We start from the raw sequence: 56,562 nt of genomic DNA on the forward strand, positions 1-56,562 counted from the left end.
ACCGCCGAGCAGACGTTGTTGGCGACGTAGAGGGACTGCAGGTCGTTGGAGCCGACCACGATCACCTTCTGGCACATGTCGCGGGCGATCGGCAGGCCGAAGCCGCCGCACACCACGTCGCCCAGGAAGTCGAGCAGCACGTAGTCGAAGCCCCACTCGTGGAAGCCGAGCTTCTCCAGGAGTTCGAAGCCGTGGATGATGCCGCGCCCGCCGCAGCCGCGGCCGACCTCCGGCCCGCCGAGTTCCATGGCGAAGACGCCGTCGCGCTTGAAGCAGACGTCGCCGATCGCGACGTCCTCGCCGGCGAGCTTCTTCTTCGCCGAGGTCTCGATGATGGTCGGGCAGGCCCGGCCGCCGAACAGGAGCGAGGTCGTGTCGCTCTTCGGGTCGCAGCCGATCAGCAGGACCTTCTTGCCTTGCTGCGCCATGTTGTAGGACAGGTTGGCGAGCGTGAAGGACTTGCCGATCCCGCCCTTGCCATAGATGGCGATGACTTGGGTCTCCTTGGTCACCGGCCCCGTGGCGACGGGTGCGGGCGCCTCGGCCGCCTCGTTCCTTAGGCGCGCCGTCATGGCCTCGCCGAGAAGGGTGACATTGCCGGTTTCCGGTCTCGCGTTCATGCGCATCCCCTCCAGTCCAGGATCATCTTCAGGCAGCCCGGATCATCGAAAGCGGTCCGGTAGGCGTCCGCGGCGCCGTCCACGGCGCGGACGTGAGTGACGAGGCCGTCGAGCGAGAGGCGGCCGGAGTCGACCAGGGCCTTGGCGGCCGTCAGATCCTCCGGCTTCCACTCGGCGGCGATGCGGATGCGCGCCTCGCGCATGAAGGCGGGCGGGAAGGCGAAGCCGACGCGGCCCTCGTAGAAGCCGGCGAGCACCACCTCGCCGCCCGGGGCGAGCCGGGCGATCATCCGGTCGATGGCGTCCGGGGCGCCGCTCGCGTCGAGGGCGACCGAATAGTCCCGGCGCGTGTCCTCGTCCGGCTGCAGGACCGTGTAGCGGCCGTCGGGCCTGGCGCGGGTCGGGTTCGTCTCCCAGACGACCGGCGGGGCGGCGCCGAGCGCCATGGCGACCCGCACGATCAGACGGCCGAGGACGCCGTGGCCGACGACCAGCTTCGGCGGCGGACCGCCGGCGACCGCATGGTGCGCCGTGGCCGCCAGGGCGAGCAGGACACCCTTCTCGGCCAGGTCGGGGCGGATCGGGGCCGCGCGGCTGCCGGGCACCACGAGCCGGCTCGCGGCGCCGCCGAACAGGCCCCGCACGGAGGTGAAGCAGCGCGATCCCGGCACGAAGACGGTCTCGCCGACCGTGCGGCCCGAGTCGGGCCCGGCCTCGACGACGCGCCCGACCGTCTCGTAGCCCGGCACCAGCGGGTAGCCGAGCCCGGGGAAGGGCGGCATGCGGCCGGAATAGAGGAGGCGTTCAGTGCCGGTGGAGATGCCCGAATAGGCCACGTCCACCACCACATCCGAGGCCGAGGGCTCCTGCAGCTCGACCGGTTCCACGGCGAGCCGCTCCGGAGCTTCCAGGACGACGGCGAGGGCTTGCATGGAGGTTCTCCGTCCCGGCGACTGCGCGGTTGCTTGTTGAGTGTCAGTATGGATGGACGTCAGAAAGTGTCAAGGAAAGTTTACGCCTCTTCCTGTCAATCCGGATTCGGCCGAGCCAGGAGCACCCCGGCCAGCATCGGCCGGGCGGTGCGCACCGGACGCACGGAGGCGAAGCCGGCACGGCCCAGGAGGGCGGCGAGTTCGGCCGCGGAGCGCGGCCGGCCGCTGCCCATGGCGAGCAGGTAGAAGCCGAAATACGCTTCTCCCATGCGCTCCGCGCCCGGCGTGTCCGCCATCGGTTCGGCGACGATCAGCATGCCGTCGCGGGGCAATGCCGCGCGGGCCTTGGCGAAGAGGTCGAGGACCACGTCGTCGTCATGGTCGTGCGCGACTCGGACGATCGAGATGGCATCCGCACCGACGGGCAGGGCCTGGTCGCGGAAGCTGCCGCCGACCGCGTCGGCCCGGTCGCCGAGGCCCGCGGCCGCGAAGCGGGCGCGTGCGATCTCCGCGACGGGCGGCAGGTCGAACAGCGTGACATGCAGGCCGGGGGCGCGCGCGGCGGCCCGGCGCAGGAAGGTGCCGTCCCCGCCGCCCACGTCCATCAGGCGGCGAATCCGGGAGAGCGGCACGGCGTCCAGCACATCCTCGGCGACGAAGCCCTGCGAGGCGGCCATGAGGCGGCTGTAGGCGGCGACGTCGTCTTCTGCCGGGCGATCGCCGGCGGCGCGGCGCGCATAGGGCCAGAATCGCCCCAGCTCGGTCTCGGGTCGCGCGCCGGAGAGGAGCGCGAGCGGGTCGGCGAGGTCCCGGTAGAAGAGGTCGTGGTGGGCGATCATCTCGGCGAGGCCGGGATTGCCGAGGAGCGCCGCGCCGCGCCGGCCGAGGCCCCAGCGGTCGTTGCTGCGGCGCTCCGTCAGCCTCAACGTGGCGGCAGCGGCAAGGAGGCGCTCCATGCCGGCCGGAGGCAGGCCGGTTCGCGCCGAAAGGGCGGCGGCGGTCGCCGGTGCCTCGGCGAGAATCGCGAAGAGGTCCAGCTTCACTGCGGCCGAGAGCACCTGCGCGTAGACGAAGCCGGCCGTGATGTCGAAGAGCGCGCTCGCCTCCGCGGTGGCGATCGGCCGGGTCAGAGGGAAACGGGCCGCGGCGCGCTGGAAGCGCTGGCTCGACAGGATGCGGTCGCGCAGGCCGAGAAGCCTGTCGCGGAGGCCAAGCGGGGCGGGCCGCGAGGCGCCTTGCGGGGTCATGCTGCCTCCCCTTGGAGAATCGGGCGGCGGGGTGGCCCCGGTCAGGCCGCCGAGAGGGCCAGCTCCGCCGGCACGAACGACTTGCATTCCTTCACGACCAGCGCCTCGAGCGAAGTCCGGCCGGGGCAGGGCGGGATGGCTGCAGCGGCATCGGCCACGAGGGTGTCGAGGCGTGCCAGGGCCCCGGCCAGGCCGAGTTCGAGGGCGGCGCTCGGGCGGCCGAGCGCGGCATCGCGGCCGACCGGCTTGCCGATCGCCTCGGACGTCGCGGCGAAGTCGGCGATGTCGTCGGCGACCTGGTAGGCCTCGCCGATGAGGTTGCCGAAGGAGCGCCAGGCGTCGGCGGGCGCGCCGGCCGCCGCGGCGCCGGCCATGGTGGCGCCGGCGAAGAGCGCGCCGGTCTTGGCGCGGTGGTAGTCGCCGAGGGGCACGAAGGGCTCGCATTCCCAGGCCTGGCCGCCGACGATCCCGCCTCCGGCACCGACCGCGCCGGCGACGATGCGGACGAGGTTCGCCAGGCGCCGGGGCTTGCCGGCCGCCTGCAGGGCGAGAAGCTCGAAGGCCAGCACGATCAGGCCGTCGCCGACCAGGAGGGCGGTCGGCTCGCCGAAGGCCCTGTGGACGGACGGGCGCCCGCGTCGGGTCGCCGCGTCGTCGAAGCAGGGCATGTCATCGTGGACGAGCGAGGCGCAGTGCAGGAGCTCGATCGATGCCGCCGCCGCGTCCGCCGCGTCGGGGTCGTCGTCGCCGCAGGCCCAGGCGACGGCGAGCGCCAGCCTGGGACGGATGCGATGCCCGCCGGGAAAGACCGCATACCGCATGGCTTCGGCGAGGCGCGGCGGACAGCCGGCTTCCGTGGACAGCGCAAGGGCACTCCGGAGCGCCCGTTCCAACCGCGTCTTCACGTCCATGCCGACCTCCCAGGAGACTGTCCCCGGCTTGCGGTTCTCATCGACTGTCAACTATGATGGACACCACAAAGCGTCCAAGTCAATGAGGGACAGCGCGGGGAGGGAGAGGTGGCAGAGGACACGGTGGTGATCGTCGGTGCCGGCATGGGCGGTCTTGCCGCCGCCCTCCTGCTGGCCGGCCGTGGCCTCGACGTGCTCGTCCTGGAGAAGGCGGCCACGCCGGGCGGCAAGATGCGCGAGGTGATGGCCGGCGGCCGCCCGGTGGATTCCGGGCCGACTGTGCTCACCATGCGGTGGGTTTTCGACGCGCTCCTGGAGGCCGCCGGAGCGCGCCTGGACGACCACGTCCGGCTGGTGCCGGCCGGGATCCTGGCGCGGCATGCCTGGAGCGAGACGGAGCGGCTCGACCTTCACGCCGATCCCGAGGCCTCCGCGGAGGCCGTCGGGGCCTTCGCGGGCTCCGCAGAAGCCCGCCGTTTCCGCGACTTCTGCCGGGCCTCGGCGGCCGTCTATCGCGCGCTCGAAGGTCCCTTCATCCGGGCGCCCCGGCCCTCGCTCCTCGGCATGCCCTTTGATCTCGGCCTCGCGGGGGCGGGCATCCTGGCCCGCAGCGCGCTCGCCGGCACCATGATGCGGGCGCTCGGCCGCCAGTTCCGCGACCCGCGCCTCGTCCAGCTCTTCGGCCGGTACGCGACCTATTGCGGCTCGTCACCCTACCGGGCCCCGCCGATCCTGACCCTCGTCGCGCATGTGGAGCAGCAGGGTGTCTCGATGGTCGCCGGCGGCATGCACCAGATCGCCCGCGCCCTCGCGGGCCTCGTGGTTCGGCGCGGCGGTCGGATCCGTTACGGGGCCGAGGTGCGGGCGATCCTGACCCGGGACGGCCGGCTCGACGGCGTCCGCCTCGCCGGCGGGGAGGCGATCGCGGCCCGCACGGTGCTCTTCAACGGCGACGCCGCGGCGCTCGCGACCGGCCTCCTCGGCCCCGCCGCGGCGCGCGCGGTGCCCCCGCAGCCGGCGGCGCGGCGCAGCCTGTCGGCGGTGACCTGGTCGGTGTCGGCCGACACGACCGGGTTCCCGCTCGTGCGCCACAGCGTCTTCTTCTCGCGCGACTACCAGGCCGAGTTCGACGCCGTGTTCCGGGACGGCCGGCTGCCGGGCGAGCCGACCGTCTACGTCTGCGCCCAGGACAGGCTGGACGGCCCGCCTGAGGCACCCGGCCCGGAGCGCCTCCTCGTCCTCGTCAACGCGCCGGCGACCGGCGACGCCCGTAGCTTCCCGCCCTCGGAGATCGACCCATGCCGCACGCGGACCTTCGCGCAGCTGGCCCGTTGCGGGCTGGCTGTGCATCTCCGGCCGGAGGCCACGGTGACGACGACGCCGGCCCATTTCGCGCGGATGTTTCCGGGGACGGGGGGCGCCCTCTACGGGCCGGCGAACCACGGCTGGCTCGCCTCGTTCCGCCGACCGGGGAGCCGGACGGCGCTGCCGGGCCTCTACCTGGCGGGGGGGAGCGTTCATCCGGGACCGGGGGTGCCGATGGCGGCGCTGTCGGGGATGCGAGCCGCCGAGGCGATCCTCGCCGACCGGATCCGGAGACCTTCCGCTTCGACCGTCCGGTCCCCCCGGGCGGCTATGTCTGGTGGTACCTCGACGGCCTGAGCGACGACGGCCTCAACGCCATCACGGTCATCGCCTTCGTGGGCAGCGTCTTCTCGCCCTACTACGCCTGGGCGCGCCGGCGCGGGGGCGGGCTGGCCGACCCGGAGAACCATTGCGCCATCAACGTCTGCCTCTACGGCGCGCGCGGCCGCTGGGCGATGACCGAGCGGGGCCGGCGCCATATGGTGCGCGAGCCCGCCCGCCTGCAGGTCGGGCCGAGCGCGGTCGCCTGGGACGGTCGGGCCCTCGTGATCGATGTGGACGAGACGACGGTGCCGGTGCCGCGGCGCCTGAAGGGCCGCATCCGCCTGACGCCCCTGCTGGCCCCCGGGCGGAGCTTCGAGATCGGCACGGCCGGTGCCCATGTCTGGCGCCCGATCGCGCCGCGCGCGCGTGTAGAGGTGCGCTTCGACAGCCCGGCGCTCGCCTGGGACGGGGACGGCTATCTCGACATGAACGAGGGGCGGGAGCCGCTCGAGGCCGGGTTCCGGTCCTGGCACTGGTCGCGCGCGCCCTCGGGCGACGGCGCCCTGGTCCTCTACGACATGCTCCGGAGGGACGGCACCGCGGGACGGCTGGCGCTCGGCTTCGAGGCGGACGGCACGGTACGGGACCTGGAGCCGCCGCCCGAATTGGCCCTGCCGCGGACCGGCTGGCGCGTCGCCCGCGCCGCCCGCAGCGACCCCGGTGCGCCGCCGGCGGTGCTGCGGACCCTGGAGGACACGCCCTTCTATGCCCGCTCCCTCGTCAGCTCGACGATCCGCGGCCGGCCCGTCACGGCCATGCACGAGAGCCTCGACCTCGACCGCTTCGCAGCCCCGATCGTGCAGGCGATGTTGCCGTTCCGGATGCCGCGCCGGAGCTAGCCGCTCACGGCCCGTCCGGCTCGGGTCCCTCGTCGACATAGTCGGGCAGGTCCCGATCGAAGCCCTTGGCGGCGGCCCTGCGCGTGTCGACCCAGATGTTGCGCACCGCCTCGACCCGGTCGGGCTCGTCGAGCGTGGCGACCGTGACGTCGATCCGGCGCTCCTCGTCGACGTGGAAGAAGAGCTGCGTGCCGCAGTCCCCGCAGTGCAGGCGCTTGGCGTTGGGGGAGGAGCGGTAGGTGGCGGGGTCGCCCTGGAGGAGTTCGAACTCGGTGAGCGGCACCGTCGCCCAGGTCACGAAGAGGGCGCCGGACGAGCGTTGGCACATGGAGCAGTGGCAATGACCGACGTCGGTCGGCCGCCGCTTCAACCGGTAGCGGATCTCGCCGCAAAGGCAGCCGCCCTCGTGCGGATCTTCGTCGTAGGCCTCGCTCATCCGTCCACCTTGAGTTCGACCCAGACCGGCACATGGTCGGAGGGCTTCTCCCAGCCCCGCGTGTGCTTGTCGACCCCGACCGCCAGGAGCCGGTCGGCGGCCTGCGGGGAGAGCAGGCAGTGGTCGATGCGGATGCCGTCGTTCTTCTGGAAGGCGCCGGCCTGGTAGTCCCAGAAGGTGAAGACCGGACCGTCCGTCACGGCCCTGACGGCGTCCACGAGGCCGAGCGACTTGAGGCGCCGGAAGGCCGCGCGGCTCTCGGGCTGGTAGAGCGCATCGTTGACCCAGTTCTCCGGGCGGCGAGCGTCGGCGGGCTCGGGGATGACGTTGTAGTCGCCGATCAGCAGGAAGGGCTCCTCGAGCGCGAGGCGGTCGGCCGCGTGCGCCTCCAGCCGCTCCATCCAGCGCAGCTTGTAGGCGAACTTCTCCGTGCCGATCGGATTGCCGTTCGGCAGGTAGAGGCCACCGACCCGGACGACGCCGGCGGGGACCGAGACCACCGCCTCGATGTAGCGCGACTGGCCGTCGTCGGGGTCCCCCGGCAAGCCGCGAATCACTTCGTCGAAGGGGAGGCGGGACAGGATCGCGACGCCGTTGAAGCCCTTCTGGCCGTGGGTCGCAACGTTGTAGCCGAGCCGCTCGATCGCCTCGGCCGGAAAGCCCTCGTCGACCGACTTGATCTCCTGCAGGCAGACGATGTCCGGCGCCGCCTCGGTCAGCCAGGCCGTGAGGCTGTCGATGCGCGCCTTCACGCCGTTGATATTCCACGTTGCGATCTTCATCCCGGCTCCTTCGAGAGTCGCCGCCCGATGTTAGCCGTGCCGGACCGCGCGGTCGATGGCCGGGGGCGGAGCCGGTCCGCGTTGCCTCTCGGTTGCCGACCCGGCGGCGGCGCGCCAAGATCGCCTGCGGTCTAGCCCGGGAGGAGGAACCACCATGCGCTCCGGCAGGCCGCGTCCCTGGTGGCAGACGGGGATCGTCTACGAGATCTATGTCCGCTCGTTCCAGGACACCGACGGGGACGGGGTGGGTGATCTCGCCGGCATTGCGGCGCGGGCGGACTACCTGGCCGATCTCGGCGTGGACGCGGTGTGGCTGACGCCCTTCTACCCGTCGCCGATGGCGGACTTCGGCTACGATGTCGCCGACTATGTGGGCGTAGACCCGGTCTACGGCACGCTGGCCGATTTCGATGCGATGCTGGCGGCGCTGCGGGACCGGGGGATCCGGACCGTCCTGGACCTGGTGCCGAACCACACCTCCGATCGGCATCCTTGGTTCGTCGAGTCCTGCGCGTCCCGCACCTCGCCGCGGCGCGCGTGGTACGTGTGGCGCGACGCAGCGCCGGACGGCGGCCTGCCGAACAACTGGCTTAGCCAGTCCGGGGCCTCCGCCTGGACATTCGATCCGGCCACGGGCCAGTACTACCTCCACAGCTTCCTCCCGGAACAGCCGGACCTCGACTGGCGCAACCCGGCCGTCCGTTCGGCCATCCTCGACGTGATGCGGTTCTGGCTCGATCGGGGCGTGGCGGGGTTCCGGGTCGACGTGTTCCAGGGTCTCCTCAAGGACCCGGCGTTCCGCGACGATCCTCCGAACCCGGACTTTCGGGACGGCGACCCGACCTTCACGCGGCTGGCGCAGACGAACAGCTCCAACCAGCCTGGCGTGGTCGACATCGCGGCCGGGATGCGGGCGCTGCTCGCCGGGTATCCGGGCGACCCGGTCCTGATCGGGGAGATCTACGCGCCCGTCGAGAGGCTGGCCGGCTACTACGGGCCCGGGCTCTCCGGCGTGCAACTGCCCTTCAACTTCAACCTCTTCGCCGTCCCCTGGGAGGCCGCCGCGATCCGCGACCTCGTCCTGCGCTACGAGGCGGCGCTGCCGGACGGCGCCTGGCCGAACTGGGTGCTCGGCAACCACGACATCGCCCGCGTCGCGACCCGCCTCGGCCCGGCCCAGGCCCGTATCGCGATGATGCTGCTCCTCACCCTCCGCGGGACGCCGACCCTCTACCAGGGCGACGAACTGGGCATGGAGGACGTCGAGGTGCCTCCCGACCGGGTCCGCGATTCCTTCGCCCGCTTCGGCAAGGGGCGGGGGAGGGACCCCGAGCGGGCGCCCATGCCTTGGGACGAGGGTCCGTACCGGGGCTTCTCGAGGGTCGAGCCCTGGCTTCCGGCGCCCGCGCCGGGGCGCCCGCCGTCCGCCGCCACCCAAGCCGGCGAACCGGGCTCCTTGCTGGCGTTGACCCGGGCTCTCGTTGCGCTCCGCCGTGCCGAGCCGGCGCTGTCGGAGGGCTCCTGGCGGGCCGTGTCGGCCCCGGACGGCGTGCTGGCCTACGACCGGGCCGAGGCCGGTCGGACCTGCCGGGTCGTCCTCAACCTGACCCCGCGTGCGGCGACGGTCGAGGTTCCGGCCGGGATGCGGATCGCGGTCGGCAGCCACGGCCCGCTCTGGGATCGGGCCGGCACCACGATCCGGCTCCGGCCCGACGAGGGGCTCGTTCTGGTGCCGCCGCCGGCCGATGGTTCCGAGACCGGCCCCTAGCCGGCGACCGGCTCGGGCGGGGCGAGGACGCCGGCGACCTCCATCTGCGCGAGCAGGTAGAGCCCCGCGCCGTAGCCGACCATCGGGGTCGAGCCGGTGTAGCGGCCCGGCACCTCGAAGGGGGCGACGCCGTAGGTCTCCGCGATCAGGCCGAAATTCGCCGCCGCGCGCCGCGTCGTCAGGTCGAGGAGCGCACGCGCCCTGTCGTGGTGCCCTCGCCGGGCCGAGAGGCCGGCGACGCGCAGATTGACGAAGCCCCATTCGCTCGCCCCGTAGGCCTCCGGGCCGAGATTGCGGCAATAGCCCCCTGAGGGCACGCGAAGCGCCTCCAGGTGCCGGTAGGTGGCCAGCGCGTAAGGCGCCTCCAGGTCGGCGGGAACGCCGAGCGCGAACAGCTCGAAGACGGCGCCGTCCACGTCCGTCTCCAGGCTGCGTTCGCGCGCGCCGAGGAGCGCTCCGTCCGGCCCGCCTGCAAAACGGACGGGAATGGCGGCCGCCACCGACCGGGCGAGGGAACGGTAGCGCGCGGCGTGGGCCGGGCGCCCGAAGCGCTCGGCGATCCGCGCGAAGTCGTTGAGGCCGCGTGCGGCGGTCGCGCTGGTGTAGAGGAAGTGGCGGGCATGCTCCTGGTGCACTTCCCAGATGGACGAGTCGGCCCGCACCACCAGGCTGTCGGGCTCCACCTGCGCGGCGAGCGCGCGGGCGATCTCCTCCTCCAGGACGTCGTAGAGGCTGGCGTCCCCGAGTTGCTCCGCGAGCCAGCCGATGTCGGCCGAAGCCTCCAAGAATTCGCCGGCCGCCCAGAGCACGAGGCCCCAGCCGTCGAGCTCGATGTTGGGCGTATCGTGCTCGGCGTAGTCGGCCTCCTCCTGCCCGTCGCCGAAGTACCGGGTGAGCGAAATTCGGTAGGGCACGTCGCCGACCCACTTCCGGTAACGGCCGGCTCTGCCGCGGCGGAGATAGAAGTCGAGCGAGCGACGGGCTTCCTCGATGTAGCCGGCGTGGGCGAGCGCCACCGTGGCGTAGCAGCCGTCGCGGACCCAGCCGATCGACCACTCGCCGGGGGGCAGGGCCGCCAGGATCATCCCGTCGACCGCGAGCTCGGCGACCTGGCCCATCCTGAGCACCGCCTCGGACTGCCGCCAGACCATCCGCTCCTCGGCGGTCTGCAGCCAGTCCGGGGTCGGCCGCCGCCAGTCGCGCCAGCCACTCAGTTCGGCTGCCAGCAGCGCGGCGGGATCTCGGTCCTGGAGCCATCGGGACACCTCGGCCATGGCGGCGGGCGCGAGGGCGGGGTCGTCCAGGTAGACGACGAGGACCGCCAGGGTGCCGGCCTGGCTCTCCAGCGACACGGTCTCGGGCCGGTCCGCGCCCGCGGCGGCGAATCGCGTCGGTCCGAGGGGGACATGGAGGAAGGCGCCCACCCCGGGGCCGCTCTGGAGACGGGCGGCCGGTCCGAGATCCCGGAGCACCGTGCTGCCGCCCGCCCGGACGACCCCGAAGGGGCTCTGCCAGAAGGGATCGGCGACCGGCGGCAATCCGAGATGGAACGCGAACTCGGCCGTCAGGCGACCGGCCCCCGCTGCCTCGGCGACGAAGAGCGCGCCGTTCGCGCGCAGGCCGAACGGGGCGACGACGGTCAGTTCGGCGCCGCCGGCGAAGCGGCTGCGCACCATGCCGGTTTCCTCGACATAGCCGGCCTGCTCGACCGGCCCGAACGGACTGCCGTCGGCGGCGAAGGCCATGCCGGCGAGAAGGTTGCGCCGCTCGATCCCGAAGTGTCGCTCGTCCGGCACCGGCCGGAGATAGCGATACGGATGGTCGAGGAAGGCGTAGGGCAATCCCGACCGGGCATCCACCAGGGTGACGTTGAAGCCGTTGGCGGTGGTCAGGGTGAAGTAGCTGCGGCCGTCCATGCGGTGCCTCCCTTCAAGGGGCCGCCGTCCCGCTCCGCACCCGCGAGACCAGCACCGTGCGATCGTAGAAGCCGAGCCGGTCGGGATTGCGGCTGGTGGCGATCACGGCGGTGTCCGGCAGGCGGCGGCGGACGGCGGCGAGCATCCGCCGCGCCTCCTCGGTGTCGAAGGCGCTCGCGGCATCGTCGAGGAAGACCCAGTCCGGCCGGTGCAGCATCAGCCGTGCGAAGGCGAGCGCCTGCTGCTCGTCGAGGGAGAGGTTGCGGTCCCACCGGCCCTCGCGCTCGAGGGCGGCGCCGAGATGCGCGATGCCGGCCTCCGCCAGGACCTCGCGCAGCGCATGTTCGGGGAAACGGTCCGGCACCTGCGGGTAGGCGAGGGCGGCCCGCAGGGTGCCGGGCGGCAGGTACGGGCGTTCCGGCATGAACATGACCCGGTCGCGCGGCGGCATCCGGATCGTGCCGGTGCCGCGTGTCCAGAGCCCGGCGAGCGCCAGGAACACCATGCTCTTGCCGGTGCGCAGGTCACCGACCAGAAGGATGCGATCCCCGGCGCGCACCGACAGGTCCTTCTCCTCGAGGCTCGCCGGGCCGCCGCTGATATCGACCTGCAGGCCCTGGATCTCGAGGGTCGGCGAATCGGCCTCGACCACGATGTGGCCGTTGCCGCCGTTCGTCTTGGCGAGGCTTTCGAGCGCGTCCTCGATCGCTTCCACGCGCAGCAGCGCGGCCTGCCAGTCGGCAATGCGCTGAAAATTGTCGACGAACCAGCGCAGCGAGGACTGTACCTGGTTGAAGGCGTTGACCACCATCATGAGCCCGCCCAGGGAGAGCGTGCCGGAGAAGTAGCCGGGCGCCGCCGCGAAGAGCGGGACCACGAGGGCGAGCCAGCCATAGCCGGAGGTCACCCAGGTCAGCCGGGCGATCTGCCGCGCGATCAGCCCCATCGCGTCCAGCAAGCCGTCGACCTGGCGATCAATGGCGCGGCGCTCGTCGGCCTCGCCGCCGTAGAGCGTGATGCCCTCCGCCGCCTCGTTCACCCGCACGAGGCCGAGCCGGAACTCCGCCTCGCGTTCGTAGCGCCGCTGGTTGAGGCCGATCAGCGGCTGGCCGAAGCGCCACGTCAGCCACGATCCCGCGAGCGCGAAGGCGACCGCGCACCACACCATCGAGCCCGGGATGGTCACCACCCGGCCGCCGATCGGGAAGCCGACCTGCTCTGACAGGATCCACAGCACGCCCACGAAGGTGACCAGCATCAGTCCCGACTGGAAGAGGCTCGTGCCGAGATCCGCGCTCAGTTCCGCCAGGCGGCGGGTGTCGTCGTGAATGCGCTGGTCCGGGTTGGCGCCGCCCTCGCCCGCGTAGGCGAGCAGGTAGGTCCGCTTGGGGACGAGCCAGGAATCGAGCAGGCGATGGGTGACGATCCGGCGAATGCCGATCTTCAGGCGCTCGACGCCCCAGGTCTGGGCGACGACCAGCACCAGGAGCGTGCTTGCGATGGCGACGTAGACCATGATCTGATGCAGGAAGGCGGCGACGTCGCGCCCCTCGATGCTGTCATAGAATCCGCCCTGCCAGGTGTTGAGGCGGGTCTGCACGAGCGTGTTGGCGACGATCACGCCCGCGAGGCCGAGCGTCGTCAGGCCGACACGGCGGCGCGCGGCGAGGTCGTCGCAGCGCCGGACGAGGCCGATGAACCCGCCGAGCAATGGCAGGAGATTCTCGCCCGGCACGCGGGGCTCGGGTCGGGGTTCGTCCTGCTGCTCCATCGGCCCTTTCCGGCGTATCCTGGCTCGGCCGCCGACCCTCGCGTCCTCGAAGGCGAGCGTCAACGAGGAGTAACACGGACCGTGCCGAAGGCCCGCGCCCCGCAGCTCTCGCCCGCCCTCGCCCGCCTCCTCGCCCGGATGTCGCCGGAGGAGAAGACCGGGCAGCTCACCATGATCTCGATCGCAGGGCCACCCACCGGCCCGGTGACGGACGCCCCGACCCTCAGCGGTCTCGCGCGCGGGGAGGTGGGCAGCGTCCTCAACCTCGTCGGCCGCGACCGGATCGAGGCAGTCCGGCGCGTCGCCCGGGAGGAGAGCCGGCTCGGCATTCCCATCTTCACGGCGCTCGACGTCGTTCACGGCTACCGCACGGTCTTTCCGGTGCCGCTCGGCGAGGCGGCGGCCTTCGACCCGGACCTCTGGCGCGCCACCGCGGCCGCCGCGGCCGGGGAAGCGGTGCGGGACGGGGTCGACGTGACCTTCGCGCCGATGCTGGACGTCTGCCGCGATCCGCGGTGGGGACGGATCGTCGAGGGGGCCGGGGAGGATCCCTGGGTCGCCGCCCGCTTCGCGCGCGCCAAGGTGGAAGGCTTTCAGGGCGGGGGCTCTGGGGGCCGCGGCCTGGCGGCAACCGCGAAGCATTTCTGTGCCTACGGGGCGGTGGCGGCCGGGCGCGACTATGCCAGCGCGGACGTGTCCGCGCGCACGCTCGAGGAGGTCTACCTGCCGCCATTCCGCGCGGCGGTGGAGGCCGGGGTGGCCGCGATCATGCCGGCCTCCGTGGACATCGCCGGCGTGCCGATGACCGCCCATGCCGGGCTGATCAGGGATCGGCTGCGCGGCGCGTGGGGCTTCGAGGGCGTCGTCATCAGCGACTGGACCGCGATCGCGGAGCTGATGGCCCATGGCATCGCCGCCGACGAGGCGGAGGCCGCGGCGCTCGCCCTGCGCGCCGGCGTCGACATCGACATGATGAGCGGCATCTACCGTCGCGGCCTGCCCGCTGCCCTCGCGCGCGGGCTGGTCGGGGCGGAGGACGTCGACGCGGCCGTCGCACGCGTTCTCGCGCTCAAGGAGCGCCTCGGGCTCTTCGACCGCGCGCCGCACCGCATCCCGCCGCCTCAGGTGGACCCGCGTCCGCTCGCCCGCGAGGCCGCGGTCCGCTCCGCGGTGCTGCTGCGGAACAGGAACCATCTGCTGCCGCTGGCGGACGGCCGGACGATCGCGCTGGTCGGGCCCTTCGCCGGGTCCGGGGCGGACGCGATCGGGCCCTGGGCGGGCTGCGGCGACCCGGTCGAGGCCACGACCCTGGCGGCCGCCCTGCCGGATGCCCTGCCGGGGTCGCGGATCCTGGTCTCGGCGGGGGTCGACGCGGTGGCGCCCGGCCGCGCCGGCATCGAGGCGGCGGTCGAGGCCGCGCGCAGGGCCGACGCCGTGGTCCTCTGCCTCGGCGAGCCGGCCAAGTTCAGCGGGGAGGCGACCAGCCGGGCCGATCCGGGGCTCACCGGCGACCAGGAGGCGCTCGCCCGGGCGGTGCTCGCGGTAGGGCGGCCTACGCTCCTGATCCTGACCTGCGGCCGGCCCCTGATCGTGCCCTGGCTCATCGAGGCGGTCGACGCGGTCCTGATCGGCTGGTTCCTGGGAACCGAGGCGGGGCCGGCCCTCGCCGAGCTGATCACGGGCCGGCGCGAGCCGACGGGTCGCCTGCCGGTCACCTGGCCCCGCCATGTCGGCCAGATCCCGATCGCGTTCGGCGCGCGTCCGACCGGCCGCCCCTTCCATCCCGCGGACCCCTTCACCAGCCGCTACGTCGACCTGCCGAACGAGCCGCTGTTTCCCTTCGGCGCCGGCACCGGTTATGCGACGCTTTCCCTGCGGGGCGTGTCGCTGTCGTCCGACCGCATCGGCCCCGGGCAGAGCGTGGATGTCCTCGCCGAGGTGTCGAACGACGGCGACAGGGAGGGAACGGCGGTCCTGTTCCTGTTCGTGCGCGACGTGGTGGCGATGCCGAATCGCCCGCTCCTGGAGCTTCGCGGCGTCGCGCGGACGATCGTCGCCCCGGGGTCGACCGCCCGGATCGCCTTCGAGCTGCGCGCCGAGGACCTCGCCTCGCTCGACGAAACGCGCCCCGGCCCCGAGCCCGGCCGCTTCGAGATCCGGGTGGGCTTCGACGCGGACCGGGCCGGCCACCGCGTGGCGGCCCTGGATTGGGTGGCCGAACCGATCGCCTGACCGGACGGTCCGCGGACGACGACCAAGCAGGTGAGCGGCGTCGCCGGGAGAAGCTCGAGACATTCGGCGGCGCCGCCGATGGGCCGGCCCGGCCAGCCGGCCGAGCTCGCCTCGATCCACGTGCAACTCGCCGCTCCGGACGTGAGCTGCGCCACCGGCCAGCCCTGAGGTCGCATATCCGGTCTGGAAGGGGCTGGCTCAGGCGGAGGTCGGCGCCGGCTTCAACGCGGTCCCTAACGGCATCGCGCTCGCGGTCTGGTCGTGCTTAAGATAGCATCATGTGAATGTTATGAGGCGCGAGACGGCGGGGCGGGAGGGCAGGGGCTTGGCGAGACGGGTTGTCTATGGAGTCGCGGCTCTGGCCTTTCTCGCACTCGGGTTGTGGGGTGCGTCGCATCTGTGGCCGGGAAACCGGCCGGGCGGGGAGGGTGCCGCGGGCACGGCGCGCGCGGCGACCGCGATGCCGCCGCCGGAGGTGGGCGTCCTCACCACGGTCGCCCGCGAGACGCCGCTTCCCCTCGACTATGGCGGACGGGTCGCCGGCTATCGCGAGGTCGAGGTGCGTGCGCGGGTCAGCGGACTCCTGCTCAAGCGCCATTTCAACGAGGGGACCCGGGTCGTCGAGGGCCAGACGCTGTTCGAGATCGACCCGGCCACCTACCGGGCGGCCGCCGCTCGAGCCGAGGCGCAACTCGCCCAGGCGGAGGCGACGCTGCGCGCGGCGGAAGAGAACTTCCGACGTGCGGACGAACTGGTGAAGCGGGGCGTCTCCACGGAAAAGCAGCGCGACGACGCCCAGTCGGCCCGCGACCAGGGCCGTGCGGCCGTGCAGGTCGCCGACGCCGAGCTACAGACGGCCCGGCTGAACCTCGGCTACACCTCCGTCACCGCTCCCGCCTCCGGCACCACCGCCATCGAGGCGCCGCCGGTCGGGACCCTCGTGCAGGCGCAGACGACCCTCCTGACGACCATCACGCCGCTCGACCCCGCCTATGTGAACTTCTCCTTCACGGACGAGGAGGCCCACACTTTCCGCGAGCAGAACGCGCAGCGGGCGACGCCCCTGACCGAGAAGGATCTCTCCGCCGAACTGCTCCTCAACGGCACCCGACCCTATCCCCTGCGCGGCCGGATCGACATTTCCGCCCAGCGCGTGGACCCGCAGACGGGGACCATCCAGACCCGCGCCGTCTTCGCCAACCCGGAGGGCGTGCTCCTGCCGGGCCAGTTCGTCCGGGTCGTCATCCACGGCATCACGCTTCCCTCCGCGATCGTGATTCCCGCCCAGGCGGTCTCCCAGGGACCGCAAGGTCCGGCGGTGTTCGTGGTCGGGGCCAACGACGTCGCCCAGGCCCGCCCGATCCGCCTCGGCCGGCAGCTCCCCGACGGCTGGATCGTGCTCGACGGCCTCAAGGAAGGCGAACGCGTGGTGGTCGACGGGGTCATCCGGGTCAGGCCCGGCGCTCCCGTCCGCCCCGTCGCCTGGACGCCGAAGGCCGAGCCGGCCCCGCGCGCGGGAGGGGCGGCCCGATGATCTCCCGCTTCTTCATCGACCGGCCGATCTTCGCCTCCGTCCTTTCCATCGTCATCCTTCTCGCCGGGCTCGTGTCGATCAGCGTCCTGCCGATCTCCCAGTATCCCGAAATCGTGCCCCCGGAGGTCGTCGTGCAGGCGACCTATCCGGGCGCGAGCGCCGAGACCATCGCGGAGACCGTGGCGGCGCCGCTCGAGCAGCAGATCAACGGCGTCGAGGGCATGATCTACATGACGTCCACCGCGACGGGGTCGGGGAGCATGAGCCTCTCGGTCCTGTTCCGGACGGGCACCGATCCCGACCAGGCGACGATCGACGTCAACAACCGTGTCCAGCGGGCGACGGCGCTCCTGCCCGAGGAGGTCCGCCGACAGGGCGTGCAGGTCAGCAAGCGATCGACCTCGATCCTGCAGATCATCGCCATGTCGTCGCCGGGGGCGCGCTACGACCCGGTCTTCATCTCCAACTACGCCCTCGTCAACGTCATCGACGAACTGCGCCGGACGCCGGGCGTCGGCGACGCCTCGCTGTTCGCGGCGGCGAACTACGCCATGCGGATCTGGCTGAGGCCCGACAAGGTGGCCCAGTACGGCCTGACGCCGAGCGACATCGCGGCGGCGATCCGCGAGCAGAACGCCCAATTCGCCGCCGGCCGCTTCGGCGAGGAGCCGATGCCGGGGATCCAGGCCTTCACGTATTCGGTGACCACCAAGGGCCGGCTCGCCGACCCCCGGGAGTTCGAACAGATCATCCTGCGCTCGGACTCGAACGGCGCCGCGCTGCGGCTGAAGGACGTCGCGCGGGTGGAACTCGGGGCGCAGACCTACTCGACCGACTCCACGCTGAACGGCGCCCCGACGGTCCCGATCGGCATCTACCTGCAGCCCGGCGCCAACGCCCTGCAGGTCGCCGCCGCGGTCCAGACCACCATGGACCGGCTCTCCGCGCGCTTTCCGGACGGCATACGGTACGACGTCCCGTTCAACACGACGCGCTTCATCGAGGTCTCGGTGGAGGAGGTGGTGAAGACCTTCGTCGAGGCGATCGTGCTGGTCGTTATGGTGGTCTTCCTCTTCCTGCAGAACGTGCGGGCGACCTTCATTCCCATCATCGCGGTCCCAGTCTCCATCATCGGGACCTTCGCGGGGATGTACCTGCTCGGCTTCTCGATCAACCTGTTCACGCTGTTCGGCATGATCCTGGCGATCGGCATCGTGGTCGACGACGCCATCATCGTGCTGGAGAACGTCGAGCGCATCATGAGGACCGAGCGGCTGCCGCCGCGCGAGGCCGCCATCAAGGCGATGGACGAGGTGGCCGGGCCGGTGATCGCGGTCGTGCTCGTGCTCTGCGCGGTGTTCGTGCCGGTCTCCTTCCTGGGCGGGCTGGCCGGCGAGCTCTACCGGCAGTTCGCCGTCACCATCGCGATCTCGGTCGTGATCTCCGGCATCGTCGCGCTGACCTTGACGCCGGCGCTCTGCGCGCTCCTCCTGAAGAGCGCGCACCACGAGCCCGCGGCGCCCTTCCGGGCCTTCAACCGGGGATTCGACTGGCTGACGGAGCGGTTCCTCGGCGGGGTGACGTTCTTCCTCCGACACGCCGTCGCCGGGCTCGCGGTCATCGCGGTGATGCTCGGCGGCACCTGGTGGCTGTTCCAGACGGTCCCGGGCGGCCTCGTGCCGCAGGAGGACCAGGGCTACGTCTTCGTCGTCACGGCGCTGCCGCCGGCCGCCTCGCTCGACCGGACCCTGGCGATCACGGCGTCGGTCAGCGCCGGCATCAAGGAGAATCCGGCGGTCGCCGACGTCGTAACGATCGCGGGCTACGACCTCCTGTCGGGCGCGCAGAAGACGAGCTCCGGCATCTCCTTCGTCACCCTCAAGGACTGGGCCGAGCGCGAGCGGCCGGAGGAGGACGCGCGCCGGCTGGCGCCGGGCTTCGCGGCCCTCAACGCCCGCTTCCGAGACGGGGTCGCCATCGGCTTCAACCCACCGGCGATCCAGGGGCTCAGCACCACGGGCGGCTTCGAGTTCTTCCTGCAGGACCGTAGCGGCGGCAGCCTCGACTCGCTCAACCAGGCGACGCAGCGGGTCATCCAGGCCGCGGCACGGCGGCCGGAACTGGCGGACGTCTCGACCACCTTCAACACGGGCGTCCCGCAGTACCGCATCGACGTCGACCGCGAGAAGGCCAAGGCGCTCGGGGTCCCGATCAGCACCATCTTCGACACGATGCAGTCGACCTTCGGGAGCCTCTACGTCAACGACTTCACCCTGTTCGGGCGCAGCTACCAGGTCAGCCTCTCCTCCGAGGGCGAGTTCCGCAAGCAGCCCGACGACCTGCGTCACGTCTTCGTGCGCTCGACCAACGGCACCATGGTGCCGCTCAACGTCCTCCTGGCGGTGGTCCGCATCACCGGGCCGGACATCGTCAACCGGTTCAACGTCTTCCCGGCCGCGAAAGTGCAGGGATCCCCGGCGCCGGGCTACTCGTCGGGCCAGGCGATTGCCGCCATGCAGGCGGTAGTCTCCGAGACCCTCTCGTCCGACTACACGATCGGATGGACGGGCTCGGCCTACCAGGAGCTCGAGACCGCCGGCACGGGCAACACCGCCTTCCTGTTCGGGCTCCTGCTGGTGTTCCTGATCCTGGCGGCCCAGTACGAGCGCTGGTCACTGCCGCTGGCCGTCGTCACGGCCGTGCCCTTCGCGGTCTTCGGTGCCATCCTGGCGATCTGGCTCCGGGGCATCGAGAACGACATCTACTTCCAGGTCGGCCTCGTCACGCTGATCGGGCTGGCCGCCAAGAACGCCATCCTGATCGTGGAATTCGCCGCCGAGCGCTTCCGCGAAGGACTTTCGGCCTTCGACGCAGCCCGCGACGCCGCGCGGCTCCGCTTCCGGCCGATCGTCATGACCTCGCTCGCCTTCATCCTCGGCGTCGTGCCGCTGGCGATCTCGACGGGCGCAGGCTCGGCCAGCCGGCATTCGGTCGGCACCGGCGTCATCGGGGGCATGCTGGCGGCGACGTTCCTGGCCGTCCTCTTCGTCCCGATGTTCTTCCGCCTGCTGACCCGGGACCGCCGCCCGGCGCCGGAGCCCCAGGCGGCCGAGCCGTCCCGCTGAGGCGGCAGGGGCAGCGGCGCGCCGCCCCGGTCCTCAGGCGTTCTTGGCGATGCGCTCCCAGAATTCCTCGCGCGAATTGCTGACGGGGTAGGGGGCATCGGGCACGTCCACGCCGAGGAAGGCGCAGAGGGGGCCCCAGCCCTCGCGGACGCGGTAGACGAGCAGCCGGTCGGCCGGCAGGCTCGCCCGGACCTCCGCCTCGTGGGCCTCGAAGGCGCGCCTCAGGCCTGCCCGGTCGAGGTCGGCGGTGACGCCGTTCCGTGCCAGGGCGCCGCGCGCCATCGCCAGCCAGGGCTCCATGTGCGGCGGAACCGCGAAGGCGCCCGAGATCAATTGCTGGATGGTCGGCTCGAAGCTGGCGATCCAGTCGTCGGGATTGCGGGTGGTGAGGATCACCTTGGCGTCCGGGTAGGCGGCCGACAGCTCGCGCCAGAAGCCGGCGGTCGGCCAATCCACGGCCGATCGGTAGCCGTCGTAGATGGCGCCCCAGTCCGCATCGCCGTGGACGGCGCGGGTCCAGAGCGGGATCTGCCGCTCCGGCATCTTGATGACCTCCTCCATGTGGTGGCAGGGGCCGAGCCCCAGGGCCTCGAGCGCAAGCTTCAGCGAATACGTTCCCGTGCGCCCGACACCGGCGCCGATCACGGCCAGACTCATGAGTTCCCCCTCCGTCCCGGGTGCGAACCCGCTCCGCACCACTCTCTAGTCCGGCAGCCCGGCGGCCTTCAGACCGTCACGCCAGAGCTGCCGGTGTTCCGGTGACCGAAAGTCGAGCCATCCCGCGGCGTCTGCGAGGCGGATTCCGGGACGGGCCGCGAGCAGCCGGCCCAAGGCCCGGTCCCTCTCGGCCTCCGCTCCCATCATGGCGGCCGCGGCCGCGGACACGCAGGCCGACACGAAGAAATTCGGCCGCTCGCCGAGCGAGCTCTCGCTCCAGCGGTAGGCCTCGGCAAACCGGCCCGCGCAATAGTTGGCCAGGCCCATCATGCCCTTGGTTCCGAAGGCCTGGGGGTCCTGCGGGCTGAGCCGCATGGCCTCGCTGGCGAGCTCGATGGCCCGCTCCGGTCGGCCCAGGAGGACCTCGGCGAGGGCCCCCATGTGCTTGGCCCAGGCGAGATTGGGGTTCAGTTCCTGCGCCCGCTCGATCTGCGAGGCGCCGTCCTCGATTTCGCCGAAGATGAGGAAGGCGAAGCCCGCCGCCGCGAGGGCCACCGCGTCGTCGGAGCCCAGCGCAGTCGCGAGCCGGGCCAGCCGGAGCGCCTCCAGCCGCTCGGTCGCCGGCGCGCCCGTCCAGCCGAACCCGCGCCTCTGGCCATAGCATCGCGCCGCCATGCCGTGCGCGCAGGCGTAGCCCGGGTCGAGCGCGCCCGCCTTGCGGAAGCTCTCCAAGGCCTCGGTGTTCGCCTCGCTGCTGAAGCGGTGGAACGCCGAAAGGCCGCGCAGGAAGTGGTCGTAGGCGTCGAGGCTCTCGGTCGGCTTCTGCAGGACCCGGTCCATCTCGGCATGCTCGAGCCGGGGCGCGATCGTGGCGACGACCCGGGAGGTCACCTGGTCCTGCAGGTCGAAGACGTCGGCGAGTTCGCCGTCGAAGCGGTCGGCCCAGAGGTGGACGCCGGTGGCCGCCTCGACCAGCTGGGCGGTGATCCGCAAGCGGCTTCCGGACTTCCGGACGCTGCCCTCGAGCACGTACCTCACACCGAGTTCGCGCCCGATGTCGCCGAGGTTCACCGCGCGACCCTTGTAGGAGAAGCTGGAGTTGCGGGCGATCACGAACAGGCGCTTGAAGCGGGACAAGCCGGTGATGATGTCCTCCGCGATGCCTTGCGCGAAGTAGTCCTGCTCGGGGTCGTTGGACATGTTGGCGAAGGGCAGGACGGCGATCGAGGGCCGGTTCGGCAGGCCGGGCAGGGCGGGCGTCTGCGGCGGAGGCGAGGGCTGCCGCCGTCCCGAGGTGTCGAGCCCGTAGATCCGGACCGGGTCGGCGATGTTCTTCAGGCGGGTCTCGCCGAGATCGACGAGCGCGAAGTCGATGCGGGAGCGGACCTGCCGGTAGGCGTCCTCCGAAAGGCAGACCGAGCCCGGGGCGGCGACGCCCTCGAGGCGGGCGGCGATGTTGACGCCGTCGCCCATCAGGTCGCCATCGGTCTCCTCCACGACGTCACCGATGTGGATGCCGATCCGGAACTCGATGCGGCGGTCCTCGGGCACGCCGGCGTTCCGCTCGACCATCGCGGTCTGGATCTCGATCGCGCAGCGGACCGCGTCGACCGCGCTCCGAAACTCGACGATCGCCCCGTCGCCCGTCCGCTTCACGACGCGGCCGCCATGGACCTGGATCGTGGGGTCGACGAGATCGCTGCGCAGGGTCCGCAGCCGTGCCAGGGTGCGCTCCTCGTCGAGGCCCGCCAGACGGCTGAAGCCGACTACGTCGGCAGCCAGGATGGCGGCGAGCTTGCGACCTGAAGGCATTTGTATGCAACCCTCTTGGAGGGTCACATTAGCGAAGGGCGATATGTTGCGAAAGGGCTCGGCCCCCGCTTCGGGCCGGTGCTCGCGGGCGATTGAACGAGCAAGGGCGGGCGCGCCGGGCCGGTTATCCTTCCGGGATCAGGTCGCGAGCAGGCATGCGTCGCCCCGGTCGCCGCTCCGGCGGACGAAGGGCGGGCGCTCGCGTCCGCAGCGCTCTTCGGCGAGAGCGCAGCGCGGGCGGAAGGCGCAGCCGTCGGGCAGGTCGGCGAGGTCGGGGGGCGATCCCGGAATGGTCGTCAGGCGGGCGCCGGGCTCCGCCTTGTCGACGCGCGCGGCGAGGAGGCCGCGCGTATAGGGGTGGCGCGGGTTGCGAATGACGTCGCCGACCGGCCCCTCCTCGACGATCCGCCCCGCATACATCACGGCAATGCGGTCGGCCACTTCCACCGCCACGCCGATATCGTGCGTGACGAAGATCACCGAGATGCCGAACTCCCTCTGCAGATCACGCAGCAGGAGCAGGATCTGGATCTGCACCGTGGCGTCGAGGGCGGTCGTGGGCTCATCGGCGAGAAGCACTTTGGGATTGCACGAGAGCGCCAGAGCGATCATGGCCCTCTGGCGCATGCCGCCCGACATGGCATTCGGATAGGCCTGCAGCCGTCGCTCCGGGGCCGGGATGCTGACCTTCCGGAAAAGGGCGAGCGCCCGCTCCTCCGCCTCCGACCACGAGACCCCCTCGTGACGCCGGATGGTCTCGGCGATCTGGCGGCCCACCGAATAGACCGGATCCATAGCGAGGCCGGGGTCCTGAAAGATCATCGCCACCTTGCGGCCGCGATAGTCGGCGAGCGCCCGGGGGCCGAGGGCCAGCACGTCCTCCCCATCGACCCTGATGCTGCCGTCCATGGTCGCGCGGCCCTTCGGATGCAGCCGCAGCAGGGAACGCAGGGTGACGCTCTTGCCCGATCCGGATTCGCCGAGCAGCGCGACCACCTCGCCGGCGCCGACCTGGAGCGTGACGTCGTCGACGGCGCGCACGGGCTTCCTGCCGCCGGTGAACGTCACGCTGAGATTTCGGATGTCAACGATGGGATCGGAGACGGCCGTCATGCCTGCATTCCTTCTCCGGCGCGCGGATGACCCGAGCCCGGCACTTGCATGAGGCAGGCCGCCGAATGGGCGGGGGAGAGAGCCGCCACCCGGGGGGCCACCTCCCTGCAGACCGCGTGGGCGTGGACGCAGCGCGGGTGGAAACGGCAGCCGGCAGGCGGGTCGATCGGATTCGGGGGGTCGCCGGCGAGGGGCGCGCGGGCCACGCGGCGGTCCGGATCCATGCTCGGCATGGAAGCCAGGAGGGCAGCCGTGTAGGGGTGGGCGGGCGCCCCGAAGACGGCATCGCGCGCGCCGATCTCGGCCACCTTGCCGAGATACATCACGAGCACCCGGTCGACCATGAAGCGGACGACGTTGAGGTCGTGCGAAATGAAGATGTAGGTGAGATTGAACTCCTGCTTGAGGTCGAGCAGCAGGTTCAGAACCTGCGCTTCCACCGACTTGTCGAGGGCTGAGACCGCCTCGTCGAGGATCACCAGCCGGGGTTCCATGGCGAGCGCGCGGGCGATGTTCACGCGCTGGCGCTGGCCGCCGGAGAGTTCGTGGGGAAAGCGGCCGGCGTAGCGCGCGGGGTCCAGGCCGACCCGGGCGAGGAGGTCGTGGGCCCGCCGGACGGCGGCGCCGGCCGGCAGGCCGTGGACGCGCGGCCCGAAGGCGATGGAATCCTCGATCGTGAGGCGCGGGTTGAGCGAGGCGTAGCTGTCCTGGAAGACCATCTGCACCTGGCGGAGATAGTCGGAGAGCGGCAGGTCGCCGCCGAGCTCCTCGCCGTCGAAGACGAGGCGGCCGGCATCGGGGGCCATGATCTGCATGAGCAGCCGGGCGGTGGTCGACTTGCCGCAGCCCGACTCGCCGACGATGCCGAGCGTTTCGCCCTTGAGGAGCTCGAAATCGACCCCGTCCACCGCACGCACCACCGTCTTCCGGCCGAACAGCGAACCGCCCACCGTAAAATGCTTGACCAGCCCCGCCACCGTCAGGAGCGGCTGCGCCGGCCCGCCGCGGTCGCGCGCGTCGCGCGGCTGCTCGGTCCCTCTCCGGCTGTCCGTCCGCCAGACCTCCGGCGGCCAGACGGCTTCCGCATTGGCGAGCCCCGTCCGGGACGTGGTCACGCTCATGCCTTCACGTCCATGGCCGAACGCAGTCCGTCGGACAGCGTGTTGAAGGAGATCGAGGTGATGAAGATCATGATGCCGGGAAGGGCCGCCACCGTCGGCTGCGTGTAGATGGCGGTGCGCAGCGTGTTCAGCATAAGCCCCCATTCCGCCTCGGGCGGACGCACGCCGAGGCCCAGGAAGGAGAGACCCGCGGCCAGGATCATCGATACCGAGATCAGGCTCGTCGCGTAGACGAAGACGGGGCCGAGCACGTTGGGCAGCACGTGGATGCGGATGATGCGGGCCGCCCCGGCCCCGCTCGTGCGCGCCGCCTCTACGTAGTCGAGCCCGCGGACCTGGGTCGTCACGCTCTCGGCGATACGGGTGACCGGGGGCACGAAGACGATGGTGAGCGCGACCATGGCGTTGACGAGGCCGGCCCCGAGCGCGCCTGAGAGGGCGACGGCGAGCAGCACGCTCGGGAAGGCGAAGAAGATGTCGACCGTGCGCATGATCACGGTGTTGACGAGGCCGCCGGCGTAGCCCGCCGTGACGCCGAGCACCGTGCCGATCGCGAAGGCGATCGGCACCGGCGTGACCCCCATGACGAGCGACAGGCGCGCGCCGTAGATGAGCCGGGAGAGCATGTCGCGGCCGAGCTCGTCTCCGCCGAGCGGATAACCGGGCGTGCCGATCGGCTTCAGGCGGCGCAGCATGGTCGCCTTGGCGGGGTCGGCCGGCGCCAGGTAGGGCGCGAAGACCGCCACCAGCACGATGGCGACGAGAACCAGCAGCGCGACCATCGCGAGCTTGTCGCGCGACAGGCGCGAAAGGACGCCGCGCCAGTAGCCCGGCGAGCGGGCCACGACGACCGGGGCGGGGGTGGGGATCGCAAGCGAGACCAAGGCCTCAGCTCCTCTTGACGCGGGGATCGACCGCGGCCTGCGCCACGTCGACCACGAGGTTGAGGACCACGAAGAACATGGCGAGCACCAGGATCGTGCCCTGGAGGAGCGGCAGGTCGCGCTGGAAGATCGCGGTGTTGAGCAGGAAGCCGGTGCCCGGCCAGGCGAAGACGGTTTCGATCAGGATCGAGCCGCCGAGCAGGTAGCCGAGCTGCAGGCCCATGACGGCGAAGGCGGTTGGCGCCGCGTTCTTGACCACGTGGAGGAAGACGCCCCGGTCGAGCAGCCCCTTGGCTGTCAGACCCTGCACGAACTCTTGGCTCAGGATCTCGGCGACGAGCGCCCGAAGCGTGCGCGCGATGATGCCCATGGGAATGACCGACATGGTCACGGCGGGCAGCAGCAGGTAGCAGAGGTAGTCCCAGTCGAGGCTGCGCGCGTCCGACGAGCCGCCCGGGCCGCCCCCGGTCGCCGGCAACCAGTTGAGCCAGACCGAGAAGACGATGACGAGCACCATGCCGAGCCAGTAGTGCGGGACGCTGACCCCGATCACGGCGAGGAAGCTCGCCAGTTTGTCGATCCAGGTCGAGCGGAAATAGCCGGCCACGAAGCCGAAGAGCGCGCCGAAGAAGAAACCGATGGCCGTCGCGGCGGCGGCCAGGATCACCGAGTTGACCACGGCCCGGGCCACCTCGATCGCCACCGGACGTCCGGTGGCAATCGAGACGCCGAGGTCGCCCGTCAGCACGCGGCCGAGCCAGATCGCGTATTGGACGGGCAGCGGCTTGTCGAAGCCGTAGAGCTTGCGCACCTCCGCCTGCATCTCGGCGGAGGCGTCCGTCGGCAGGATCGCGGTCAGCGGGTCGCCGGGCGCGAGATGGACCAGGAGGAAGCACAGGAGGCTCACGCCGAGCGCGACCGGCGCCATGTAGAGCACGCGCTTCAGCGCATAGGCGAACATGTCCGACGAATCCTCGCGGGCCAGGGGCGGCCGGCACCGATCCACCTTCGGCGCCCCGGCCAGATCGGGCAGGGCAGGGCGGCCCCGCCGGCGGAACCCCTCGGGTCCACTGCCGGGGCCGCGCCAGCACCTCAGTCCATGGTGACGGAGGAGAAGTTCTGGAACCAGTTCTGCGCCTGTACGAAGCCCTTGACCTTCGGGCTCATGGCGCGGGCGTTGACGTCGTGGGTCACCATCAGGAAGAGCGCCTCGTCGACGTACTTTTCATGGATCTTCTCGAGGGTCTTCTGCTGCGCGGCCGGGTCGAAGGTGGAGCGGACCTCGTCGAAGAGCTTGTCCATCTCGGGATCGCAGTAGAAGCCCCAGTTGGTGCCGGCCGGCGGCGCGAGGTTGCACTGGAGATGCCGGATGAAGCCCGTGAAGGGGTCCTGGATGAAGTAGGTGTAGTTCATGCCCGTGGCGCCCTTGGAGCTCTCGTGCTTGGCTCCGGCGCGCCAGATGTTGATCAGCGTGTTCCATTCGACCACCTCGAAGGACACCTTGATGCCGACCTCGGCGAGGTTCTGCTGCACGAACTCGTTCATGGGCAACGGCAGCATCTGGCCGGAGCCGGACGGCGAGATCAGGATCTTGGTCTCGAGCGGCTTGTTCGGCCCGTAGCCGGCTTCGGCGAGCAGCTTCTTGGCGGCCTCGGGGTCGTGCTTCAGCTTGAAGGTCGGGCGGCCGAACCACTGGTGGCCCGGCGGCAGGAAGCCCTCGGCGGGAATCATCAGCCCCGAGAGCAGTTCCTTCATACCCTCACGGTCGATCGCCAGGTTCGCGGCCTTGCGCACCCGTACGTCGTTCCAGGGAGAACCGTCGACCCGCGACAGGTGCCAGGTCCAATTGTGCGGATAGGCGTTGGTGACGATCTTGAAACCGGCCGACTTCAGCGACGCCACCGTGTCCGGGGCCGGGTTCTCGATCCAGTCGACCTGACCGGAGCGAAGCGCGGCGGTACGGGCGGACGGCTCGGGGAGGGGGACGACGACGAGCTTGTCGAGCTTGGGCACGCGCGCCTTGTCCCAGTAGTCCGGGTTCGGCACCATCTCGGCCTTCTCGCGTGGCACGAAGGCCGTGATCTTCCACGGGCCGGTGCCCGACGGGCTCTTGGCGACGGCGTCCCAACTCTTGCCCTGCTTCTCCCAGTTGGCGGGCGAGGACATCATGATCCAGGCGATCTGGTAGGGCAGCGTGGCGTCCGGGGTCTTGGTGACGATCTCGACGGTCAGCGGATCGACCGCCTTGTAGCTCGCCACCGCCGGGATGCGCGAGCGGCCCTGGGCCGACTGGCGCGGATCGAACTGCGGCGCGTCCTTGTTGAGGAGCTTCTCCAGGTTCCAGACGACCGAGTCCGCCGTGAAGTCGCTGCCGTCGTGGAACTTGACGCCGGGGCGCAGCTTGAAGGTCCACTTGGTCTTGTCGGCCGCATCGACCGCCCAGGAGGTCGCGAGGCCCGGCACGATGGTGGAGGGCTTGTCGGCCGACGAGAGGTCCCACTCGACGAGCGAGTCGTAGGCCGTGTAGCCGAGGAAGCGCATGCCCTCGCCGCCGTTGTCGGTCTGGCCCGTCGTGAGGGGGATGTCCGAGGCGGTCATGCCGATCCGGAGCGTACCGCCGGCGAGCGCGAGCACCGAGGAGCCGGCGAGGAGTGCGGCGGCCAAGAGGGACTTCTGGAGGAGACGGAGGGCCATGTCGGACCTTTCGGTTGGCGGTGACAGCGAGCTGACGCCAAGTCTTCAAGATCCGTGCCACCCCTCCGCGTATCCGATTTCTCTCGACTTCGTACTCAACGCCGATCCGTCCGCCAGAAATTTCGCCTACGTGCAGGGCAGGCCGATGCACGGCTAGGCAATCTCCGCCATCACCCGGGTACGCGACGGACAATCTAGGCGGGCCGGAACCCCTCGACGAGCCAGGCGTGGACGGCAGGCGTGGCGGCGAGGATCGCGCCGGTCGGGGGGATCGGTCCGCCGTCGAAACCGGTGACGATGCCACCGGCCTCCACGACGCAGAGGACGGCGGCGGCGTAGTCGTAGGGCGAGAGGCCGTCCTCGAAGAAGGCGTCGTGGCGGCCCGCGGCCACATAGGCGATCGAGAGCGCGGCCGACCCCATACGCCGGACAGCGCTCGCCCGCTCGGCGACCCGCCAGAAGGCCGCCCGGTAGGCGGCGTCACCGATGTTGCGCAACTGGCCCGGCACCGGGATGCTGGCGCCCACGACGGCGCGGTCGATGCCACGACCGGCCGGCACGTGCAGCCGCCGGCCGTTCAGCGTCGCGCCGCGCCCACGCTCGGCCGCGAAGGTCTCGCCGCGGACGGGGTCGTGCACCACGCCCGCGATCGTCTCCCCGTTCTCCTGCAGGGCGATGCAGACCGAGAAGAACGGGATGCCCCAGGCGAAGTTGGTGGTGCCGTCGATCGGGTCGATCAGCACGGTGAGCCCGCTCACCCCGGCACGGTCCGCGACCTGCTCCTCGCCGACGATGGCCACCCCCGGTATGGCCTCCAGGATTTCCGCCGCGATCGCCCGCTCGACCGCGCGGTCCCCCTCGGTCTGGTAATCGCGGGCCTTCTTCTCGACCATGTCCATCGCGGCGCCCGGGTCGGCGCGATGGGCGAGCGCCACCGAGCCGCCGAGGCGGGCCGCGCGGATCAGGATCGAGAGACGGTAGCTCGGGACATGCGCCGAAAGTCCGGTCATGACGTACAATTCTCCTACGATGCACGGCATTGCGGGGCTCGGGGCGCCATAGGTCAGGCGATGCCGCCGGCGGCCGCATCGCGCCAGCGATGGCAGGCGACGGCATGGTCCGGCCGGTCGGCCGGCTCCAGGGCCGGCGCCTCCGCGGCGCAACGCGCGACGGCCAACGGGCAGCGGGTGTGGAAGCGGCACCCCGGCGGCGGCGCGATAGGGGAGGGTATCTCGCCCTGGAGCCGCCCCGCCCTCTGCCGGTCGTCAGGGTCGAGGGAGGGGATCGCCGAGAGCAGGGCGCGCGTGTATGGGTGCCTCGGCGCGGCGAAGAGGCGGCGGGTCGGCCCCGTCTCGACGACCTTGCCGAGGTACATCACCGCCACTCGGTCGCAGACATGAGCGACGACCGCCAGGTTGTGGCTGATGAAGAGGACCGTCAGCCCCGTCTCCCGCTGCAACTCGCGCACCAGATTGAGCACGTCCGCCTGGATGGAGACGTCGAGCGCCGCAACGGCCTCGTCGGCGACCAGGAAGCGCGGGGCGGCGACGAGGGCCCTCGCGATCGCGATCCGCTGGCGCTGGCCGCCCGAGAAGGCGTGCGGATAGCGGCGCAGGTGCTCGAGGTTGAGCCGGCACCGGGCCGCGATGGCGCGGACGCGCCGATCGGCCTCGGCCCGCGTCGCGGCGAGGCCCATGACCTCGAGCGGCTCGGCGATGATGTCCCGTACCGTCATGCGTGGGCTCAAGGAGGCGTAGGGATCCTGGAACACCAGTTGTGCACGGCGGCGGTAATCGGCCAGCGCTGCGCCGTCGAGGCCCACCACCTCGTGCTCGATTTCCTCGTCTCGATAGGTCACGCGACCGGCCGCGATCGGAGCAGCCTTGAGGAGCGCGCGTCCGAAGGTTGTTTTTCCCGATCCGCTCTCGCCGACGAGCCCGGTGATCTCGCCCCTGGCGAGGTCGAGCGACACGCCGTCGACCGCCCTCAGGGCGGTTCGGCCGAACAGCCCCTTGCCGATCGGGAACGAGACCGTCAGGTCGCGGACGGAAAGGAGCGGGGGGAGTGGTGCAGGCACGGTGGCGCTCATGCAGGGTCCGCTACGGCAAGGCGGTGGCAGGCGGCGCCATGGCCGGGTCCGACGGCGAGCCGCGCGGGAACCCGCTCGCGGCAGACAGGCCCGACCACGACCGCGCAGCGGGTGTGGAAGGGGCAGCCGGCCGGCCGTTCGAGCGGGGAGGGAATGTCCCCCGGCACCGGCATGAGCGGACGGTCGAGATCGTCGAGGCGTGGAATTGCGGCGAAGAGGCCTCGCGTATAGGGATGCGCCGGCGACCGGACCGCGGCGCGGACAGGGCCCGCCTCGACGATACGGCCGAGATACATGACGGCGATGCGGTCCGCGATCCCGGCCACGACGCCGAGGTCGTGGGTGATCAGCAGAACCGCCATGCCGAGCTCGGCGACGAGTTCGGACATGAGGTCCAACACCTGGGCCTGTATGGTCACGTCGAGGGCGGTCGTCGGCTCGTCGGCGATCAGCAGCCGCGGGCGTGTCGACAGCGCCATGGCGATCATGGCGCGCTGCCGCATGCCACCGGAAAGCTCGAAGGCATACTGGTCGAAGCGGCGCGACGGATCGGAGATGCCGACCCGGTCGAGCATCTCCACCGCGATCTCGCGGGCGCGCTTGGCGGACACGTCCGTGTGCAGCCGCAGCTGCTCGACCATTTGGCTGCCGATGGAGATCGCCGGCGCGAAGGACGCCATCGGCTCCTGGAAGATCATCGAGACGGAGCCGCCGCGCACGACCCTGAGATCCTCCGCCCGCTCGAGCGCCAGGACGTCGACAGGGCCGGAGGGCCCGTGGAAGAGGATGCGGCCGCCCGCGCCGTAGCGCGCGTTGCGCGGGTTGAGCTGCATGACCGAACGGGCGAGCACCGACTTGCCGGACCCGCTCTCGCCGACGAGGCCCACGACCTCGCCCTCCCGGATCTCGAGCGAGGCGTCCTCCACTGCCGTGACCGGCCCCTCCTCGGTCCGGAACGTGACCGTAAGGCCCTCGATGGAGAGAAGCATGGTCAACGCCGTATCTCCGCATAGGGGTCGACCGCGTCGCGCAGGCCGTCGCCGACGAAGACGAAGGCGAGCACGAGGGCGATGAAGAAGACGACCGGGATGAAATACCACTGGTGGTTCAGGATCACGTCCGCGCTGGTGGCGTTCTGCAACATGACGCCGAGCGAATTGACGGGATCCTTGAGGCCGAGCCCGATGAAGCTCAGCGCCGTCTCGGAGAGCACCATGTAGGGGAAGGAGATCACCAAATCGACGATGATGTAGCTGGTGAAGCTCGGCAGCAGGTGGCGGCGCAGCACATAGGGCATGCCGGCTCCGCAGAGCTGCGCGGCCAGCACGTAGTCCTGGGAGCGCTCGGTCAGGATGTGGGTGCGCACCCGCCGGGCGAGAGTCGGCCAGCCCTTCAGGCCGAGGAGGGTGGTGATCAGCAGGAACCGGGTCTCGGCCGACCACTCCTGCGGCAGGAAGGCGGCCATGGCCATGAACAGCGGCAGGCGCGGGATGATCTTGACCGCGTCGCTCACGGTCTGGATCACGCTGTCGACCCAGCCGCCGACGAAGCCCGAGATCCCCCCGATGACGAGCGCCAGCACGAAGGCCACGAGGACACCGAGCACGCCGACCGTCAGCGAGGTCCAGATCGCGTGGAGCGTGCGCGAGAAGATATCCTTGCCGGCCGAATCCGTCCCGAACAGGTGGATGTAGCCCTCGTCGACGCCGAAGAGCCGCGTCTCGAGGGTGAAGAGGCCGAACAGCCTGTAGGGCGCGCCCGGCACGAGGAAGCGCACGTAGCGCCGCTCGTCCTCGCTGACCCGCTCGACCCAGCGCAGGTTGGTCTCGATTGAACGGACGCGCTCGACCTTGTGCAGGAAAGGCCTCGCCGAACAGCCGTTCCGGTCGCAGAAGCGCGGGATCGTCGGCGCCCCGTCGAGATAGGCCCGATCGCTCCCCGCGATGGTCGGGTCGTGGGGCGACAGGAACGGGGCGAACAGTCCGCACAGGATCAGCAGCAGCAGGACCATCGCCCCCGCCATAGCGGCCCGCTGGCGCCGGAAGCGCTCCAGAACGAGCCGCCCCTGCGAGACGGTGAAGTAGGCCTCCGGGTCGATACGGTGCTCGGGGCTCGACATGGCTATCCGATCACGCCCGCCCGCACCCGCGGATCGATGGCCGCGAGCAGTACGTCGGTGGCGAAGTTGAGGGTGACGATGGTGGCGGTGAGCAGGAAGATGATGGCCCCGGCGAGCTGCTGGTCGTTGGCGCGGGCGAGAGACTCGATCAGGAGCGAGCCGACGTCGGTCAGCGACAGGATCAGCGCCACGATCGGCAGGTCGCTGAACACGCGGCTGAGGTCGAACCCGAGCGAGTTGACGATCGGCGGCAACGCGTGGCGCGCGGGATAGCGCCAGAGCAGCGCCGCCCCGGAGAGGCCGCGCGCCCGCGCGGCCGTAACGTAGAGCTTGCCGACCTCGTCCGACATCAGCGCCCGTACGGTCTGCAGCGCGAAGGCCGTCGCCGACCAGCCGAGCACCAGGATGGGAAGCCAGATGTGGCCGAGCAGGTCAGCAAACTTGGCGCCACTCCAGGGCGCGTCCCGGTAGGCCGGCGAGAACAGGCCCGTCAGCGTCTCGCCGAACCAGAGGGTCGAGAACAGCATGACGAGAAGCGCGAGCAGGAAGTTCGGGATCGCGAGGCCGAGATAGCTGATCACCCTGAGCGTGCCGTTGAGGACGGGCCGATCCGACGCCGCGGAGATCATGCCGACCGGGATGGCCACCGCGTAGGCGAGCAGGAGCGCCGTCACCGACAGCGCCGAGGAGATCAGGAACTTGGTGCCGACGAGCGTCGTGATGTTCATGCGCAGGGTGCAGCTCTCGCCGAAGTCGCCCCGGAAGGCGCCCGTGATCCATTCGAGCCAACGCACCATCAGCGGCCGGTCGAGCCCGAGGCGCTCGCGCTCCGCTTCCAGTTCGCTCAGCGAGATCGAGGCGCCCTGAGTTTGCTTCAGCGCGAGGTAGCGCTCCGCGCAGTCGCCCGGCACCAGTTCCATCATGCCGAAGATGACGATCGACACCGTGACCAGGGTGACGAAGGCGAGGAAGGCCCGGAGCGTGACGAAGCGCAGGAAGGCGGTCATCGGGGGTCCCAGCGGGAGGCGACGTGAACGGCAAGGCAGGAGAAGTGGAGCACGATGTCTTCCCTTACGGAAGAGACGTCGGCGGACCCGGAAAGCGTCATGCCTCCGGGGTGGCGCCTCCCGGCACCGACGCCCCGACCGCCGCCGGACCCTTCGAGGGCCCGGCGCGGTCCCGTCGCGACCTCAGTTGGCGAAGTACCACTGCTGCGGACGGTAGGGGTAGGTCCACCGGAACTCGTCCGCGTGGGCGGCGAACTTGGGGACGTTCGCGAGGACGTTGCGATGGAAGATGGGGCCGGGCGCCCGGACCGTGCCGATGAAGACGAGATTGCCCGCCATGTTCTTCATGAGCCGGTTGCCGAGTTCGACCGAGGCCGGGCCGCCCACCGGTGCCGACTGAAAGGCGTCCACGTCGGCACTCATCTGCTTCGCCCAGTCCGGCGGTTCGACACCCTTGGCGCCCTTGCTCTCCACCCACTCGCCCCACAGCATGGCCGGACGGGCGCTGAAGTACCCGCCGAACGGAGGCCTGAAGCGCTCAGCCTCGGCGAGAATGGTGCCGAGCGGCTGGCCGAGCTGCCAGATCGACACGTCGAGTTTGTTGGCGGATTGCGCCGCGCGGAACTCGTCGGTGGTGACCTCCTTGACGGTCGTCCTCACCCCCACGTCACCCCAGTACTTGCCGACGAGTTCCACCACCTGGGCGCTGGTGGCCTGGGTCGAGAAGAGCAGGCTGACCACCAGCTTCGAGCCGTCGGGGAAGTCGCGGAAGCCGTCGCCGTCCCTGTCGACCAGCCCGATGCCGTCCAGCAGCGCCTTCGCCTTCTTGGGGTCGAACTCGGCGAAATGGCCTTCCCAGCTCTGGTCGAGGAATTTCGGGACCGGCGAGAAGCCGGCGAACTGAACGGGCGTGCCGAGACCGAAGAAGGCGGCTTCGTTCATCTCCTTGCGGTTCAGGGCGAGCGACATCGCCTGCCGGAAGGCGAGATCGCCGAACAGCTTGCGGCGGGCGGGGTCGTCATGGGTCAGATTGAAGCCGAACACCGCGAAGGCGACCTGGGGCCTGAGCTGGATCGTGAAGTTGCCCGCCTTCTGCCGGTCGAGCAGGAGCGGCGCCGCGGCGAGCTGCAGGGACTGTGCCTTGTAGTCGACCTCCCCGTTGATGAGCTTCAGGTTCCGGACCTCCGCGTCCTTCACGTAGATCTCGTTCTGCTCGGGGATGTAGGGGAGTTGCTGGCCCGCCGTGTCGACCATGAAGAAATAGGGATTGGCCACCGTCTTGCGGTTCTCCGGCGTGTCCTTCACGTAGATCATGGCCTCGAGCGTCGGCATCGTGTCGCGCGGCAGCCCGGCGATCTTGTCGGGCAACGAACGCATGGGCGTGATGTCTGTCCAGTCCGAATTGCCGGTATAGGCCTTGATCGCGTCGTATCCGTTGCTGAAGCCCAGTGCCTGTGCGGTCTCGTCGGCCTTCGGGTTCACGGCCGGGTGGAACTGCCCGAGGAAGTGTTTCGGCCGGAACGGCGGCGCATGCGTCACAGCGAAGAAGGCGAGGAGCCCCGGCTTCGGCGCCGGCAGCTTGAAGACCACCTTGAGCGGATCGTCGGCGATCACCGTCATCGGCTTGCCCCCGACCAGTACGTAGCTCTTCGGGGTCTTGTTGACGGCCGGATCGAGCGCCAGGTTGTCGTACCAGAACTTGACGTCGGCCGAGGTGAACGGCTGGCCGTCCGACCACTTGTGGCCCTTGCGGAGGTGGAAGGTCAGTTCGGTGAAATCGGCGTTCCATTCCCAGGACTTCGCCACGTTCGGCACGATGGTCTGCAGGTCGTCCGAATAGCGGACGAGGTTGACGTGGCGGAGCGACAGGACGTCGGCGGTCCCGGAGTCCGGTCCGTTCGACATCACGTTGAGGACACCGCCGAACTTGCCGACCGCCTGATAGGGCGCCACGACCAGCGGCTCGGCCGGCAGGCGCTCCGCGAGCGGCGGCAGTGCGGCATTGCCGCGGATGCGGGCGTTGATGTCCTTGATGGCGGGGTTCTCCGAGAAGACCAGCTTGCACCTCGCCTTGGCCTCGAAGTCCGCCAACTCGTATTGCTGGGGAAAGGCGCCGGCGGGGACGCCCTTCGGGTCGGCGACGGTGACCGCCGGGCAGGCGGCCTCGGCGAGGGCCGGCGCCAGTAGGGCGGCGGAGCCGAGCAGGATGCGGACGAGCATGCGATCCCCCTTCTGCTTTCGAACTGTCGGACCGCGACGCCGGCTTCGGATGCCGGCGCCCGGAGCTTCGCGCGCAGGGACGAGGCCCTGCGCAGGATCGGGTCGGCACCCGACCCCGCCTCTTCCACGCCGGCCGGGTCGCAGCCGGCGGGAATTGGCGATTACGCTGGATCCCTCCGGACCACGGGCTCGACCCGCCCCGAGACCAGGGCCCGCCGGGCGGCATCGACCAGCCGCTGGGCCGCGAGCCCGTCGGCGAGGCCGGGCGAGGGCAGGGCGCCGCGCAGGACCGTTTCCAGGAAGGCCGTCGTCTCGGCGGCGAAGCTCTCCTCGTAGCGCTCCGCCCAGCCGGGGAATGTCCGGCCGCGCCGGCGGACCGGCCCGGGCTCGTCCGCGGCCTGCGATGCCGACGGGTTGTCGAGGGAGAGTTCGCCGCCGGAGCCGAAGACCTCCACACGCTGGTCGCAGCCATAGGCCGTGCGCCAGCCGTTCTGGACGATCGCCTGGCGACCGTCGGCGGTTCGGAGCACGATCGTGACGGTGTCGACGTGGTTGACCTCCGCGTAGCGCGGATCGATGACGGCCGCGCCGAAGGCCATGACCTCGACGAAGTCCTCGCCCATCAGCCAGCGCGCCTTGTCGAGATCGTGAATGCTGGTCTCGGCGATCATGCCGGCCGAGTTGCCGAGCCCGTCCGGGCGCGGCGGCACGTGGTCCCGGCCGACGATGCGGATCTGCTCCGGCCGGCCGATCTCGCCCGCGTCCATCCGCCCTTTGAGCCGGAGATGGGCCACGTCGTGGCGGCGGTTGAAGCCGATCTGAAGCAGGCCCTCGAGCAACCGGATCTCCGGCCAGCCCGCATCGAGTTCCGCGAGCGAGCCGGCGAGTGGCTTCTCGCAGAAGACCGGCTTCCCGCGGCGCGCGAGCAGCCGGAGCTGGCCGGCATGAGCGGGGGCGGAACTCGCCAGCACGAAGGCGTCGAAGTCGCCCGTGAGAGCCGCCTCGAGCGATGCCTCGGGCACGCCGAGTTCCCTGCCGAGCCGCTCGCTCGCGTCCGGGAGTGCGTCGGCGACGGTCAGCGCCACCGGCGTCGTCCCGGCGAGGGCCGCCCGGGCCCGCAGGCGACCCATGTGGCCGCAGCCGATCAGGCAGAGCCGGAGGACGGTCATCGCGCCACTCCCCGGACTGCGCGGGCCGATGGCACGCCGGCCTCCGCGAGAAGCTGGGTGAGGTGGTCGTACGCCCGGCGGGCGAGCAGGCCGGGCGAGATCGTGGTCGGATCGCGCTCGGCCTCAACCACGCACCAGCCGTCGAAACCATGCTGCGCGATCGCCTGGGCGAGCGGCGCGAAGTCGATGTCGCCCTCGCCGGGCACAGTGAAGAGACCCATCCAGACCGCGTCGTCGAAACTGTGCAACGCAGGGTCGAGGCGCCCGAGCACCCGGCGGTCGACGTCTTTGAGGTGCAGGTGGACCACGCGCGGCCACCAGGCCTCGACGATCTCGCGATAGTCGCCCCCCGACATTGCGATATGGCCGGTATCGAGCAGCAGCCCCACGGCCAGCCCGGTCGACTCCATGAGGCGGTGGATCCGGTCGTTGGTGTCGACCGCCTGCATCATGTGCGGGTGATAGGCGAGGGTGAGACCCGTAGCGGCCAGGCGCTCCGCGAAGGCGGTCACCCGGTCGGCGTAGTCCTGGCCGACCTCGTGGGGGAGGGCCTGCCCGAGCGGCGCGGCGCTGCCGGCTGCGGGCCCGTGGCCGCACTCGCCGTAGACCAGGACGCCGCAGCCGAGGGCGAGCAGATGATCGACGAAGGTCCGGGCCGCCGCCCACTCCTCCTCGACCCCGCGGCGGGCCAGTTCCCCCGAGTACCATCCGGTGACCGGCACGAGGCCCCGTTCGGCGAGCCGCGCCCGGAGCACCATCGGGTTCTCGGGAAACTTGCGCCCGAGCTCGATCCCCTCGTAGCCGGCAGCCGCCGCCTCCGCGATGCAGGCTTCGAAAGGCACGTGGTCACCCATCGCGATGATCGCGTTGTTCGTCCACCCGATCGGCGAAATCCCTAGCCTCATTCCGATCCCCTCGGCGGCGCTCCCACCGCAGCGAGTACCCGACAGGGAGCACCTTTGCACGCGCGTGCATTGCTGGCAAGATGCCCTAGCGGCTTTTTAGGGGTTCGCGCAGTGGCCGGTGCTCGCGTCGGCGCGGGAAGTTGCCGCGATTAGGACGCCGTTCCGTAGCACGCAGGTCAGCGGCGCCGGGCTCGCGCCTCATTGCTCCGGCGAACGTTCCGGTCTATTCCTGACTTTGCACGCGAACGCATGCCGCGCCCGGGCAGCCCGGACGAGGGGAGGGCTCTTTTTCGGTGGTTGCAGGCCCGCGCCGCCGTCCATAGCCTGCCTCCAGCGCGCTCGAGGAGCATCGCCGAATGACCGAGATCACGGCCAAGGATGTTGCCGCCCTCGCGGGGGTGTCGCGCTCGGCCGTTTCGCGCACCTTCACGCCGAGGGCCAGCGTCGCGCCCGAGACCCGTCGCCGGGTGCTCGAGGCGGCCGAGCGCCTCGGATATCGGCCCAACGCGCTCGCCTCGTCGCTGGCGAAGGGGCGCAGCGACCTGGTCGCGCTGGTCGCCAATTCGCAGCCCGACCTGCGGGAACCGTACCTGTTCCACGCCCTCAACGCCGCCCTGCAGGGGATCGGCCGCCAGCTGGTGACCGTCAGCCTGGACAACGCCGACCGGGGCACCGAATCGCTGGCCGATCTCATCCGGTTTCCGCTCGAAACGGCCGTTGTGATGGCCGACTCCGTCGACGCGGCGACGATCGCGCCTTACTGCACCCTACGGCCGCCAATCATGCTGAACGGTCGGGCCGGCGAGGCCGATTGCGATCTCGTCCGGCTCGATGAGGCCGCCGGCATCGGCCAGGCGCTCGGATGGCTCTCGCAACGGGGCATCCACCGCCTGTGGTACGTGGCCGGACGACGGACGGCCACCGCCCACGCGAGCCGGCGGCTCGCCTTCCTGGAGGCTCTCGCGAAATATCCCATGCTGCTCGTCGACGAGGATATCGGCGACTTCTCGTACGAGAGCGGCGCCGAGGCCTGGCGTCGGCTGGCCGCACGCGGAGACCGGCCGGACGCCCTCATTGCAGCCAACGACGCCATGGCGATGGGGGCGCTCGACGCCGCGAGGGAGGCGGGCAGGGGCTCGGACGTCACGGTGATCGGCTTCGACAACGTCCCGCAGTCCAACTGGGCGCCCTATCGGTTCCCGACCGTGGAACAGCCCATCGCCGGCATCGTCGATGCCGTCTGCGACATTCTCCGCCTGCGCGCCGACGAACCCGGGTCGCCACCCATCGAACGTGTCGTCCAGACACGGTTCATCCCGCGCTAGCTCGCGGCCCGGCCACGCCGGCGCCGAAAGAGCAAGACCGCCGGACGGGTCGCCCGCGAACCGCCCGCCGCGCCCGCTCAGACGAGCGGTCCCTCCGATCTCCATCATCGGCCGGGCGGCGCCTTGTCGACGCGAGCCTCGAGCCTGGGCAGGCGGCGCGCGCTGCTCCTGACGGACTTGATCCTGCCGGTCTCTCCACGGCGACGTCTAGCCGCCCGTCCGTTGCAACCGCCATTCGCATAAGATGGATTATGGAACTTTTCTCCGGCCCTCGGATCCACGACCTTGGTCGCGGATTCCCGGGTTATCGGCGGGTCGGCAACCATCGGAGGCCGGCGGCTCATCAGCGCCGGCGGCCGATGGCGTCGGGTGTGTCGGCGGTGCGGCGCAGGAAGCCGAAGCGGGATTCGAGTTCGCCGGCGTTCGCCTGGCCGTCGGCGAGCCGTACGGTCGCCGCATCCGTGGGCCCGTGGAGCCGGCGGGTCACGTCGACGCTGGCGCGTGCGAGAAGCGTCAGCGCGCGGCCGAGTACGTCGGTCGAGGCACGGATGATCGGTACGGCGACGCTGAGCGCGACCACGACCGCGCCGGTCGAATCGCGGACCGGCACGGCGACGCAGACGAGGCCCGGCGTGTACTCCTCGTCGTCGACCGAGAAGCCGGTGGCCCGGATCCGGGCCGCTTCGGCCAGGAGCGCGTCGAGCGACGTGATCGTGTTCGGGGTCATGCGGACGAGCGGACGCCCGGCGTGACGGCGCCGGATCTCGTCGTCCGGCAGGCCGGACAGGAGTGCCTTCCCGAGCCCGGTCGCATGCGCGGCGAGACGAGCGCCCACCTCGGACTGGAGCCGCAGCGGGTGCGTGCTGTCGACCTTGGCCAGGTAGACGTTCTCCGTCCCGTCCAGGCAGGCGAGCTGGACGGTCTCGTTCAGCTCGCGCCCGATGCCGCCCATGGCGTCGCCGGCCTCGCGCACGATGCTGCGGCTGCGCAGATAGGCCTGCCCGTTCTGCCAGACCTGGATGCCGAGACTGTACCGGTTCGTTCTCTGGTCAAAATGCGCATAGCTCCTTTGCGTGAGCACATCGAGGAGCGCGTGCAGGCTGCTCTTGGGAAATCCGGTCCGGCGCAGCAGGTCGGTGAAGGTGAGGCCCTGTTCGCTGGCGACCAGAATTTCAACGAGATCAAGGACTCTGCCGGCGGACTTCACCCGGTCGGGGGCGTCGGGGGCTCCTGCCGCGGGGATCGGCGCCGAGTCCAGGGGTTGCGCGGGACCGGATTGACTCGCCAAGGCAACGACCTCAGACTTTCGAACAAGAGTTCTCATTTATGAACCAGCTTGCCGGCAAGGCAAGAGACAAAGCGGGAGGAAGACGTTCATGGCTCGCGTCCTCTGGGGCGTCGCGGCGGCTGTCGGGCTGCTCGCAGGCGTCGAAGCATCCGTCGCCCAGGATCTCAAGCCGGTTCCGCGCAACCGGACCCTGATCAGCCAGGGCTGGGACTTCTACAATCAGGTCCCCTCCCCGACCAGCATGAGCCCCTATGCGGGCCTGCTCCTGCACCAGCGCAACAGCCTGCACTACACGGTGAACGAACCCTTGTTCTTCACCAACCATATGACCAACGAGATCATCCCCTGGCAGGCGGAGAGCTTCGCCTACGACGAAGGATTCCGGACGATCACCCTCAAGCTCCGGGATACGGTGAAGTGGAGCGACGGCCAGCCCTTCACGGCCGAGGACGTCGTCTTCACGGTGGACATGCTGAAGTCCGTCGCGCCGGACCTCCTCCTGTCGGCCGCCATCAAGGAATGGATCGCGCGCGCCGAGGCACCGGACCCGCGGACCGTCCGCATCACCCTGACCAAGCCCGGGCCCCGCTTCGTGCAGGACTTCCTGGCCCAGGGGCAGGCCGCGCGGTTCATCGTCGTGCCGAAGCACATCTGGACCGGGCAGGATCCGAAGACCTTCTCGTTCTTCGACCTGCAGAAGGGCTGGCCGGTCGGCACGGGCCCCTACAAGCTGGTCAAATCCGACGCGAGTTCGATCGTGTACGACCGGCGGGAGTCCTGGTGGGCAGCCGAGGCGGGCGTCGCCAAGGGGATGCCGGCCGTCGAGCGCGTCATCTACAAGCCGGCGACCGTCGACGCGGTGCCCCAGCTCTTCACCAACAACGAGATCGACATCGGCCGGGCGCTGCAGGTCGGCGCCTTCGAGGCCGGCAAGGCGCGCAATCCCGGCCTCTCGTCCTGGAACGCCTCCGGGCCGGTTTGGGGCGCCCCGGACGGCTGCACCTTCCGCCTGATCCTCAACACCCAGCGCCCGCCCTTCGACGACGCGGACGTCCGCCGCGCCATCAACCACGCCATCAACCGCGACCAGATCGTCAACCTCGCCTACGAGGGCTCGATGCCCAAGGCGGTCTGGCCCTTCTCGTCCTATGGGGGCGTGGTCGCCTATACGGCGCAGATGAAGGACCTTCTGGCCGAGAGCGGCATCGACAAGGCCGACAAGGCCCTGACGGAGAAGCTCCTCACGGGGAAGAAGTTCGTGAAGGGGGCGGACGGCCAGTGGGCGAAGCCCGGCGGCGAGGCCTGGCCCTTCACGATCATCATGCAGCAGGGCAATCCGAGCGGGCCGGTGGTCGTCCAGCAGCTGAAGAGCGCCGGCTTCAACGTCGTGTTCCAGGCCCTGCAGGACGCCGCCCACAACGACGCCATGGCGACGGGCAACTTCGACGCCTCGCTCACCGTCCACTGCGGCAGCGTCTACGATCCCTGGCAGACGCTCGAGCACTTCCACGGGAAATACGCGGCGGCCGCCGGCCAGAAGGTCACGAACCCGCGCTCCTACACGCGCTATTCCAACCCGGAGCTCGACGCCGTCTTGAACAAGATGGAGGCCGTCACGCCGTCGCCCAAGGACCCGGCCTACATGGCCCTGGTGCGCGACGCGACCCGGATCTTCCTGCGCGACCTCCCGGAGATCACGCTCGCGGAGGAGTTCCACGTGGTCACCAACAACACGACCTACTGGACCGGCTTCCCGACCGCCGCCGACCCCTACGTGGCGCCCTACCTGCCCTGGGAGGGCTTCGCGCTGGTGGTGCACCGGCTGAAGCCGCGCAGCTGAGGCCTGCCCGGCGCGCCGCCCGCCTTCGCCGCAGCGCGTCGGAGTCCCGCGATCCGCAGAGGACGGCCCCTTGTACCTCGCCTACGTCGCCCGTCGCTTCGGCATGATGCTGGTCGTGATCGCGCTGGCGGTCACGATCAACTTCGTCATCCCGCGGCTCATGCCGGGCGACCCGATCGAGCAGCAGCTGAACCAGCTCGCCGCGTCCGGCGGCGGCCAGATCGGCGACGTCCAGGCCATCGCTGCGGCCTACCGCGCGAAGTTCGGCCTCGACCAGCCGATGCTCGCCCAATATGCCAACTACTGGAAGGCCCTGTTCAGCCTGGACCTCGGGGTGTCCCTCGCCCACCACCCGGCGACGGTCGCCGAGACGATCCTGGCGGGGCTGCCCTGGACGGTCGGGCTCCTCGGCTTCACCACCCTGGTCAGCTTCGCGCTCGGCACCTGGCTCGGCGCCCGGATGGCCTGGCCGCGCGGGTCGCGAATCGTCAAGGCGCTCGGGGTGCCGGTGCTGCTCGTCTCGGCGCTGCCCTACTTCCTGATCGGCCTGGTGCTCCTCTTCCTCTTCGCCACGGTCCTGAAGGTCTTCCCGGCCGGCGGCGGGCATCCCTTCACGCTGCAGCTCGGCTGGACCTGGGAAAGCGTGAGGGGCATCGCCTACCACGCCGCCCTCCCCGCCGCGTCGATCATCCTGGCCGAGGTCGGGGCCTGGGCGATCGGCATGCGGGGCATGGTCGTGAGCGTGCTCGGGGAGGACTACATCACGCTCGCCGAGGCCAAGGGGCTGCCGGACCGCCGGATCTTCCTCTGGTACGGGATGCGCAACGCCATGCTCCCGCAGTTCACCGTGCTCGCGCTCACCCTCGGCCACATCGTCTCCGGCGCGATCCTGGTGGAGGTCGTCTTCGCCTATCCGGGCATCGGCTACCAGCTCTACCAGGCGATCCAGACCAAAGACTATTTCGTCATCCAGGGCATCATCCTGCTGCTCTCGGTCTCGATCGCACTCGCCATGTTCCTCCTCGACCTGGTCTATCCGCTGATCGATCCGCGCATCGCGGCGGGCGGCCGATGAGCCTCGCGGTCCCGGACGCCCCCTCCCCGGCCCGCGCCGTCGCATCCCGGGTGCTGCGCGAGCCGATGCTCGTCGCGGGCCTCGCGCTCCTCCTCGCGATCCTGATGATCGCGGCGCTGCTGCCGCTGGCGGTCGATCCCGGGCTGGCGCAGGTCGGGGCGACGCTGCCGCGCCAGCCGCCGTCGGCCGAGCATCTCCTCGGCACCGACGTGCAGGGCCGGGACGTCCTGGCCTCGCTCGTCGCCGCCACCCCGCAGACGCTGAAGATCGGGCTTCTCGCCGGCATCATCGGCCTGACGGTCGGGACCCTGCTAGGCCTTGCGGCCGGCTTCTTCGGCGGGCTGGTCGACACGGTGATCCGGGTCGCGGCGGACGTGATGATGACGATCCCGGGCATCGCGGTCCTGCTCCTGGTGGCGACCAACGTCCGCGCGATGAGCGTCGAGCTGATGGCCGTCATCGTCGCCTCCCTGTCGTGGATGACGGCGACGCGGACGGTGCGGGCGCAGACCCTGTCGCTGCGCGAGCGGTCCTACGTGGACGTCGCCCGCCTCAGCGGCGACGGCGGCGTCCGGCTCGTCCTGGTCGAGATCCTGCCGAACCTCCTGCCCTTCCTGGCGGCGAGCTTCGTCACCGCGGTCTCGCGCGCCATCCTGGCGACCATCGGCCTGGAGGCGCTCGGGCTCGGGCCCCAGAACGACCTGACCCTCGGCATGATGATCTACTGGGCCCAGTTCTACAGCGCCATCCTGCGCGGCCTCTGGTGGTGGTGGGCGCCGCCGGTGGCCATGATCGCCCTCATCTTCGTCGGGCTACTGCTGACCTCGGCGGGCCTCGACCGGATCGTCAACGTGCGCCTGAGGACGACCGCATGACCGCGGCGCCGCAGCGGAGCTTCGAGGTCGCCGCGGGCGAGCCCGTGCTGAAGGTGCGCGACCTGGAGGTCCGATTCGAGACCTCCGCCGGTCCCGTGCGCGCGGTCGACGGGGTGAGCTTCGACCTCCGGCCCGGGGAGCGCCTCGGCCTCGTCGGGGAGTCCGGGTCCGGCAAGTCGACGACCGTGCTCGCTCTCCTGCGCATGATCCGGCCGCCCGGGCGGATCGCCGGCGGCGCGGTCACGCTCGGCGGCGAGGACGTGCTCGCCCTCGCCCCGGAGGCGCTGCGGCGGATCCGGTTCTCGCGCATGAGCCTCATCCCGCAGGGGGCGATGAGCTCGCTGAATCCGGTCCTGACCGTCGGCGACCAGATCGGCGACCTCCTCGCCGCCCACGGGGTGCGCCTCTCCGGCGCGGCGCTCCGGCAGCGGATGACGGACCTCCTCGCCCGCGTAGGCCTCGGGGCGGAGGTGGTCCGGCTCTTCCCGCACCAGCTCTCCGGCGGCATGAAGCAGCGGGTCTGCATCGCCCTGGCGATCGCGCTCCGGCCGCAGGTCATCGTCGCGGACGAGCCGACCAGCGCGCTCGACGTGGTGGTGCAGAAGCAGGTGCTGACGACGCTCGGCGCCGTGCAGGCCGACATCGGCGCGGCGGTCATCCTGATCGGCCACGACATGGGGCTGATGGCGCAGTTCGCGCATCGGATCGGGGTCATGTATGCCGGCCGCCTCGTCGAGATCGGACCGGTGCGGGACATCTTCGCGACACCCGCGCACCCCTATACGCGGATGCTGATCTCCAGCCTGCCCTCCCTCGTCCGCCGCGGCGTCTTCAAGGGCATCCCGGGCGTCGCCCCGTCGCTCCTCGATCCGCCGCCCGGCTGCCCCTTCCACGTCCGCTGCCCGGCCGCCGTCGACCTGTGCCGCCGCGACCGCCCCGCGCTCAGGGACGTCGGGACGGGCCGGCAGGCGGCCTGCCATCTCGCGGAGGCGGCGCCGTGAGCGGGCTCCTCGAGGCACGGGACGTCTCCGTCGTGTTCGGCGGCGGGTTCGGCCGGCGCGAGAAGCGCGCCGTCGACGGCATCTCGTTCGGGATCGGCGGCGAGCGGCCGCGCATCGTCGCGATCGTCGGCGAGAGCGGCAGCGGGAAGACCACGCTGACCCGCCTGCTCCTCGGCTTCCAGCGGCCGACGGCCGGGTCGGTGCGCTATCGCGGGACGAACCTCGAGGCCATGAACTCCCGTGAATACAGAGGTTTCCGGAAGGACGTTCAAGCGATTTTCCAGGACCCGTTCGACGTCTACAACCCCTTCTACAAGATCGACCGCGTCCTGCTGAAGCCCCTCCTCGCCTTCGGCCTCGCGACGGACCGGGCCGACGCCGACCGGCGGATCGCGGAGGCCCTGTCGCGGGTCGGCCTGCGCCCGGCGGAGACCCTCGGCCGCTACCCGCACCAGCTCTCCGGCGGCCAGCGGCAGCGCATCATGATCGCCCGCGCGCTGCTGCTGAAGCCGCGCATCATCCTGGCCGACGAGCCCGTCTCCATGGTCGACGCCTCCCTCCGCGCGACCATTCTGGAGAGCCTGCACCGGCTGAAGACGGAGCTCGGCATCTCGCTCGTCTACGTCACCCACGACCTCACCACCGCCTACCAGATCGCCGACGAGGTGGTGGTGCTCTATGGCGGGCGGATCGTCGAGGCGGGCGACGCGGAGGCCGTGATCCGGCAGCCCGAGCACCCCTACACGCGGGCGCTCGTGGACGCGATCCCGCCCCCCGACCCGCTCCTGCCCTGGGGCCGCGCAGAGGCCGCGCCGCGCGCCGGCGACGGGCCGGCTATCGCCGACCGGGGCTGCGCCTTCGCCAACCGCTGCCCGGAGGCGCTCGACCTGTGCCGGACGGCGGTGCCGCCGCTCGTCGAGACGGGCGCGGGCCGCCGGACCGCCTGCCACCGCCGCCAGCCCGTCGCGGCGCCCGCGCCCGCCCCCGACCCTGAGCCGCTCGGAGCCACCCCATGATCGTCGACGCCCATTGCCACGCCTGGGAGACCTGGCCCTATGACGAGCCCGTGCCGGATCGGGAGAGCCGCGGCCGCGTCGAGCAGCTCCTCTACGAGATGGACCGGGCCGGCGTCGCCAAGGCGGTCGTCGTCTGCGCGGGGCTCGGGGGGAACCTCGGCAACAACGCCTATGCGCATGACGCCGCGCGCCGGCATCCCGGACGGCTGGTGCCCTTCGCGGACGTGGACTCGCGCTGGCTCGACACTCACAAGACGGCCGGCGCGGCGGCACGCCTGCGGCAGGCCGCCGAGGCGTTCGGGCTGGCCGGCTTCACCCACTACCTGTGGGAGACCGACGACGGCTCCTGGCTCGTCGGGGACGAGGGCTCGGCCTTTCTCGCCGAGGCCGAACGGTCGAACCTGATCCTGAGCCTCGCCTGCACGCCCGACCACATGCCGGTGGTCGAGCGGATCGCCGAGCGAACGCCGATCCCGATCCTCTGCCATCATATGGTGCGGGTGCGGGCCGGCGTGCCGCGCGACACCGGGCTTCCCGCGGTGCTCGCCGCCGCGCGCCATCCCAACGTCTACGTCAAGGTCTCGGGCTTCGGCTACGCCGGAGCGGCGGGCGAGCACTTCCCCTACCCGTCCCTCACCTGGCTGACCCGTGCCCTCTACGAGGTCTTCGGCCCCGAGCGGCTCTGCTGGGGCTCGGATTATCCGGTCAGCCGCCGCTACATGACCTATCCGCAGAGCCTCGAGGTCGCCCGGCGGCACTTCGACTTCGCGCCCGAGGCCGACCGCGCCCTGATCCTCGGCGGCACGATGGCCCGGCTCCTGTCGGAGCGGGGCGCCTGAGGGCCTCACGCCTTCAGTTCGAACATCTTCTCCAGCGGCCAACTCACGGCCATGTCGCCGTCCATCTCCAGGACGTCCGCCATGTGGGCGCGCCAGCGCAGCATGACGGGGTTCGTCCGGTTGGCCGGCATGGTGTGGTCGGTCCGGCGCAGGATGTGGGCGAAGAGCGTGTGGCTCGCCTCGTCGAGATAGATCTCGTAGTGCAGGATGCCCGATCCGAGCAGCATGGCCTTCATCTCCGGCCAGAGGGCGTCGTGGCGGGCCTTGTACTCCGCCGCCATGCCGGGGCGGAGCTTCAGCGCGAAGGCGATCGTCTCGGTGTCGCTCACGGCCCCGCCTCCGGCCGGTGGACCCGGCCCTCGCCGCCGCGCGCAGCGTCCAGCATGGCCGCGATCGTGCCCACGGCGGCAGCTCCGATGCGGCCGGGCGACCGGTTCTCGCCGCGGCCGAGCGCGAGGTCGACGAGGGCATCGGTCGGCGTCCGGCTCTCCGGGATCCAGGTCCCCTCCGGCACGGCGAAGACACGGCTCCCGCCGTCGCCGCGGCGGATTTCGGCCCGGTCGCGGTCGATGTCGAGGATCGCGACCCCGTCCGTGCCCGACACGGTCAGGCGCATCAGCACCCGGTGGCCTTCGGGCATCGCGGCGGCCCCGTGGAAGGTGCCGATCGCGCCGCCCTCGAACAGCACCGTCGCGGCGTTACAGAGGTCGACCCCCTCGGCATCCACGGTGGCGGCCCGGACGGTCCGCGGGACGAGGCCTGTCAGCCAGAGGGCGAGCGGGATCGCGTGGGACATCTGCCCGTACGCGAAGCCGCCGCCCTGGCGCGGGTCCTGCCAGGTCGCCCGGTCGGGGCGGAAGAAGGTGCTCTTCCACTTCGACAGCCCTTCCGCGCCGGTGAAGACGCTGCGGGTGACGGAGACGAAGGAGCAGGCGACGCTCTCGATCCGGCCCACCGCGCGGCCGTCCTGCAAGAGCGTCCCGATCTCGTCGAGGACCGGCAGGTATTGGTAGGGGTTGCAGACGAGCAGGTGGCGGCCGCGCGCCTCGGCGAGGCGGACGAGCGCCCAGGCCTCGGCGGGGTCGAGCGTCATGGGTTTCTCGACCAGCACATGGGCGCCGGCCTCCAGCGCGTCGGCGGCCTGGCGGAAATGCAGATGGTGGGGCGAGGCGACGACGACCACGTCGGGGCGGCGGGCGAGCACGTCGCGATGGTCCTCGGACGCGAAGGCGACGCCGAAATGGGCCCGAACGCGCTCCAGCTCTTCCGTCCCGAGCCGGCACACGCCGTCGAGGATCACCTCCGGGCGGGAGGCCAAGGTCGGCAGGTGGCTCGCCGCGCCCCACCAGCCCGCCCCGATGACGGCCGCCCGGATCCTGTCCCCGCTCATGCCGCCAGCCTCCTTCTCCGGGGTCTCAGCTTGCGTAGCGCCGGCCAGGCGAGCGCGGCGACCGCCACGGCCAGGAAGGCGAGCGCGATCGGCCGGTCGAGGAGCGCGGCGGGCGTGCCACCGGAGGCCATGAGGCCGGTGCGCAGTTCCTGCTCGGCGATCGGCGCGAGCACGAGCCCGACCACGAAGGGGGCGATCGGCACCTTGGCGAGTTCCAGGCCGTAGCCGATGACCCCGAAGGCGAGCATCACCCAGACGTCGAACATGCGCGCGTTCACCGTGTAGGCGCCGAGGATGCAGACGACGAGGATGGCCGGGAAGATCCAGACCCGGGAGATCAGCATCAGCCGGGCGAAGAGCAGTACGCCCGCGGTCATGAACACGAACATCAGGACATGCGCGGCGAGATGTGCGGCCATGATGGCGTTCACGATCTCCGGGTGGTGCACGTAGAGCATCGGGCCGGGCGCCAGGTTGTGGATGATGAGGGCGCCGAGGAGGACGGAGTCGGCAAGGCCGCCCGGGATGCCGAGGGTGAGGAGCGGGATCAGGGTGCCGCCGGTGGTGGCGTTGTTGGCGCTCTCGGCCGCCACGATGGCCTCCTCGCTGCCGCGGCCGAACTGCTCCGGATGGCGCGAGACGCGGCGGGCGGTCGTGTAGGCGACGATCGACGCGATGGTGGCGCCGACGCCCGGCAGGATGCCGATGCCGATCCCGATCAGGGAGGAGCGCAGGATGTTCCAGCCGTGCACGACGTAGTCGCGCAGCGACAGCATGATGCCGCTCATGTTGGCGCGCACGTGCTCGGTGTCCTCGTCCTCGATATTCACCGTGTCGGCCATGAGCTGACTGATTGCGAAGATGCCGAGGATGACCGGCAGGATCTCGAAGCCGGCCGTCATGTCGACGGATCCGAAGGTCAGCCGGTTCGCGCCCGAGGACGAGTCGAGCCCGGGCATGGCGGTCAGCATGCCGAGGAGGGCGGAGATGAGGCCCTTCAGCATCGAGCCGCGGGACAGGCTGGCGATCAGCACCATCGCCATGCAGGCGACCGAGAAGATCTCCCAGGGGCCGAACACGACCGCGACGCGGGCGAGCGGCGGCGCCAGGAGCACCAGGGCGACCCAGGAGAGCGCGCCGCCGACGATCGAGGCCGCGTTGCCGAGCCCGAGCGCCCGGCCGGGGCGGCCGGCCTTGGCCATCGGGTAGCCGTCCATGCAGGTCATGATGGCGTTCGGCTCGCCGGGGATGCGCATCAGCGTCGCCGTGACGAGCCCGCCGCTGACGCCCCCGACGAAGAGCGCGATGAGGAGCACGACCGCGTCGACGCTCGGCATCGTGAAGGTGAAGGGCAGGACCAGGACCATCAGGGTGCCGGTGTTGATGCCCGGCAGGACCCCGATCGCGATGCCGAGCAGGACGCCGCCGCAGAGAAGCGCGAAGACCGTCGGGTCGAGGAGGTGCAGGAAGGCGTCCAGGAGGGTCATCGGCGCCGGGGTCCGGTCACGGGAGGGGGAAGCCGAGGAGCGTGCCGAAGCCGAGCGTCAGCACCGCCGCGACGCCGGCCGCCACCGCGAGCGCCAGGAGCGCCGAGCGGAGGCTGCGGTCGCTCATGGCGAAGCCGGTCGCGAAGACATAGGCGGCGGTCGCCCAGAAGAAGCCGACCGGGGCGTAGCCGAGGAGCGCCGCGTAGGCGGCGGTCGCCAGGGCCACGAAGACGCCGAGCCCGTGGCGCGGACGGCCCTCCCCCTCCCCGGTCCCGACGCCGACGATGAGCGAGGTCTCGGCCGCCCCGAGATCCCGGCCGGCGGCGGCGAGGACGAGGGCGGCGGCGGAGAGAAGGGCCAGGAGGACGCAGATCGCGATCGGGAAGGCGCCCGGCCCGAGCGGATCGAAGCGGGAGGCCGGCAGCTTCCACGATTCCCTTAGGAAGACCAGGCTCGTGATCAGCACCGCCCCGGCGAAGACAGCGTCCGCCAGCCGCCGCTTGGACATCCCGTCCCCTCCCCGTCCGGTCCGGCCTACTGGCCGCCGAGGTCCTTGCCGAGCGGCTGGACGGCCGCGTCGATGGCGGCGATCCGCTTCGCCAGCGGCTCGCCGCGCATGAACTCGTCGGCCACGCCCTGCTTGGCGAGCGCGTCCTTCAGGCCGGGGTCCTGCATGGCCTTCTCGATGGCGCCGGCGAGCTTGTCGACGACCGCCTTCGGCGTGCCCTTGGGGGCGAACCACCAGGTGTCCACGGAGACGTCGACCTCGTAGCCGAGCGCCTTGGTGGCCGGCGCATCCGGCCATTCCGGGTTCGCCGCGGGCCCGATCAGCGCGACGGCCTTGATGCCGGACCCCTGGAAGCCCTTGTACTCCTGCGGGGAGACGACCGTGTAGGCGGAGTGGCCGCCGAGCACGGACTGCAGCCGCTTCGGGCCGTCGCCGACCTGGACGACGCGGGGCTGGTAGCCCGCCTTCTGGGCAAGGAGAAGGGTGGCGATGTGGCTCGCCCCGCCGATCGAGTTGGCCTCGGTGATTTCGTTCGGCTTGGCCTTGGCGGCGGCGAGCAGCGCCTTGAAGTCGGCATAGGGCCCCTTCTCGGCGACCGCGACGAGGAACCGCGTGCTGCCGGTCTGCGCCACGGCCTCGAAGGCCTCCGCCCCGAAGGCGAGCTTGCCGACCGCCTTCGTGCCCAGGAGACCGATGTGGTAGACGAGGATCTCGTGCCCGTCCGGGGCGGCGTCCTTGACGCGCGTCGCCGCGATCGGGCCGCCGTTCACGTTGATGACGACCGTCGGCTGGCCCAGGGTCTTCTGCTCGGCGATCTTGTTGAGGACGAGCCGCGCGACGGTGTCGGTCGCCGAGCCCGGGCCTGCCGGGACGATCACCTGGATGGGCTTCTCGGGAAAGTCCGCCCGCGCCGGAGCGCCCGACAGGGCGAGGACCAGGCCGGCCGCGATGCCCGCGGCGCCGATGATGCTCTTCATGCGCTTCCTCCCGATGCTGGGACTCGCGGGCGGGGTTCGCCCCGCCTCCGGTCCGGTTCGATTGAGTCAGGCGACGTGCCGGTCGATCCAGTCGAGGTCGATGTCCATGCCGAAGCCGGGGGCGTCGGAGGGGACGAGCACCCCGTTCTTCGGGACCGCCATCCCGGGGAAGACCGCGTCGCCCTCGAGCGGCTGGCCGGGCGGGCCCATGGGCAGGAACTCGCCCCAGGGGCAGTTCGGCATGGCGAAGACGAAGTGCTGGCCGAAGGGGTAGTTGAGGCTGGCGTGCGGAATGACCGGGATGCCGGCGGCCTCGGCCAGGAGGCAGATCTTCAGGAGGCCCGTGACCCCGCCCGACCATTGGATGTCCGGCTGGAAGATGTCGGCGAGCCGCTTGGCCGCCGCATGCGAGAAGACCTGCGGGGTGTACCAGTGCTCGCCGGTCGCCAGCGTCTGCCAGGGGACGCGCTTCCTGACTTCCGCGAAGCCGTCCATATCCTCCGGGATGAGGTAGTCCTCCAGCCATTTCAGCCGGTAGGGCCGCATCCGCTCGGCCATGCGGACCGTGAACTCCACGTCGAAGGCCATCCAGCAGTCGAGCATCAGTTCGACCTTCGGGCCGACGATGTCGCGGGCGCGGGCGACCAGTTCCTCGTTCAGGTCGAGCGCTTCGAGCCCTTCCGCGACCCCGTGCGGGCAGGCGAGCTTGGTCGCCTTGAAGCCCAGTTCCATGTACCAGTCCGTATCGTTCCCGGTCGCGTAGGCGACCTGCGCGTCGCGCGCCGGGCCGCCGAGCAGTTCGTAGACCGGGCGCTTCAGGATCTTGCCCTTGAGGTCCCAGAGCGCGAGGTCGACGGCGCTGATGGCGTAGCTGGCGAGGCCGCCGGCGCTGTAGGGCGAGGCGGCCCTCGCCATCATGTCCCAGAGCTTCTCGGTGGCGAGGCACGACTCCCCGGCCAGGAGCGGGGCGAAGTGGTCGTTGATGATCGAGACCGCCGGCGCGTAGCGGCCCGTGGCGAAGCCCCAGGTGCCGTCCGATGCGGTGACGAGGCAGCCGAAGTCCGGCCAGGTCGGCCGCCACAGCGACCGGTGCCGCTTGAAGCGCGGGTAGCGCGACATCGGGCCGGCGACTTCGGTGTCGGTGCCCCAGTAGGGCCGCGCGCCGGGCGCGGCCGGGGGACCGGGGCGCCGAAGCGGTTTCATCGGGAAGGCCCGGATGCTCTCGATCTTCATGCCGGCATTCCCCTGCCGTCGCCCGATCCCGGCGAGTTCACATTTGTGAACCGTTGTTCTCGTTCAGGATCTCACCCCCGGCGAAGCTCCGTCAAGGCGGGACGAAGCAGACCCGGATTGCGTCGGCGCAGAGTGTGTGGCAGATTTTATAAAATATCAAATTTGAAACGGGGAGGAGAATCATGACGTCCTTGTCGCGCCGCACCGTCCTGGGCGGAGCCGCCGCCGCGCTCGTCGCCTCGGGCCTGAAGGCCTCGGCGGCGCCCGTCACCCTGAAGGTCGGGCACGTGCTGGCGCCGACGCACCAGTTCCACCTCGGCCTCGAACTCGCCGCCCAGAAGGTCGCCGCCGCCACGGAGGGTCGGGTCAAGCTGCAGGTGTTCCCCTCGTCCCAGCTCGGCACCGAGCGCGATATGAACATCGCCATCCGGTCTGGCGCGGTCGACATGCTGCTCGCCTCGCCGGGCGGCGCGAGCGTGCACCTGAAGGAACTGGCGATCCTGGACGCGCCCTATCTCTTCCGGGACAACAAGCACTGGGAGGGGGTCGTGTACGGCCCGGTCGGGGCGACCTGGACCAAGGCCATGGTGGAGAAGTCCGGGGTCCGGATCGTCGGCTGGTTCCACCGGGGTACCCGCCACGTGATCTCGCGCACGCAGCCCTACGCGACCCTCGGCGCGATGGCGAACCAGAAGATCCGCGTGGCCGACCTGCCCCCCTACCCGCAGGTCTTCAAGGCGCTCGGCGCCGTGCCGACGCCGATCGCCTTCTCGGAGATGTACCAGGCCCTGCAGTCGGGCATCGTCGACGGGGCCGACGCGCCGCTCGACACGATCCTGTCGCAGAAGCTCTTCGAGGTCGCCAAGTTCGTGAACCTCGTCTCATGGTCCTTCGGAGCGCCGGGGCCGATCCTGATCAATGAGGCCACCTTCTCGCAGATCGCGGCGCCCGACCAGGCGGCGCTCGTCGCGGCGATCCGGGAGGGCTCGGCGCTGGTCACCGACGCCTTCACGAGCGGCGAGGAGAGCGTGAAGCAGAAGCTGACTGCCGCGGGCATGACGCTCGTCACGCCGACCGACCTGCCGGCCTGGCGCGCGGCGGCCGAGAAGGCGATCCCGTCCATCGCCTCCACCTGGGGCGGCGACGTCGAGCTCTATGCCCGCATCCGCGACCAGGCCTGACGTCCGGATCCCATGCGCAAGCTGATCGCTCTCCTCGGCGCGGCCGGGAACGGGATCGGCCGCCTCGAGGAGGCGGCCGGGATGGCCCTGATCGTCGCCATGGCGGTCGTGGTCAACCTGCAGGTCTTCGCCCGCTACCTCTTCCACGCGCCCTTCATCTGGCCCGAGGAGGTGGTCCGCCTCATCCTCGTCTGGCTGACCTTCCTGGCCTCCGCGGCGCTGACGCGGCGCGGCGCCGACATCGCGGTGGACACGTTCGTCGACATGATGCCGGCGCGGGCGCGGCGGGCCTTCCTGGTCGCCCGCGACATGGTGCTGACCGTCCTCTTCGCCTGGCTGGCCCTGCAAGGTTGGTGGCTCGCCGGGTCGGTCGCCGACATGCCGCTGGTCGCGACCGAATGGCCGACGTCGCTGCTGGCCTGGCCGGTAGCGATCGGCGGCGGCCTGATCGCCTTCCACGCGGCGACGCGCCTCCTCGGCACGCTGTTCGCCGACCGGGAGGGCATGGCCCGATGAGCGTCCTCTACGTCGCCGGCCTGCTCGCGCTGCTTTTCTCGGGCGTCCCCGTCGCGGCCTCTCTGACGATCGTCGGCATCGCCGGGGTCTGGCTGGCGGGCGTGCCGATGACCATCGTCGGCCAGCGCCTCGCCTTTGGCATCGACAGCTTCACCCTGATTGCCGTGCCGATGTTCCTGCTGATGGGCAACCTGATGAACGCCAGCGGGGTCACCCGCCGCATCTTCGACTTCTCGGTCGCGATGGTCGGGCACTGGCGGGCTGGCCTCGCGCAGGTGAACATCCTCGGCTCCATGGTCTTCTCCGGCATGTCCGGCTCGGCGCTCGCGGACGCCGCCGGCCTCGGCACGGTCGAGATCAAGGCCATGATGCTGAAGGGCTACAGCGCCCGCTTCTCGGCCGCCGTGACGGCCGTCTCGGCGACGGTCGGCCCGGTCATCCCGCCGTCGACGGTCGCGGTCCTGTACGCCTTCATCGCCGACGTCTCGGTCGGCCGCATGTTCCTGGCCGGCGTGATCCCGGGGCTGATGATGGTCGCCGTCCAGATGCTGATCGTCTACTGGCGCGGCAAGTCGCTCGACCTGCCGGACCTGCCGCGCGCCAGCATGCCCGAGCGCGTGGCCGCGACCTGGCGGGCACTGCCGGCCCTGGTCGTGCCCTTCGCGATGATCGGCGGCATGCGCACCGGCATCTTTACCGCCACCGAGGTCGCCGCCGTGGGCGCCTTCTACGCGGTGCTGCTCGCCGCCGTGTATCACCGGGAAACGGTCTTCGCCGAGGTGGTCGACGCGGTGCGCAGCACGGCGCTGTCGACCGGCGGAATCATGCTGATCGTGGCGAGCGCCAACGTCTTCGCCTGGATCCTCGCCCGCGAGCGCATCCCGCAGGAGATCACCGAGGCGGTCGTTCACCTGCAGCTGTCGCCCTGGGTATTGCTGCTGGTCCTCAACCTCCTGCTCCTGCTCCTCGGCATGATCCTCGACAGTGCCGGCATCCTGATCCTGGTGACCCCGGTGGTGGTCCCGGCCGTGGTGGCGGTCGGCATCGACCCAGTGCACTTCGGCATGGTGATGATCGTCAACATGATGATCGGGCTCGTCACACCGCCGGTCGGCATGGCCCTCTTCATCGTCGCCAACATCTCCGGCGCCTCGATCGCGGCCGTTGCGCGGGAATGCCTGCCGTTCATCGGCGGCTTCCTGGTCGTGCTGGCCCTGATCACCTTCGTGCCCGGCCTCGTGCTGTGGCTTCCCGACCTCGTCTACGGGCCCGCCACGCCATGACGACGCCCTCCCCCGCTCCCGTCCTGCATGGCGGCGCGCGCCGGCTGCCGGTCCGCTGGCTGAACGTCGAGGCCGCGCCCATGACGGTCTCCCGCTACCTCGTCCTGCCGGGCGAGGCGGTGACGCTCCACGCCCATACCGGCAAGGCGGAGTACTGGCTGATCGTCGCCGGCGCCGGCGTCGCCCGGGTCGGCGGGGTCGACCTCGCGGTCGGGCCCGGCGACGTGGTGGCGACGCCCCCGCCGGTGCCCCATGCCCTCCACAACACCGGGACCGAGCCGCTCGTCTTCGTCAACTTCGTGCAGCCGACCGGCGACGGTCCGATCAGCACGACGGAACTCATCCGGAGTCCCGGGCCATGACGACCATCCTGGTGACGGGCGGCAACGGCATGGTCGCCCAGCACGTCGCGGAGGCCGCCAGGGCGCGCGGCTGCCGGGTACGCCTCGCGGACATCGCCTTCTCGGAGGAGCGGATCTGGGCGCCGCACGACGAGCGCGTGGTTCTCGACGTGCGCCACCCGTCCGCCTGCCGCGCCCATGCCGCCGACTGCCGGGCGATCGTCCACTGCGCCGCGGTGGTCGGGCCAGTGCGGGCCCGCGCCGATCCGCTCGCGACCCTCGCGGTCAACGTCGACGGCACCGCGAACCTGCTGGAGGCCGCGCATGCGGCCGGCGCCCGCTTGGTGAACGTCTCCACCGCCACCCTCTACGGCAACCGGCCGGACCTCGCGCCGCTGGCCGAAACCGACCCGACCGATCCGCTCACCGTCTACGACGGCACGAAGCTCATGGCCGAGACCTGGTGCTCGGCGCACCGGCGCACCTATGGCAGCGACGTCGCCTCCGTGCGGACCGGATTCGTCTACGGCCGCGGCAACCAGATCGGGGAGTATTTCCTGCCCCGCGTGCTCGCCGGCGAGGCGGTGCGCGAGGCGGCGGGGGGAGACCACCCTTGCGACTTCACCTATGTGGCGGACCTGGCGGAGGCGCTGGTGGCCGCCGCCCTCGCCCCGTCCCTCGCTCACCCGGTCTACAACGTGACCGGCGGCGTCCTGCGCACGCGGGGTGACTTCGCGGCGGCCGTGCGGCGGCTCGTCCCGGGCGCGTCGATCGAGCAGCCCCCGGGCATCGACC

48 protein-coding genes (2 of these 48 cut by a window edge) are annotated in these 56,562 nt (G+C 71.0%); 18 read left to right on the forward strand and 30 right to left on the reverse strand.

Annotated elements, in window-relative coordinates; genetic code table 11:
- From WBG79_RS12615 to WBG79_RS12630, 4 genes are all read right to left on the reverse strand, one after another.
- Window positions 1-620, reverse strand: partial view of a chlorophyllide a reductase iron protein subunit X gene (locus WBG79_RS12615; protein ID WP_443147430.1) — the 5' portion only. It extends 400 nt beyond the left edge of the window; only the first 620 of its 1,020 coding nucleotides appear in the window; the start codon lies at window positions 618-620; the stop codon falls past the left edge of the window.
- Window positions 617-1,552 carry a chlorophyll synthesis pathway protein BchC gene (gene bchC / locus WBG79_RS12620; RefSeq protein ID WP_337357453.1) on the reverse strand — a complete coding sequence of 312 codons (936 nt, stop codon included), beginning with the start codon at window positions 1,550-1,552 and terminating at the stop codon, window positions 617-619. The genes WBG79_RS12615 and bchC overlap by 4 nt, the downstream gene beginning before the upstream one ends.
- A gap of 95 nt (window positions 1,553-1,647) precedes the next feature.
- Entirely contained in the window at window positions 1,648-2,799 is a 1,152-nt protein-coding gene (locus tag WBG79_RS12625; RefSeq protein ID WP_337357454.1) for a methyltransferase, read from the reverse strand.
- A gap of 41 nt (window positions 2,800-2,840) precedes the next feature.
- Complete coding sequence (locus tag WBG79_RS12630) at window positions 2,841-3,710, reverse strand: polyprenyl synthetase family protein (protein WP_337357455.1); 870 nt, start codon at window positions 3,708-3,710, stop codon at window positions 2,841-2,843.
- Window positions 3,711-3,818: 108 nt separating this feature from the next.
- On the opposite strand from WBG79_RS12630, the gene crtD reads away from it, so the two are divergent.
- Together crtD and WBG79_RS12640 are read left to right on the forward strand one after the other, a co-directional pair.
- The gene (crtD, locus tag WBG79_RS12635) at window positions 3,819-5,372 is read left to right on the forward strand and encodes a 1-hydroxycarotenoid 3,4-desaturase CrtD (protein WP_337357456.1); all 1,554 of its coding nucleotides are present in this window, start codon (window positions 3,819-3,821) and stop codon (window positions 5,370-5,372) included.
- A 38-nt stretch (window positions 5,373-5,410) separates the two neighbouring features.
- Window positions 5,411-6,238, forward strand: a complete 828-nt coding sequence (locus WBG79_RS12640) for a hydratase (RefSeq protein WP_337357457.1) — start codon at window positions 5,411-5,413, stop codon at window positions 6,236-6,238.
- Between the two features lie 4 nt (window positions 6,239-6,242).
- On the opposite strand, the gene WBG79_RS12645 is transcribed toward WBG79_RS12640, so the two are convergent.
- Together WBG79_RS12645 and xth are read right to left on the reverse strand one after the other, a co-directional pair.
- Complete coding sequence (locus tag WBG79_RS12645) at window positions 6,243-6,674, reverse strand: GFA family protein (protein ID WP_337357458.1); 432 nt, start codon at window positions 6,672-6,674, stop codon at window positions 6,243-6,245.
- Window positions 6,671-7,456 carry an exodeoxyribonuclease III gene (gene xth / locus WBG79_RS12650; protein WP_337357459.1) on the reverse strand — a complete coding sequence of 262 codons (786 nt, stop codon included), beginning with the start codon at window positions 7,454-7,456 and terminating at the stop codon, window positions 6,671-6,673. Before xth ends, WBG79_RS12645 begins: the two co-directional genes overlap by 4 nt.
- 154 nt (window positions 7,457-7,610) lie before the next feature.
- Between xth and WBG79_RS12655 the strand changes: the two genes are divergently transcribed.
- A complete protein-coding gene (locus WBG79_RS12655) occupies window positions 7,611-9,224 on the forward strand; it encodes an alpha-amylase family glycosyl hydrolase (RefSeq protein WP_337357460.1) in 1,614 nt (537 codons plus the stop codon).
- On the opposite strand, the gene WBG79_RS12660 is transcribed toward WBG79_RS12655, so the two are convergent.
- Window positions 9,221-11,140, reverse strand: a complete 1,920-nt coding sequence (locus WBG79_RS12660) for a glycoside hydrolase family 15 protein (RefSeq protein WP_337357461.1) — start codon at window positions 11,138-11,140, stop codon at window positions 9,221-9,223. The genes WBG79_RS12655 and WBG79_RS12660 overlap by 4 nt on opposite strands.
- Window positions 11,141-11,153: 13 nt before the next feature.
- Window positions 11,154-12,911 (reverse strand): ABC transporter ATP-binding protein/permease, encoded by a 1,758-nt coding sequence (locus tag WBG79_RS12665; RefSeq protein ID WP_337357462.1) that lies wholly within the window; start codon window positions 12,909-12,911, stop codon window positions 11,154-11,156.
- An 81-nt stretch (window positions 12,912-12,992) separates the two neighbouring features.
- Between WBG79_RS12665 and WBG79_RS12670 the strand changes: the two genes are divergently transcribed.
- The 3 genes from WBG79_RS12670 (at window position 12,993) to WBG79_RS12680 (ending at window position 19,802) form a co-directional block, all read left to right on the forward strand.
- Entirely contained in the window at window positions 12,993-15,143 is a 2,151-nt protein-coding gene (locus WBG79_RS12670) for a glycoside hydrolase family 3 N-terminal domain-containing protein (RefSeq protein ID WP_337357463.1), read from the forward strand.
- 460 nt (window positions 15,144-15,603) lie between these two features.
- A complete protein-coding gene (locus tag WBG79_RS12675; RefSeq protein ID WP_337357464.1) occupies window positions 15,604-16,677 on the forward strand; it encodes an efflux RND transporter periplasmic adaptor subunit in 1,074 nt (357 codons plus the stop codon).
- Entirely contained in the window at window positions 16,677-19,802 is a 3,126-nt protein-coding gene (locus WBG79_RS12680) for an efflux RND transporter permease subunit (protein ID WP_337357939.1), read from the forward strand. The genes WBG79_RS12675 and WBG79_RS12680 overlap by 1 nt, the downstream gene beginning before the upstream one ends.
- Window positions 19,803-19,835: 33 nt before the next feature.
- On the opposite strand, the gene WBG79_RS12685 is transcribed toward WBG79_RS12680, so the two are convergent.
- The 15 genes from WBG79_RS12685 to WBG79_RS12755 all read right to left on the reverse strand — a co-directional run bounded on the left by WBG79_RS12685 (window position 19,836) and on the right by WBG79_RS12755 (window position 37,592).
- Entirely contained in the window at window positions 19,836-20,459 is a 624-nt protein-coding gene (locus WBG79_RS12685) for a sulfotransferase family protein (RefSeq protein WP_337357465.1), read from the reverse strand.
- 45 nt (window positions 20,460-20,504) lie between these two features.
- Window positions 20,505-22,271, reverse strand: coding sequence for an adenylate/guanylate cyclase domain-containing protein (locus WBG79_RS12690; RefSeq protein ID WP_337357466.1), 1,767 nt, complete (start codon window positions 22,269-22,271; stop codon window positions 20,505-20,507).
- Window positions 22,272-22,409: 138 nt separating this feature from the next.
- The gene (locus WBG79_RS12695) at window positions 22,410-23,384 is read right to left on the reverse strand and encodes an ABC transporter ATP-binding protein (RefSeq protein WP_337357467.1); all 975 of its coding nucleotides are present in this window, start codon (window positions 23,382-23,384) and stop codon (window positions 22,410-22,412) included.
- Window positions 23,381-24,505, reverse strand: a complete 1,125-nt coding sequence (locus WBG79_RS12700; RefSeq protein WP_337357468.1) for an ABC transporter ATP-binding protein — start codon at window positions 24,503-24,505, stop codon at window positions 23,381-23,383. The genes WBG79_RS12695 and WBG79_RS12700 overlap by 4 nt, the downstream gene beginning before the upstream one ends.
- Window positions 24,502-25,389 carry an ABC transporter permease gene (locus tag WBG79_RS12705; protein ID WP_337357469.1) on the reverse strand — a complete coding sequence of 296 codons (888 nt, stop codon included), beginning with the start codon at window positions 25,387-25,389 and terminating at the stop codon, window positions 24,502-24,504. Before WBG79_RS12705 ends, WBG79_RS12700 begins: the two co-directional genes overlap by 4 nt.
- 4 nt (window positions 25,390-25,393) lie before the next feature.
- A complete protein-coding gene (locus WBG79_RS12710) occupies window positions 25,394-26,350 on the reverse strand; it encodes an ABC transporter permease (RefSeq protein WP_337357470.1) in 957 nt (318 codons plus the stop codon).
- A 131-nt stretch (window positions 26,351-26,481) separates the two neighbouring features.
- Window positions 26,482-28,083, reverse strand: a complete 1,602-nt coding sequence (locus tag WBG79_RS12715) for an ABC transporter substrate-binding protein (protein ID WP_337357471.1) — start codon at window positions 28,081-28,083, stop codon at window positions 26,482-26,484.
- Window positions 28,084-28,277: 194 nt separating this feature from the next.
- Window positions 28,278-29,093: an inositol monophosphatase family protein gene (locus WBG79_RS12720; RefSeq protein ID WP_337357472.1), complete on the reverse strand. Its 816-nt coding sequence runs from the start codon at window positions 29,091-29,093 to the stop codon at window positions 28,278-28,280.
- Window positions 29,094-29,146: 53 nt separating this feature from the next.
- Complete coding sequence (locus WBG79_RS12725) at window positions 29,147-30,172, reverse strand: ABC transporter ATP-binding protein (protein WP_337357473.1); 1,026 nt, start codon at window positions 30,170-30,172, stop codon at window positions 29,147-29,149.
- Window positions 30,169-31,161 (reverse strand): ABC transporter ATP-binding protein, encoded by a 993-nt coding sequence (locus WBG79_RS12730; protein ID WP_337357940.1) that lies wholly within the window; start codon window positions 31,159-31,161, stop codon window positions 30,169-30,171. Before WBG79_RS12730 ends, WBG79_RS12725 begins: the two co-directional genes overlap by 4 nt.
- 2 nt (window positions 31,162-31,163) lie before the next feature.
- Window positions 31,164-32,291 (reverse strand): ABC transporter permease, encoded by a 1,128-nt coding sequence (locus WBG79_RS12735; protein WP_337357474.1) that lies wholly within the window; start codon window positions 32,289-32,291, stop codon window positions 31,164-31,166.
- A 2-nt stretch (window positions 32,292-32,293) separates the two neighbouring features.
- Window positions 32,294-33,298, reverse strand: a complete 1,005-nt coding sequence (locus WBG79_RS12740) for an ABC transporter permease (protein WP_337357475.1) — start codon at window positions 33,296-33,298, stop codon at window positions 32,294-32,296.
- A gap of 183 nt (window positions 33,299-33,481) precedes the next feature.
- A complete protein-coding gene (locus tag WBG79_RS12745) occupies window positions 33,482-35,518 on the reverse strand; it encodes an ABC transporter substrate-binding protein (protein ID WP_337357476.1) in 2,037 nt (678 codons plus the stop codon).
- A 161-nt stretch (window positions 35,519-35,679) separates the two neighbouring features.
- On the reverse strand, window positions 35,680-36,687 hold the full coding sequence (locus tag WBG79_RS12750) for a Gfo/Idh/MocA family protein (RefSeq protein ID WP_337357477.1): 1,008 nt from the start codon (window positions 36,685-36,687) through the stop codon (window positions 35,680-35,682).
- On the reverse strand, window positions 36,684-37,592 hold the full coding sequence (locus tag WBG79_RS12755) for a TIM barrel protein (protein WP_337357478.1): 909 nt from the start codon (window positions 37,590-37,592) through the stop codon (window positions 36,684-36,686). Before WBG79_RS12755 ends, WBG79_RS12750 begins: the two co-directional genes overlap by 4 nt.
- 356 nt (window positions 37,593-37,948) lie before the next feature.
- Here WBG79_RS12755 and WBG79_RS12760 point away from each other — a divergent pair, with 356 nt between their 5' ends.
- Window positions 37,949-38,917 (forward strand): LacI family DNA-binding transcriptional regulator, encoded by a 969-nt coding sequence (locus tag WBG79_RS12760; protein WP_337357479.1) that lies wholly within the window; start codon window positions 37,949-37,951, stop codon window positions 38,915-38,917.
- A gap of 343 nt (window positions 38,918-39,260) precedes the next feature.
- Here WBG79_RS12760 and WBG79_RS12765 read toward each other — a convergent pair whose 3' ends face one another.
- Window positions 39,261-40,124, reverse strand: a complete 864-nt coding sequence (locus WBG79_RS12765; protein ID WP_337357480.1) for an IclR family transcriptional regulator — start codon at window positions 40,122-40,124, stop codon at window positions 39,261-39,263.
- A gap of 169 nt (window positions 40,125-40,293) precedes the next feature.
- On the opposite strand from WBG79_RS12765, the gene WBG79_RS12770 reads away from it, so the two are divergent.
- The 6 genes from WBG79_RS12770 (at window position 40,294) to WBG79_RS12795 (ending at window position 46,851) form a co-directional block, all read left to right on the forward strand.
- Window positions 40,294-42,045, forward strand: a complete 1,752-nt coding sequence (locus tag WBG79_RS12770) for an ABC transporter substrate-binding protein (RefSeq protein ID WP_337357481.1) — start codon at window positions 40,294-40,296, stop codon at window positions 42,043-42,045.
- 70 nt (window positions 42,046-42,115) lie between these two features.
- Complete coding sequence (locus WBG79_RS12775; protein WP_337357482.1) at window positions 42,116-43,120, forward strand: ABC transporter permease; 1,005 nt, start codon at window positions 42,116-42,118, stop codon at window positions 43,118-43,120.
- Window positions 43,117-43,995, forward strand: coding sequence for an ABC transporter permease (locus WBG79_RS12780; protein ID WP_337357483.1), 879 nt, complete (start codon window positions 43,117-43,119; stop codon window positions 43,993-43,995). The genes WBG79_RS12775 and WBG79_RS12780 overlap by 4 nt, the downstream gene beginning before the upstream one ends.
- The gene (locus WBG79_RS12785) at window positions 43,992-44,996 is read left to right on the forward strand and encodes an ABC transporter ATP-binding protein (RefSeq protein WP_337357484.1); all 1,005 of its coding nucleotides are present in this window, start codon (window positions 43,992-43,994) and stop codon (window positions 44,994-44,996) included. The genes WBG79_RS12780 and WBG79_RS12785 overlap by 4 nt, the downstream gene beginning before the upstream one ends.
- Window positions 44,993-46,012, forward strand: a complete 1,020-nt coding sequence (locus WBG79_RS12790; protein WP_337357485.1) for an ABC transporter ATP-binding protein — start codon at window positions 44,993-44,995, stop codon at window positions 46,010-46,012. Before WBG79_RS12785 ends, WBG79_RS12790 begins: the two co-directional genes overlap by 4 nt.
- Window positions 46,009-46,851, forward strand: a complete 843-nt coding sequence (locus WBG79_RS12795; RefSeq protein WP_337357486.1) for an amidohydrolase family protein — start codon at window positions 46,009-46,011, stop codon at window positions 46,849-46,851. Before WBG79_RS12790 ends, WBG79_RS12795 begins: the two co-directional genes overlap by 4 nt.
- Before the next feature lie 5 nt (window positions 46,852-46,856).
- Here the strand turns inward: WBG79_RS12795 and WBG79_RS12800 are convergent, their stop codons facing one another.
- From WBG79_RS12800 to WBG79_RS12825, 6 genes are all read right to left on the reverse strand, one after another.
- Window positions 46,857-47,180: an L-rhamnose mutarotase gene (locus WBG79_RS12800; RefSeq protein ID WP_337357487.1), complete on the reverse strand. Its 324-nt coding sequence runs from the start codon at window positions 47,178-47,180 to the stop codon at window positions 46,857-46,859.
- Entirely contained in the window at window positions 47,177-48,241 is a 1,065-nt protein-coding gene (locus WBG79_RS12805) for a Gfo/Idh/MocA family protein (RefSeq protein ID WP_337357488.1), read from the reverse strand. The genes WBG79_RS12800 and WBG79_RS12805 overlap by 4 nt, the downstream gene beginning before the upstream one ends.
- The gene (locus WBG79_RS12810; protein ID WP_337357489.1) at window positions 48,238-49,728 is read right to left on the reverse strand and encodes a tripartite tricarboxylate transporter permease; all 1,491 of its coding nucleotides are present in this window, start codon (window positions 49,726-49,728) and stop codon (window positions 48,238-48,240) included. The genes WBG79_RS12805 and WBG79_RS12810 overlap by 4 nt, the downstream gene beginning before the upstream one ends.
- Window positions 49,729-49,744: 16 nt before the next feature.
- On the reverse strand, window positions 49,745-50,236 hold the full coding sequence (locus tag WBG79_RS12815; RefSeq protein WP_337357490.1) for a tripartite tricarboxylate transporter TctB family protein: 492 nt from the start codon (window positions 50,234-50,236) through the stop codon (window positions 49,745-49,747).
- 26 nt (window positions 50,237-50,262) lie between these two features.
- Window positions 50,263-51,213 (reverse strand): Bug family tripartite tricarboxylate transporter substrate binding protein, encoded by a 951-nt coding sequence (locus WBG79_RS12820; protein WP_337357491.1) that lies wholly within the window; start codon window positions 51,211-51,213, stop codon window positions 50,263-50,265.
- 66 nt (window positions 51,214-51,279) lie between these two features.
- The gene (locus tag WBG79_RS12825) at window positions 51,280-52,446 is read right to left on the reverse strand and encodes an enolase C-terminal domain-like protein (RefSeq protein ID WP_337357492.1); all 1,167 of its coding nucleotides are present in this window, start codon (window positions 52,444-52,446) and stop codon (window positions 51,280-51,282) included.
- A gap of 182 nt (window positions 52,447-52,628) precedes the next feature.
- On the opposite strand from WBG79_RS12825, the gene WBG79_RS12830 reads away from it, so the two are divergent.
- The 5 genes in view from WBG79_RS12830 to WBG79_RS12850 are tightly spaced (at most 12 nt apart) and all read left to right on the forward strand, a layout consistent with a single transcriptional unit that may run on beyond the window.
- The gene (locus WBG79_RS12830; protein WP_337357493.1) at window positions 52,629-53,627 is read left to right on the forward strand and encodes a TRAP transporter substrate-binding protein; all 999 of its coding nucleotides are present in this window, start codon (window positions 52,629-52,631) and stop codon (window positions 53,625-53,627) included.
- Window positions 53,628-53,639: 12 nt separating this feature from the next.
- Window positions 53,640-54,143, forward strand: coding sequence for a TRAP transporter small permease (locus WBG79_RS12835; RefSeq protein ID WP_337357494.1), 504 nt, complete (start codon window positions 53,640-53,642; stop codon window positions 54,141-54,143).
- Window positions 54,140-55,426, forward strand: coding sequence for a TRAP transporter large permease (locus WBG79_RS12840; protein WP_337357495.1), 1,287 nt, complete (start codon window positions 54,140-54,142; stop codon window positions 55,424-55,426). Before WBG79_RS12835 ends, WBG79_RS12840 begins: the two co-directional genes overlap by 4 nt.
- Window positions 55,423-55,788: a cupin domain-containing protein gene (locus tag WBG79_RS12845; RefSeq protein WP_337357496.1), complete on the forward strand. Its 366-nt coding sequence runs from the start codon at window positions 55,423-55,425 to the stop codon at window positions 55,786-55,788. Before WBG79_RS12840 ends, WBG79_RS12845 begins: the two co-directional genes overlap by 4 nt.
- A protein-coding gene (locus tag WBG79_RS12850; RefSeq protein WP_337357497.1) for an NAD-dependent epimerase/dehydratase family protein crosses the window boundary here: on the forward strand, window positions 55,785-56,562 show its 5' portion. The gene runs 116 nt beyond the window's last position; only the first 778 of its 894 coding nucleotides appear in the window; it begins with the start codon at window positions 55,785-55,787; its stop codon lies beyond the right edge, outside the window. Before WBG79_RS12845 ends, WBG79_RS12850 begins: the two co-directional genes overlap by 4 nt.

Source organism: Prosthecomicrobium sp. N25, assembly GCF_037203705.1.
Lineage (GTDB): Bacteria > Pseudomonadota > Alphaproteobacteria > Rhizobiales > Ancalomicrobiaceae > Prosthecodimorpha.

Excerpts from the sequence above, each read along its gene's own strand:
- WBG79_RS12845 (WP_337357496.1), top strand. The coding sequence starts at position 55,423 with ATGACGACGCCCTCCCCCGCTCCCGTCCTGCATGGCGGCGCGCGCCGG.
- WBG79_RS12805 (WP_337357488.1), bottom strand. The coding sequence starts at position 48,241 with ATGAGCGGGGACAGGATCCGGGCGGCCGTCATCGGGGCGGGCTGGTGG.
- WBG79_RS12840 (WP_337357495.1), top strand. The coding sequence starts at position 54,140 with ATGAGCGTCCTCTACGTCGCCGGCCTGCTCGCGCTGCTTTTCTCGGGC.
- WBG79_RS12695 (WP_337357467.1), bottom strand. The coding sequence starts at position 23,384 with ATGACGGCCGTCTCCGATCCCATCGTTGACATCCGAAATCTCAGCGTG.
- WBG79_RS12730 (WP_337357940.1), bottom strand. The coding sequence starts at position 31,161 with ATGCTTCTCTCCATCGAGGGCCTTACGGTCACGTTCCGGACCGAGGAG.
- WBG79_RS12665 (WP_337357462.1), bottom strand. The coding sequence starts at position 12,911 with ATGGAGCAGCAGGACGAACCCCGACCCGAGCCCCGCGTGCCGGGCGAG.
- WBG79_RS12760 (WP_337357479.1), top strand. The coding sequence starts at position 37,949 with ATGACCGAGATCACGGCCAAGGATGTTGCCGCCCTCGCGGGGGTGTCG.
- WBG79_RS12715 (WP_337357471.1), bottom strand. The coding sequence starts at position 28,083 with ATGGCCCTCCGTCTCCTCCAGAAGTCCCTCTTGGCCGCCGCACTCCTC.
- WBG79_RS12740 (WP_337357475.1), bottom strand. The coding sequence starts at position 33,298 with ATGACCGCCTTCCTGCGCTTCGTCACGCTCCGGGCCTTCCTCGCCTTC.
- WBG79_RS12770 (WP_337357481.1), top strand. The coding sequence starts at position 40,294 with ATGGCTCGCGTCCTCTGGGGCGTCGCGGCGGCTGTCGGGCTGCTCGCA.
- WBG79_RS12660 (WP_337357461.1), bottom strand. The coding sequence starts at position 11,140 with ATGGACGGCCGCAGCTACTTCACCCTGACCACCGCCAACGGCTTCAAC.
- WBG79_RS12820 (WP_337357491.1), bottom strand. The coding sequence starts at position 51,213 with ATGAAGAGCATCATCGGCGCCGCGGGCATCGCGGCCGGCCTGGTCCTC.
- bchC (WP_337357453.1), bottom strand. The coding sequence starts at position 1,552 with ATGCAAGCCCTCGCCGTCGTCCTGGAAGCTCCGGAGCGGCTCGCCGTG.
- WBG79_RS12720 (WP_337357472.1), bottom strand. The coding sequence starts at position 29,093 with ATGACCGGACTTTCGGCGCATGTCCCGAGCTACCGTCTCTCGATCCTG.
- WBG79_RS12780 (WP_337357483.1), top strand. The coding sequence starts at position 43,117 with ATGAGCCTCGCGGTCCCGGACGCCCCCTCCCCGGCCCGCGCCGTCGCA.
- WBG79_RS12810 (WP_337357489.1), bottom strand. The coding sequence starts at position 49,728 with ATGACCCTCCTGGACGCCTTCCTGCACCTCCTCGACCCGACGGTCTTC.
- WBG79_RS12785 (WP_337357484.1), top strand. The coding sequence starts at position 43,992 with ATGACCGCGGCGCCGCAGCGGAGCTTCGAGGTCGCCGCGGGCGAGCCC.
- WBG79_RS12825 (WP_337357492.1), bottom strand. The coding sequence starts at position 52,446 with ATGAAGATCGAGAGCATCCGGGCCTTCCCGATGAAACCGCTTCGGCGC.
- WBG79_RS12630 (WP_337357455.1), bottom strand. The coding sequence starts at position 3,710 with ATGGACGTGAAGACGCGGTTGGAACGGGCGCTCCGGAGTGCCCTTGCG.
- WBG79_RS12745 (WP_337357476.1), bottom strand. The coding sequence starts at position 35,518 with ATGCTCGTCCGCATCCTGCTCGGCTCCGCCGCCCTACTGGCGCCGGCC.
- WBG79_RS12690 (WP_337357466.1), bottom strand. The coding sequence starts at position 22,271 with ATGCCTTCAGGTCGCAAGCTCGCCGCCATCCTGGCTGCCGACGTAGTC.
- WBG79_RS12815 (WP_337357490.1), bottom strand. The coding sequence starts at position 50,236 with ATGTCCAAGCGGCGGCTGGCGGACGCTGTCTTCGCCGGGGCGGTGCTG.
- WBG79_RS12755 (WP_337357478.1), bottom strand. The coding sequence starts at position 37,592 with ATGAGGCTAGGGATTTCGCCGATCGGGTGGACGAACAACGCGATCATC.
- WBG79_RS12655 (WP_337357460.1), top strand. The coding sequence starts at position 7,611 with ATGCGCTCCGGCAGGCCGCGTCCCTGGTGGCAGACGGGGATCGTCTAC.
- WBG79_RS12795 (WP_337357486.1), top strand. The coding sequence starts at position 46,009 with ATGATCGTCGACGCCCATTGCCACGCCTGGGAGACCTGGCCCTATGAC.
- WBG79_RS12685 (WP_337357465.1), bottom strand. The coding sequence starts at position 20,459 with ATGAGTCTGGCCGTGATCGGCGCCGGTGTCGGGCGCACGGGAACGTAT.
- WBG79_RS12700 (WP_337357468.1), bottom strand. The coding sequence starts at position 24,505 with ATGAGCGTGACCACGTCCCGGACGGGGCTCGCCAATGCGGAAGCCGTC.
- WBG79_RS12645 (WP_337357458.1), bottom strand. The coding sequence starts at position 6,674 with ATGAGCGAGGCCTACGACGAAGATCCGCACGAGGGCGGCTGCCTTTGC.
- WBG79_RS12735 (WP_337357474.1), bottom strand. The coding sequence starts at position 32,291 with ATGTCGAGCCCCGAGCACCGTATCGACCCGGAGGCCTACTTCACCGTC.
- xth (WP_337357459.1), bottom strand. The coding sequence starts at position 7,456 with ATGAAGATCGCAACGTGGAATATCAACGGCGTGAAGGCGCGCATCGAC.
- WBG79_RS12675 (WP_337357464.1), top strand. The coding sequence starts at position 15,604 with ATGCCGCCGCCGGAGGTGGGCGTCCTCACCACGGTCGCCCGCGAGACG.
- WBG79_RS12835 (WP_337357494.1), top strand. The coding sequence starts at position 53,640 with ATGCGCAAGCTGATCGCTCTCCTCGGCGCGGCCGGGAACGGGATCGGC.
- WBG79_RS12710 (WP_337357470.1), bottom strand. The coding sequence starts at position 26,350 with ATGTTCGCCTATGCGCTGAAGCGCGTGCTCTACATGGCGCCGGTCGCG.
- WBG79_RS12625 (WP_337357454.1), bottom strand. The coding sequence starts at position 2,799 with ATGACCCCGCAAGGCGCCTCGCGGCCCGCCCCGCTTGGCCTCCGCGAC.
- WBG79_RS12830 (WP_337357493.1), top strand. The coding sequence starts at position 52,629 with ATGACGTCCTTGTCGCGCCGCACCGTCCTGGGCGGAGCCGCCGCCGCG.
- WBG79_RS12750 (WP_337357477.1), bottom strand. The coding sequence starts at position 36,687 with ATGACCGTCCTCCGGCTCTGCCTGATCGGCTGCGGCCACATGGGTCGC.
- WBG79_RS12725 (WP_337357473.1), bottom strand. The coding sequence starts at position 30,172 with ATGAGCGCCACCGTGCCTGCACCACTCCCCCCGCTCCTTTCCGTCCGC.